47 protein-coding genes and 2 pseudogenes (2 of these 49 only partly in view) are annotated in these 56829 nt (G+C 63.7%); 21 read left to right on the forward strand and 28 right to left on the reverse strand.

Features of this window, described 5'->3' with window-relative positions:
• Both QQ992_RS27965 and QQ992_RS11330 read right to left on the reverse strand, forming a co-directional pair.
• A protein-coding gene (locus QQ992_RS27965; RefSeq protein WP_350157478.1) for an RHS repeat-associated core domain-containing protein crosses the window boundary here: on the reverse strand, nt 1–665 show its 5' portion. 130 nt of this gene lie to the left of the window's left edge; only the first 665 of its 795 coding nucleotides appear in the window; it begins with the start codon at nt 663–665; its stop codon lies beyond the left edge, outside the window.
• An 80-nt stretch (nt 666–745) separates the two neighbouring features.
• Nucleotides 746–1393 carry a DUF1345 domain-containing protein gene (locus tag QQ992_RS11330; RefSeq protein ID WP_286113415.1) on the reverse strand — a complete coding sequence of 216 codons (648 nt, stop codon included), beginning with the start codon at nt 1391–1393 and terminating at the stop codon, nt 746–748.
• A gap of 129 nt (nt 1394–1522) precedes the next feature.
• Between QQ992_RS11330 and pgm the strand changes: the two genes are divergently transcribed.
• The 4 genes from pgm to QQ992_RS11350 all read left to right on the forward strand — a co-directional run bounded on the left by pgm (nt 1523) and on the right by QQ992_RS11350 (nt 7164).
• Nucleotides 1523–3160: a phosphoglucomutase (alpha-D-glucose-1,6-bisphosphate-dependent) gene (gene pgm, locus QQ992_RS11335; protein ID WP_016713855.1), complete on the forward strand. Its 1638-nt coding sequence runs from the start codon at nt 1523–1525 to the stop codon at nt 3158–3160.
• A 78-nt stretch (nt 3161–3238) separates the two neighbouring features.
• Complete coding sequence (locus QQ992_RS11340) at nt 3239–3751, forward strand: sigma-70 family RNA polymerase sigma factor (RefSeq protein ID WP_119369698.1); 513 nt, start codon at nt 3239–3241, stop codon at nt 3749–3751.
• Nucleotides 3748–4692, forward strand: coding sequence for a FecR domain-containing protein (locus tag QQ992_RS11345; RefSeq protein ID WP_286113416.1), 945 nt, complete (start codon nt 3748–3750; stop codon nt 4690–4692). Before QQ992_RS11340 ends, QQ992_RS11345 begins: the two co-directional genes overlap by 4 nt.
• Nucleotides 4693–4758: 66 nt before the next feature.
• Nucleotides 4759–7164 carry a TonB-dependent receptor gene (locus QQ992_RS11350; RefSeq protein WP_286113417.1) on the forward strand — a complete coding sequence of 802 codons (2406 nt, stop codon included), beginning with the start codon at nt 4759–4761 and terminating at the stop codon, nt 7162–7164.
• A 154-nt stretch (nt 7165–7318) separates the two neighbouring features.
• On the opposite strand, the gene QQ992_RS11355 is transcribed toward QQ992_RS11350, so the two are convergent.
• Nucleotides 7319–8257, reverse strand: a complete 939-nt coding sequence (locus QQ992_RS11355) for a LysR family transcriptional regulator (RefSeq protein WP_286113418.1) — start codon at nt 8255–8257, stop codon at nt 7319–7321.
• Between the two features lie 147 nt (nt 8258–8404).
• On the opposite strand from QQ992_RS11355, the gene QQ992_RS11360 reads away from it, so the two are divergent.
• The 4 genes from QQ992_RS11360 to QQ992_RS11375 are packed head-to-tail and all read left to right on the forward strand — an operon-like array spanning nt 8405 to nt 12184.
• The gene (locus QQ992_RS11360) at nt 8405–9232 is read left to right on the forward strand and encodes an amidohydrolase family protein (protein ID WP_286113419.1); all 828 of its coding nucleotides are present in this window, start codon (nt 8405–8407) and stop codon (nt 9230–9232) included.
• 41 nt (nt 9233–9273) lie between these two features.
• Nucleotides 9274–10623, forward strand: a complete 1350-nt coding sequence (locus QQ992_RS11365) for an MFS transporter (protein WP_105947492.1) — start codon at nt 9274–9276, stop codon at nt 10621–10623.
• On the forward strand, nt 10620–11360 hold the full coding sequence (locus QQ992_RS11370) for an SDR family oxidoreductase (RefSeq protein WP_286113420.1): 741 nt from the start codon (nt 10620–10622) through the stop codon (nt 11358–11360). The genes QQ992_RS11365 and QQ992_RS11370 overlap by 4 nt, the downstream gene beginning before the upstream one ends.
• The gene (locus QQ992_RS11375; protein ID WP_286113421.1) at nt 11357–12184 is read left to right on the forward strand and encodes a sugar phosphate isomerase/epimerase family protein; all 828 of its coding nucleotides are present in this window, start codon (nt 11357–11359) and stop codon (nt 12182–12184) included. The genes QQ992_RS11370 and QQ992_RS11375 overlap by 4 nt, the downstream gene beginning before the upstream one ends.
• Here the strand turns inward: QQ992_RS11375 and QQ992_RS11380 are convergent.
• Nucleotides 12175–12591, reverse strand: a complete 417-nt coding sequence (locus QQ992_RS11380; RefSeq protein ID WP_016713864.1) for a RidA family protein — start codon at nt 12589–12591, stop codon at nt 12175–12177. The two genes, QQ992_RS11375 and QQ992_RS11380, sit on opposite strands and share 10 nt — an antisense overlap.
• On the reverse strand, nt 12591–13910 hold the full coding sequence (locus QQ992_RS11385) for a flavin-containing monooxygenase (RefSeq protein WP_286113422.1): 1320 nt from the start codon (nt 13908–13910) through the stop codon (nt 12591–12593). Before QQ992_RS11385 ends, QQ992_RS11380 begins: the two co-directional genes overlap by 1 nt.
• 303 nt (nt 13911–14213) lie before the next feature.
• On the opposite strand from QQ992_RS11385, the gene QQ992_RS11390 reads away from it, so the two are divergent.
• Nucleotides 14214–14891 carry a DUF1028 domain-containing protein gene (locus tag QQ992_RS11390; protein WP_286113423.1) on the forward strand — a complete coding sequence of 226 codons (678 nt, stop codon included), beginning with the start codon at nt 14214–14216 and terminating at the stop codon, nt 14889–14891.
• On the forward strand, nt 14884–16044 hold the full coding sequence (gene argE / locus QQ992_RS11395) for an acetylornithine deacetylase (protein ID WP_286113424.1): 1161 nt from the start codon (nt 14884–14886) through the stop codon (nt 16042–16044). The genes QQ992_RS11390 and argE overlap by 8 nt, the downstream gene beginning before the upstream one ends.
• A gap of 52 nt (nt 16045–16096) precedes the next feature.
• Here the strand turns inward: argE and QQ992_RS11400 are convergent, their stop codons facing one another.
• From QQ992_RS11400 to QQ992_RS11415, 4 genes are all read right to left on the reverse strand, one after another.
• Nucleotides 16097–17599, reverse strand: coding sequence for an amino acid permease (locus QQ992_RS11400; RefSeq protein WP_286113425.1), 1503 nt, complete (start codon nt 17597–17599; stop codon nt 16097–16099).
• 98 nt (nt 17600–17697) lie between these two features.
• Nucleotides 17698–18966, reverse strand: coding sequence for a carbohydrate porin (locus tag QQ992_RS11405; RefSeq protein WP_286113426.1), 1269 nt, complete (start codon nt 18964–18966; stop codon nt 17698–17700).
• 127 nt (nt 18967–19093) lie between these two features.
• Entirely contained in the window at nt 19094–21511 is a 2418-nt protein-coding gene (locus QQ992_RS11410; protein WP_286113427.1) for a glucose/quinate/shikimate family membrane-bound PQQ-dependent dehydrogenase, read from the reverse strand.
• 219 nt (nt 21512–21730) lie between these two features.
• Entirely contained in the window at nt 21731–22081 is a 351-nt protein-coding gene (locus QQ992_RS11415; RefSeq protein WP_119369711.1) for a cupin domain-containing protein, read from the reverse strand.
• Between the two features lie 117 nt (nt 22082–22198).
• Between QQ992_RS11415 and QQ992_RS11420 the strand changes: the two genes are divergently transcribed.
• Nucleotides 22199–23098: a LysR family transcriptional regulator gene (locus QQ992_RS11420; RefSeq protein WP_286113428.1), complete on the forward strand. Its 900-nt coding sequence runs from the start codon at nt 22199–22201 to the stop codon at nt 23096–23098.
• A 111-nt stretch (nt 23099–23209) separates the two neighbouring features.
• A complete protein-coding gene (locus QQ992_RS11425) occupies nt 23210–24409 on the forward strand; it encodes an MFS transporter (protein WP_286113429.1) in 1200 nt (399 codons plus the stop codon).
• 9 nt (nt 24410–24418) lie between these two features.
• On the opposite strand, the gene QQ992_RS11430 is transcribed toward QQ992_RS11425, so the two are convergent.
• Complete coding sequence (locus QQ992_RS11430; RefSeq protein ID WP_060709616.1) at nt 24419–25030, reverse strand: LysE family translocator; 612 nt, start codon at nt 25028–25030, stop codon at nt 24419–24421.
• A 105-nt stretch (nt 25031–25135) separates the two neighbouring features.
• Here QQ992_RS11430 and QQ992_RS11435 point away from each other — a divergent pair, with 105 nt between their 5' ends.
• Nucleotides 25136–26110, forward strand: coding sequence for a GlxA family transcriptional regulator (locus tag QQ992_RS11435; RefSeq protein WP_286113430.1), 975 nt, complete (start codon nt 25136–25138; stop codon nt 26108–26110).
• Nucleotides 26111–26258: 148 nt separating this feature from the next.
• On the opposite strand, the gene QQ992_RS11440 is transcribed toward QQ992_RS11435, so the two are convergent.
• Entirely contained in the window at nt 26259–27110 is an 852-nt protein-coding gene (locus tag QQ992_RS11440; RefSeq protein ID WP_286113431.1) for a CAP domain-containing protein, read from the reverse strand.
• A gap of 258 nt (nt 27111–27368) precedes the next feature.
• Between QQ992_RS11440 and QQ992_RS11445 the strand changes: the two are divergent.
• Nucleotides 27369–29537 (forward strand): annotated as a pseudogene (locus QQ992_RS11445) (TonB-dependent receptor).
• A 15-nt stretch (nt 29538–29552) separates the two neighbouring features.
• On the opposite strand, the gene QQ992_RS11450 reads toward QQ992_RS11445, so the two are convergent.
• The 7 genes and pseudogenes from QQ992_RS11450 to QQ992_RS28085 all read right to left on the reverse strand — a co-directional run.
• The gene (locus QQ992_RS11450; RefSeq protein WP_286113432.1) at nt 29553–30164 is read right to left on the reverse strand and encodes a cell wall hydrolase; all 612 of its coding nucleotides are present in this window, start codon (nt 30162–30164) and stop codon (nt 29553–29555) included.
• Nucleotides 30165–30197: 33 nt separating this feature from the next.
• Entirely contained in the window at nt 30198–31115 is a 918-nt protein-coding gene (locus tag QQ992_RS11455; RefSeq protein WP_019096669.1) for an AEC family transporter, read from the reverse strand.
• Nucleotides 31116–31239: 124 nt separating this feature from the next.
• On the reverse strand, nt 31240–32103 hold the full coding sequence (locus tag QQ992_RS11460) for a LysR family transcriptional regulator (RefSeq protein ID WP_286113433.1): 864 nt from the start codon (nt 32101–32103) through the stop codon (nt 31240–31242).
• 69 nt (nt 32104–32172) lie between these two features.
• Nucleotides 32173–33021: an ABC transporter permease gene (locus QQ992_RS11465; protein WP_286113434.1), complete on the reverse strand. Its 849-nt coding sequence runs from the start codon at nt 33019–33021 to the stop codon at nt 32173–32175.
• Complete coding sequence (locus QQ992_RS11470; protein WP_286113435.1) at nt 33018–34034, reverse strand: ABC transporter substrate-binding protein; 1017 nt, start codon at nt 34032–34034, stop codon at nt 33018–33020. Before QQ992_RS11470 ends, QQ992_RS11465 begins: the two co-directional genes overlap by 4 nt.
• A gap of 95 nt (nt 34035–34129) precedes the next feature.
• Nucleotides 34130–34885, reverse strand: a complete 756-nt coding sequence (locus QQ992_RS28080; RefSeq protein WP_433963117.1) for a methyl-accepting chemotaxis protein — start codon at nt 34883–34885, stop codon at nt 34130–34132.
• A 150-nt stretch (nt 34886–35035) separates the two neighbouring features.
• Nucleotides 35036–36274, reverse strand: a pseudogene (locus QQ992_RS28085) (methyl-accepting chemotaxis protein); the annotation flags it as partial.
• Between the two features lie 225 nt (nt 36275–36499).
• Between QQ992_RS28085 and QQ992_RS11480 the strand changes: the two are divergent.
• Entirely contained in the window at nt 36500–37819 is a 1320-nt protein-coding gene (locus QQ992_RS11480) for a Na+/H+ antiporter family protein (protein WP_105947513.1), read from the forward strand.
• Between the two features lie 13 nt (nt 37820–37832).
• On the opposite strand, the gene QQ992_RS11485 is transcribed toward QQ992_RS11480, so the two are convergent.
• From QQ992_RS11485 to QQ992_RS11495, 3 genes are all read right to left on the reverse strand, one after another.
• Complete coding sequence (locus QQ992_RS11485) at nt 37833–38840, reverse strand: FecR family protein (protein WP_286113437.1); 1008 nt, start codon at nt 38838–38840, stop codon at nt 37833–37835.
• 271 nt (nt 38841–39111) lie between these two features.
• The gene (locus QQ992_RS11490; RefSeq protein ID WP_286113438.1) at nt 39112–40881 is read right to left on the reverse strand and encodes an acyl-CoA dehydrogenase C-terminal domain-containing protein; all 1770 of its coding nucleotides are present in this window, start codon (nt 40879–40881) and stop codon (nt 39112–39114) included.
• A gap of 72 nt (nt 40882–40953) precedes the next feature.
• Nucleotides 40954–42576, reverse strand: a complete 1623-nt coding sequence (locus QQ992_RS11495; protein ID WP_105947516.1) for an acyl-CoA synthetase — start codon at nt 42574–42576, stop codon at nt 40954–40956.
• A gap of 195 nt (nt 42577–42771) precedes the next feature.
• On the opposite strand from QQ992_RS11495, the gene QQ992_RS11500 reads away from it, so the two are divergent.
• The 6 genes from QQ992_RS11500 to QQ992_RS11525 all read left to right on the forward strand — a co-directional run bounded on the left by QQ992_RS11500 (nt 42772) and on the right by QQ992_RS11525 (nt 49059).
• Entirely contained in the window at nt 42772–44178 is a 1407-nt protein-coding gene (locus QQ992_RS11500) for a sensor histidine kinase (RefSeq protein WP_286113439.1), read from the forward strand.
• 13 nt (nt 44179–44191) lie between these two features.
• Nucleotides 44192–44821, forward strand: a complete 630-nt coding sequence (locus QQ992_RS11505) for a response regulator transcription factor (protein WP_081011230.1) — start codon at nt 44192–44194, stop codon at nt 44819–44821.
• Between the two features lie 132 nt (nt 44822–44953).
• Nucleotides 44954–45427 (forward strand): MarR family winged helix-turn-helix transcriptional regulator, encoded by a 474-nt coding sequence (locus QQ992_RS11510; RefSeq protein WP_016713887.1) that lies wholly within the window; start codon nt 44954–44956, stop codon nt 45425–45427.
• A 30-nt stretch (nt 45428–45457) separates the two neighbouring features.
• Nucleotides 45458–46651, forward strand: a complete 1194-nt coding sequence (locus QQ992_RS11515) for an HlyD/EmrA/EmrK family protein (RefSeq protein ID WP_286113440.1) — start codon at nt 45458–45460, stop codon at nt 46649–46651.
• On the forward strand, nt 46648–48183 hold the full coding sequence (locus QQ992_RS11520; protein ID WP_105947520.1) for a DHA2 family efflux MFS transporter permease subunit: 1536 nt from the start codon (nt 46648–46650) through the stop codon (nt 48181–48183). The genes QQ992_RS11515 and QQ992_RS11520 overlap by 4 nt, the downstream gene beginning before the upstream one ends.
• Nucleotides 48184–48312: 129 nt before the next feature.
• The gene (locus QQ992_RS11525) at nt 48313–49059 is read left to right on the forward strand and encodes an SDR family oxidoreductase (protein ID WP_105947521.1); all 747 of its coding nucleotides are present in this window, start codon (nt 48313–48315) and stop codon (nt 49057–49059) included.
• A gap of 9 nt (nt 49060–49068) precedes the next feature.
• Here the strand turns inward: QQ992_RS11525 and QQ992_RS11530 are convergent, their stop codons facing one another.
• The 7 genes from QQ992_RS11530 to QQ992_RS11560 form a co-directional block, all read right to left on the reverse strand.
• Entirely contained in the window at nt 49069–51135 is a 2067-nt protein-coding gene (locus QQ992_RS11530) for a hybrid sensor histidine kinase/response regulator (RefSeq protein ID WP_286113441.1), read from the reverse strand.
• A 122-nt stretch (nt 51136–51257) separates the two neighbouring features.
• Nucleotides 51258–52667 carry a GntR family transcriptional regulator MpaR gene (mapR, locus tag QQ992_RS11535; protein ID WP_016713897.1) on the reverse strand — a complete coding sequence of 470 codons (1410 nt, stop codon included), beginning with the start codon at nt 52665–52667 and terminating at the stop codon, nt 51258–51260.
• Between the two features lie 50 nt (nt 52668–52717).
• Nucleotides 52718–54121 carry a cytochrome c oxidase accessory protein CcoG gene (gene ccoG, locus QQ992_RS11540; protein WP_286113442.1) on the reverse strand — a complete coding sequence of 468 codons (1404 nt, stop codon included), beginning with the start codon at nt 54119–54121 and terminating at the stop codon, nt 52718–52720.
• A gap of 121 nt (nt 54122–54242) precedes the next feature.
• A complete protein-coding gene (locus QQ992_RS11545; protein ID WP_286113443.1) occupies nt 54243–54482 on the reverse strand; it encodes a DUF3203 family protein in 240 nt (79 codons plus the stop codon).
• Nucleotides 54483–55118: 636 nt separating this feature from the next.
• Nucleotides 55119–56018: a hydroxymethylglutaryl-CoA lyase gene (locus QQ992_RS11550; protein ID WP_016713900.1), complete on the reverse strand. Its 900-nt coding sequence runs from the start codon at nt 56016–56018 to the stop codon at nt 55119–55121.
• A 19-nt stretch (nt 56019–56037) separates the two neighbouring features.
• Nucleotides 56038–56436 carry a MerR family transcriptional regulator gene (locus tag QQ992_RS11555; RefSeq protein WP_019099730.1) on the reverse strand — a complete coding sequence of 133 codons (399 nt, stop codon included), beginning with the start codon at nt 56434–56436 and terminating at the stop codon, nt 56038–56040.
• 72 nt (nt 56437–56508) lie between these two features.
• A protein-coding gene (locus QQ992_RS11560) for a helix-turn-helix domain-containing protein (RefSeq protein ID WP_286113444.1) crosses the window boundary here: on the reverse strand, nt 56509–56829 show its 3' portion. It continues 558 nt past the right edge of the window; only the last 321 of its 879 coding nucleotides appear in the window; its start codon lies beyond the right edge, outside the window; the stop codon is at nt 56509–56511.

The raw sequence follows: 56829 nt of genomic DNA on the forward strand, positions 1-56829 counted from the left end.
GCGATTCCGATCATCCCGATGACTGCATTACCATTGTGGATAAGCCCAGTAGGTGAAGCAGCGTGTCGACCCGCTTCCACTTCGGCTCGATCCAATATTGCTGCGAGTTGTCGGAGATTCATCCGTGGAGAGTATCGTGCTCTTCGCGCTTGCTGACCTCTTTGCTGCCTTACATGCGGTTGTTGTTGTTGTTGTTGTTGTTGTTGTTGTTGTTGTTGTTGTCTTGCATGCGCTCTCGAGACTACTCGGTGAGAGCGTTTGGCGGTGCCGAAACTCTGCGAAGCACGGAAAGTATTTTGTGAGGTGTTAAGTGTTCGCGTTTGTGATGTTTTCGGGCGTAGGCTCCGGGAAAAGCCAGTTGGGTCAGCGAAATTTATCGGGTCATTCTCACAGTAGGCATAACAGTTTAGGCCGCCTTCGTTGAAGGGCGAAAAGCTGTCTGGCTGGAAAAAGCGCATTAGCCAAGGGCTATAGAACCTACGACCATTTCCTAGCGAATAGCTCTTTGAGGCACGGTCAAAAAGACTGCCGGAAAAACCTAGGGTGCTTTCGGACCCGCTGAGGCCATTAAGACCATAGGGTGAATATATATGTATTGATGACGCGGTAGCGCTGTCATCGCTCTCGGCGTGAACACACAACGTTGTTGAGCTGGGCGTATTCATCGGAGAACCCTTTAATACTTGAGACAGCCAGCATGTTCGAGTGGGTTGAGAGGTTGCAACTGGCAAAATTGATAGCTGGCTCAGCCCAGCAACCCCGCAGCGATATTGATTGTGAACCCCAGAATTGCCGTATTGAACAAGAAACCTACGATGGAATGCGCCAGCACGATCCGCCGCAGCCGCTTGCCGGCAACCCCCACATCTGACGTTTGCACGGCCACGCTGATGGTGAACGAGAAGTAGTGAAAGTCCCAATAGTCCGGGTTGCGCTCGCCATCGGCGAAGCGCAGCGGTGGCTCGTGATTCTGCCCGGTATAGAACAGCCGGGCGTAATGCAGGCTGAAGATGCAACCAATCAGTAGCCAGGAACCAGCCACGGTCAGGCCGGTGTAGAGGTAGTGCAAGGCCAGGTCTGCGCCTTGCAGCCCACGGCTGGACACCAGTTGCAGGGTGACTGCGGCAAGGCTGGCGATGGCGGCGATGCACACGGTGAGCAGGACCAGGCCTGCGTTTTCGTCTTCGACGCGGGCAACCTTGCGGACCTTTTCCGGGCTGGCGCCCCAGCTCAGGTACAGCACCAGCGCCAGGTACAGCCACACGCCCAGGTTCCAGCCAGCGAGGATGTGTTGCACGGCATCACCGGCAGGGATCAGCCAGGCGCCAATCAGGCCTGCCGCTGCAGCGAAGCTCAGGCGGGGATGGGTACGGGTCAGGCGGTGGAAAGCCATGGGGCCTCATTCACTGTGGGTATGGTCTCTACTCTAGCTTGTTCTTTGCTGGCACCCATCGCACACCCTTGCAACTCTCAGTACACTGCACGTTCCAACACCAACATCTGTTGAACTCGAGGTTTTTGCATGACGCTCAGTCCTTTGGCAGGCAAGCCGGCTCCGGCCAGCGTGCTGGTCGATATTCCCCGACTGCTCACCGCCTATTACACCGGCCGCCCAGACGCTGCCGTGGCGGCTCAGCGGGTGGCCTTCGGCACCTCGGGGCACCGGGGCACTTCGCTTGAATTGAGTTTCAACGAATACCACGTGCTGGCCATCACCCAGGCTATTTGCCTGTACCGCCAGGAAAAGGGCATTGATGGCCCGCTGTTCATCGGCGCCGACACCCACGCCCTGTCGGCCCCGGCCACGGCCAGCGCGCTGGAAGTGCTGGCGGCCAACGGCGTGCAAGTCAGGTTGTCGAAGGACGACGAATACACCCCCACGCCGGCTGTGTCCCACGCCATCCTCTGCCATAACCGTGGCCGCCAGCAGGGCCTGGCCGACGGCATCGTCATCACCCCGTCGCACAACCCGCCGCAAAGCGGGGGCTTCAAGTACAACCCGCCCAATGGCGGCCCGGCCGACAGCGATGTGACCAAGTGGGTCGAGGCCAAGGCCAACGAACTGCTGGCGGCGAACCTGGCAGGCGTCAAGCGCATGGACCATGCCCAGGCGCTGCAGGCCCCGACCACCCAGCGTCACGATTACGTGAGCAGCTATGTGGCGGACCTGGAAAACGTCATCGACTTCGATGTCATCCGTGGCGCCAAACTGCGCCTGGGCGTCGACCCGCTGGGCGGGGCAGGGGTGCGCTACTGGTCGGCCATTGCCGAACACTACAAGCTGGACCTGGAAGTGGTGAACACCGAGGTAGACCCGACCTTCCGCTTCATGACCGTCGACTGGGACGGCCAGATCCGCATGGACCCGTCCTCGCCATACGCCATGCAGGGCCTGATTGGCCTGCGCGAGCGCTTCGACGTGGCCTTCGCCTGTGACCCGGACCACGACCGCCACGGCATCGTTACCCCGGACGGCCTGCTGCAACCGAACAATTACCTGGCCGTGGCCATCGACTACCTGTACCGCCACCGCCCGCAATGGCGCAGCGATGCTGCCGTTGGTAAAACCGTGGTGTCCAGCGGCCTGATCGACCGCGTTACCCAGCGTCTGGGCCGTGAACTGTACGAAGTGCCGGTAGGCTTCAAGTTCTTTGCCCAAGGGTTGTTTGACGGCTCGCTGGGCTTTGGTGGCGAAGAGAGTGCCGGTGCGTCGTTCCTGCGCCGCGATGGCTCCGTGTGGGCCACCGACAAGGACGGGTTGATCCCGGCCTTGCTGGCTGCCGAGATGACCGCCCGCACCGGACGCAACCCGAGCCAGGCCTACGCGGACCTGACCGAAGCCTTGGGCAAGCCCTACGCTACCCGGGTCGAAGCCAAGGCCGATGCGCGGCAGAAGGCGTTGCTGAGCAAGCTGGCGCCAGAGCAGGTCAAGTCGACCGAACTGGCCGGTGAGCCTATCGTGCAGATCCTCAGCCACGCGCCGGGCAATGGCCAGGCGATTGGCGGGCTGAAGGTGATGACCGCCAATGGCTGGTTTGCCGCACGGCCGTCGGGCACCGAGGACATCTACAAGATCTACGCCGAAAGCTTCATCGACGAGGCGCACCTGCAGCGCCTGGTGCAGGAAGCGCAAGTGCTGGTGGATGCAGCGATTGCCTGACCGGTAACAAACCGCTTGGCCCTGCGGCGCAACGTAAATTAGAATTAATCCTATTTACGCCGCCGCAGGGCCATCCTCATGATCGACGCCGCGCCGCCAACGGAACCTAGCCTGCCTGCCCTGTACCGGGAGCACCGCAGCTGGCTCGAAACCTGGCTACGCCGGCGCCTGGGCAATGCCTGGGATGCCGCCGATCTCAGCCAGGATACTTTTCTGCGGGTACTGACCAGTGCCCAACCCTTGGCAGACATACGTGAGCCAAGGGCCTATCTGCTGACAGTCGGCAAGCGCCTGCTGAGCAACTTCCACCAGCGACGTAGCCTGGAACAGGCTTATCTCGATGCCTTGGCAAACTTGCCCGAGCAGCATGTGCCCTCGCCAGAAAAACGCTGGATATTGCTGGAAACCCTGCAAGCACTCGACGAATTGCTCGATGGCCTGAAGGCACCGGTGCGCAAGGCCTTCCTCTGGAGCCAGCTCGAAGGCGTGGGTTACGCCGAAATCGGCAAGCGCCTGGGCGTTTGCGAGCGCTCGGTGAAACGCTACATGGCGCAGGCTTACGAACATTGCCTGCTGGCCGAATTGCAATGACCCCCCATTCCCCCGAAATCCGCGAAGCTGTGCGTGCTGCCGCCCGCTGGCTGGCGCTGCTCGATTCTGGCGACGCCAGCGAGACCGATTTGCTGCGCCTGGCGCAATGGCGGGCCAGCAGCAGCCTGCATGAAGACGCCTGGCAAAAGGCATCCTTGTTGCGCCAGCGCTTTACCGCGTTACCCGGCGCACTGGCCATGGCAACCCTGGACCGCCCGGACGCCGGCCGCCGCGCACTGCTCAAGCAAGCCTTGGGTATCGCCGCGCTGTTGCCGACAGCCTGGCTGGTCAGCCGTGAGCTGCCTCTGGACGCCTGGACTGCCGACATGCACACCTCGGTTGGCGAACGTCGGCAGGTGCTATTGAGCGATGGCACCTCCGTGCAACTTAATACCGACAGTGCAGTGAATATCGACCTGGGGGCACGCCGCCTGACATTGCTGCGCGGCGAAGTGGCGATCAAGGTGCCCGCCAACCTGAACCTGACGTTGCAGGTGCCATATGGCCAGGTCGCATTCGGTGGCGGTGAGGTATGCCTGCGGCTGTTCGATCAGGCTTGCCGGGTATCGATCGTCGAAGGTGTAGCCAGCCTGCAGCCGCTGCATGGCCCGGCACAGGTGCTGCAAGCCGGGCAGCAGGCCAACCTGCATGTGGCAGGCGTCGGCCCGGTGACAGGCCTGGACGAATGGCGACTGGGCTGGCGCGAAGGCGTGCTGCGGCTGGATGACCGCCCCTTGGGTGAACTGCTGCATGAGCTGCGCCGATACCGCCCTGGCGTGCTGCGCTGGGCCCCTGAACTGGAGCGCCTGCGCGTGACCGGCACCTTCCGCCTTGACGACACCGACCGGGTGCTGGCTTTGCTTGCCGCCAGCCTGCCGTTACAGGTGCGAACACGCACGCGTTACTGGGTGAGCCTGGGCGCACGAGAAAATCGTGCGTGAGGCTGTCCCCTTTTTTTCGCTCGCCGGTCATTACCGGTAGAAGAAAACAAAGGGGAGCCTTGTTCAATGTCTGCAGTAATGTCTTGCCGCCTGCGCCCGCTGGTGCGCGCAGTGCGTCCGTTGTTCGCCATGAGCCTGTTGCTGTCTGCGCCTGCCTGGGCCGATGAGCCGGGGCGGCGTGCCTATGAGGTGCCGGCCACGAGCCTGGGCGCCGCGCTGACCCGCTTTGCCGACCAGGCCGGTGTCAGCCTTTCACTGGACCCTGCGTTGGTCCAGGGCCGGCAGAGCAGTGGGTTGTCCGGTAGCTACAGTGTCGAAGAAGGCTTCATGCAACTGCTGCGCGGCAGCGGCCTGCAGTTGCTGCCGGTGGGTGAGGGTGCCTTCACCCTGGTGCCGGCACCCGAGTCCGGTGGCGCTCTGGAGATCGCCCCGACCAGCATCGTTGGCGGACTGGCAGCAAGCAACGAAGCGCAGCCGTACGCCGGTGGCCAGGTGGCACGTCAGGGCACGCAGGGCCTGCTGGGTTCGCGCGATTTCATGGAAACCCCGTTCAGCATCACCAGTTACACCAGCGAACTGGTCAAGAACCAGCAAGCGCGGACCTTGGGCGAATTGATCGCCACCGACCCGTCGGTGCGCGCTACCAACCCGGCGGGCGGGCGTTTCGAGCAGTTCACCATTCGCGGCTTCAGCCTGTTCAACAGTGATGTGGCCTACAACGGCCTGTACGGCATCTTGCCGACTTACTCGATCGACATGGAGATGGCCGACCGGGTCGATATCATCAAAGGCCCCAGCCAGTTGATCAACGGCATTTCGCCGCGTGGCAGCGTGGGCGGCGGTATCAACGTGCAGCCCAAGCGGGCCACAGACAAGCCGATCACCGAGTTTACCGGCAGCTATGCGTCGGCGGGCCAGGCAGGTGGCGCGGTGGATGTTGGCCGGCGCTTTGGCGAAGGCCAGCAGTTCGGCGTGCGTTTGAATGCTGTGAAGCAGGCCGGCGATACCGAATGGGACCACCAACGTGTCGATCGCGAAATGGCGGTACTGGGCCTGGACTTTCGCGGCGAGCGCCTGCGCCTGTCGGCAGACCTCGGCCACACCGAGCGTGACACCGATGCACCGCAGGAGCGCGTGTTGATCGGCGCCAACGCCAAAGTGCCGGATGCCAATGATGTTCGCCACAACTATGCCCAGGCCTGGAGCAAGGCGCGCACCAACGACACCTTTGGTGCGTTGCATGCCGAATACGACCTCAGTGAGTCGCTGCTGGCCTATGGCGCGGTCGGCGCGCGTGAAAGCAACCATGATTTCCTGCGGCACAACGTGTCCATCACCAACGATGCTGGCGACTTCACCGTGCAGCCGCGTGACTTCACCCGGGACGAGTCGGTGCGTACCGCCATGGCCGGCCTTCGCAACTGGTTTCACACCGGGCCGGTCAGCCACGAGTTGAACCTGGCCGCTACCTACTTCTACATGGACTTCACCAACGGCGGCGCCCGCTATGCTTCGGCGCCCAGCAACCTCTACAACCCGGTAGCGACCCCGACCCCGGGCACACCCACCCGCATCGATCCCGAGGTCTACACAGAAAACCGCTTCTCCGGTGTGGCCCTGGCCGACACCCTCGGTTTTTTCGACGACCGCCTGCTGTTGACCCTGGGCGCGCGCTGGCAGCGGGTGCAGGTGGATGACTGGAGCGACGGCGTAAAAGGCGAGACCGCCTACGACGAAGAAAAGGTCTCGCCCTCGGGCGGCGTGCTGCTCAAGGTCACTGACCAGCTGTCGTTGTACGCCAACTACATGGAAGGCCTGAGTCAGGGCAAGATCGCGCCCTCGACGTCGATCAACGAAGACCAGATCTTCCCGCCGTTCACCAGCCGGCAGGTTGAGGTAGGGGCCAAGTATGACCTGGGCAAGGTTGCCTTTACGGCAAGCGCCTTCCGCATTCGTCAACCGGCCTACGAGACCAACGCCACCTCGCGGGTGTTCGGGCCCAATGGCAAGCGTGACAACCGTGGTATCGAGTTGAGCGTGTTCGGAGAGCCGGTGGAAGGTGTGCGGGTGCTGGGTGGAGTGATGTACATCGACAGCGAACTGACCGACACCGTGGGTGGCGCCTACGATGGCAACCGCGCGCCGGCCACGCCCGAGTACAACGTCAACCTCGGCGCCGAATGGGACGTGCCGGGTGTGAACGGGCTGACCCTGACGGCGCGGGGCATTCATTCCAGCTCGCAGTACCTGGACCAGAACAACAGCAAGCAGATCGATGGCTGGGAGCGTTACGACCTGGGCGCGCGCTATGCCTTCAAGGTAGATGCTACCGAGGTTACCTTGCGGGCCAGTGTCGAGAATGTGCTGGATGATCGTTACTGGAGCTCGGCGGGGGCTTCGGATGACAGTGAGCCGGGGTTGACCCTGTCCACGCCGCGCACCTACCTGTTGTCGGCAACCATAGGCTTCTAACCCATGCGCAATCCCCTGTAGGAGCGGCCTTGTGTCGCGATGGGCCGCAAAGCGGCCCCGGCGATTTTCGCGGCGAAGCTGAAAATGTGGGGCCGCTTCGCGCCCCGATCGCGACACAAGGCCGCTCCTACAGGGACCGCGCCGGCCTGTTGAATCATGCTGGCGCAATCGCCCGCCCCAGCTTCTGCGCCTGCCCCTGCAACACCCGCATCAAATGCATCGCCGCATGCGACGGCGGCTCGAACCGCGAATAGACAAAGCTGATATCAAAGTGAATTTCATCGGCCAGCGGCACCACCGCCAACCCACTGTCCTGCGCCACGAATTCGTCGATCACGCTGATGCCCATGCCTTGCTTCACCAGGGCCACTGCTTCGTTGGCGTTGGTGAACGACAACAGTGATTTCAATTGCAGCCCGCGCCGCTCGATGTGCCCGGCCAGCAGTTTGCCAAACGGCATGTCGGGCCTGAACAGCAACAGCGCATGGCCTTCTAGCTGCTGCAAGGTCAGCGAGCCATGCCCGGCCAAGGCGTGGTCGGGTGGCATCACCACCACCATGCGCCCGCGCATGAAGGCCTGCGAATGCAGGTGATCGTGCACCACGGGCAGGGCGGCAATCGACAGGTCGACCTTTTTCGACAGGATCTGGTTGGGCATTTCGCCCATCAGCGAGGTTTGCCACTCGATGTCCAGCGAAGGCGCCTCGCGCTTGAGCTGCGCCAGGGCAATCGGGATGACCACCGTCGACAGCGAGGCGCTGCAAGAGATACGCAGCTTGCGGTGGCCGCCGGCACCCAATGACAGCGCACATTCATTCACCTCCAGCGCCGCCTGGTACACCCGCTCGACTTCACGGAACAGCACCTGCGCCTCGGCGGTGGGCACCAGGCGGTTGTTGATGCGCTCGAACAGGCGATAAGCCAGACGCCCCTCGATGTACTGGATCAGCTTGCTCACGGCCGGCTGCGACACATACAGCAGCTTGGCCGCCGCGCTGATCGAGCCGGTCAGCATCACCGCACGGAACACTTCCATGTGCCGCAGTTTGAACACCATGGGGCTTGCGTCTGCACCTTCATTACCAAGCAGCATGTCTATTACCTTCGGTTATGGTCTTCGCCATCTGGGTATGAGCGTCAAACCCGCCCACGCAGTATCTTGAACACAGCCAAATCGCCCTTGCGGCGCACAATAACAAGATCTGCAGGCAGGCGCAGCGGCGCTTGCCGGGAGTGCTGCGTGAACATTTTTGACGAACCGAAGATCGATTGCCATAACCATTTGTTTGACCCCGCCCGTTTCCCTTACCACCCCGAGGCACCTTATGCGCCCTCTGGCCAGGAGGTGGCGACCCAGGAGCAGTTCACCCGGGTGATGGACGCCTACGGTGTACAGCATGCCTTGCTCGTGGGCCCCAACAGCGGCTACCACACCGACAACCGCTGCCTGCTGCACGCCTTGGCCACCGGGCAAGGGCGGTTCAAGGGCGTGGCGGTGGTCGAGGCAAGTATCCCTCTCGATGCGCTGGCTGCGCTGCAGGCGCAAGGGGTGGTCGGTATCGCCTTCAACCCCGCGTTGTACGGGGTGGCCAGCCTCAAGGACGTTGACGGGCTGTTCGGCAAGGTCGCCGAGCTTGGCCTGTTTGCCCAGGTGCAGGTGTGCGAAGACCAGTTGCTGGACCTGCACGGCCTGCTGCAAGGCTCCCGAGCGCGTCTGTTGATTGATCACTGTGGCCGCCCGGGTGTAGCCGCCGGGGTGCGGCAAGCTGGCTTCCAGGCCTTGCTGCGGCTGGCCGACAGTGGCCGGACCTGCGTGAAACTGTCGGGTATGCAGAAGTTCGCCGCCGCCGATGCCTTGCTGGAGCAGAGCAGTGCCTACGTCCACGCCCTGCTCGAAGTCTTTGGCCCCGAGGCCTGCGTATGGGGTTCGGACTGGCCGTTCATTCGCCAGCGCTCGCGGGTGGACTACGGCCCGTTGCTGAAACTGGCCGAATGCCTGATGCCGGATGCCCGCACGCGCCGTGCAGTGATGTGGGACACACCTCGCCGTCTGTTCGGGTTTGCCTAGAACCCGGGTTTTGCCATTCCAATAACAAGAGAGCAACCGTCATGAACACTGAACAGAACGCCAGCCTCGGGGTGTTCGACACCCCGGCGCGCGCGCAGCAACGCACCCGCACCCGCTTCATGATCCTGGCGCTGATCTCCGGCGGCACCATGATCAACTACCTCGACCGCAGCGTGATGGGCATTGCAGCGCCCAGCATCAGTGCCGACCTGGGCTTGAACGCAGCGATGATGGGGGTGATCTTTTCCGCCTTTTCGTGGACTTACGCCGCCGCGCAGATCCCGGGTGGCATCCTCATCGACCGGCTGGGCACCAAACTCACGTACTGGCTGGCGCTGACCCTGTGGTCGCTGTTCACCGGCCTGCAAGGGCTGGCCCAGGGCTTTCTGTCACTGCTGGGCATGCGTTTTCTGGTGGGGGTGACCGAAGCACCGTGCTTCCCTACCAACAGCCGGGTAGTGGCCACCTGGTTCCCGCAAAGTGAGCGGGCCAGGGCGACGGGTATCTACACCTTTGCCGAGTACACCGGCCTGGCGTTCCTGACGCCGTTGCTGTTCTGGGTGCTGCATGCCTATGGCTGGCGCTTTCTGCTGATGGCCGTGGGCCTGATGGGCATCCTCTATGGCCTGGTGTGGTGGCGCAAATACCATGAGCCGCACCAGTCCACCACGGCCAACCAGGCCGAACTGGACTACATTGCCGCCGGCGGTGGAGTGGTCGATGGCGGCCAGAAAGCCACGGTGTTCCGCTGGTCGCAGATTCCGGCGCTGCTCAAGCACCGCAACATGCTGGGCATCTGCCTGGGGCAGTTCGCCTGCAACTCCACCAACGTGTTTTTCCTCACCTGGTTCCCCACTTACCTGGTGACCGAGCGGCACATGCCCTGGCTCAAGGTCGGCTGGGTAGCGGTGCTGCCGTTCATTGCCGCCTCGCTGGGCACGCTGGTCGGCGGCTGGCTGTCCGACGCCTTGCTGCGCCGTGGCTACTCGCTGAACGTGGCGCGCAAGCTGCCGGTGATCGCCGGGCTGCTCACCGCGTCGGTGATCGTGTTGGCCAACTACGTCGAGTCGGATGCGCTGGTGATCACCATTCTGTGCATCGCCTACTTCGCCCAAGGGATGTCTGCACTGGCCTGGATGATCGTTTCCGATATCGCCCCGAAAGGCCTGCTGGGCCTCAGTGGCGGCTTGTTCAACCTGTTCGCCAACGCGGCAGGCATCGTTACGCCCCTGACCATCGGCATCATCGTTTCGCTCACCGGCTCGTTCGTCTGGGCCCTGGCGTTCGTGTCGTCGATCACCGTGCTGGGGGCGCTGTGCTACCTGTTCATGGTCAGCGACCTGCGTCGCTTGCCGGATATTCCAACTGTCGAAAATGGAGCAAAACAATGAGCCAGTACCTGCAAGGCCAGACTGCAATCGTCACCGGCGGCATGCGTGGCATCGGCCTGGCGATCGCCCAGCGCCTGCATGCAGCAGGCGCCCAGGTGGTGATCTGGGACCTCGCTGTCGATGGCTGGAACAGCCTTGAAAATGGCTTTGAGCCGGTGCTGCGCCAGGCGGTGGATGTGTCATCGCTGGCCTCGGTAGAGGCAGCGTTCGCCGAGACGCTGGCGCGCTTGGGGCAGGTGCAGATCCTGGTCAACAATGCCGGCATCAACGGCCCGGTGGTGGCGTCGTGGGAGTACCCGCCAGAGGCCTGGGACAAAGTCATCGCCATCGACCTGAACGGCGTGTTCTATTGCTGCCGCACCGCCATCCCGCACATGCGTGAAAACCGCTATGGACGCATCGTCAACATCGCCTCGATGGCCGGCAAGGATGGCGTGCAGTACATCTCGGCTTATTCGGCAGCCAAGGCCGGGGTCATCGCCTTCACCAAGGCGGCGGCCAAGGAGCTGGCGCAGGACGGCGTGCTGCTCAACTGTGTGGCACCGGCCATGGTCGAGACGCCGCTGATGGCTGAAATGACGGCGGAGCATATTGCCGCAAGCAAGGCCAAGATCCCCATGGGGCGGTTCCTCAAGGCCGAGGAGATTGCCAACATGGTCAGCTGGATTGCCGGCCCCGAGTGTAGCTTTACCACCGGCTTCGTGTTCGACCTCAGTGGTGGGAGGGCGACCTATTGAATGGCCTGGGCGTGGCGCACCTGACGGCGCTGGAGCTGACGCCAGTGAGTCTGGTGCGCGAGGCGCGGCGCGCTGGCTTCAGTGCCGTGGGCCTGCGCCTGCACCCGGTGATGCCAGGGGCGCAGGCTTACCCGGTTGCGGCCGGTAGTCAGGTAATGCGTGAACTGCGGGCGGTGATGGCGGGCGAAGGTGTACGAGTCAACGACATCGAGTTCGTATCGTTGACGGCGCAAACCCGGGTGGCCGATTACCACGCGCTGTTGGCCGTCGGTGCCGAGCTGGGAGCGGCAAGCCTGACGGTGTCCGGGGACGACGAGGATGTTACCCGCCTGACCGGCAACTTTGCAGCACTGTGTGAAATGGCGCGTGGCCATGGCCTGCGTGTGGACCTGGAGTTCATGCGCTGGCGGCCAGTGGCGACGTTGCAACAGGCTTGTGCGGTGGTGGAGGGGGCAGGGCAGGACAACGGTGGCGTGCTGATTGATGCCTTGCACCTGTTTCGCTCCGGTGGCCAGGTGGCCGACATCGCGCGGATCAACCCAAATCTACTGCGGGCCATGCAGTTGTGCGATGCACCGCTGCTGGCGCCTGCGGACGATCTGATCATTCAGGAAGCGCGTGAGGGCCGCCTGTTGCCGGGGGAGGGGCAACTGCCGCTGGCGCAGTTGCTCGCGGCATTGCCGGGCAACCTGTGCATCAGCGTGGAGGTGCCGTCCGCCGGCTTGCCCGCAACACAGCGGTTGCAAGCAGCGGCACAGGCAACCCACGCCTGGCTGCACGACAGGCGTGGGTCACCTGCCGCGCAGGTTGCCGGTCACGCCTGATCCGGCACCACGGCGATCACATCGATTTCCATCAGCCACTCGGCCTGGGCCAACCCCGCCACCACCAGCCCGGTGGAAATCGGGAACACACCCTTGAGCCACTTGCCCACTTCCTTGTACACCGGCTCGCGGAAGCGCGGGTCGGTGATGTAAGTGGTGGTCTTGACGATGTGCGACAGGTCCGAGCCGGCTTCTTCAAGCAGTTGCTTGACGTTCTTCATTGCCTGCTCGGTCTGCGCCCGAGGGTCGCCCAGGCCCACCAGCTTGCCTTCGAAGTCGGTACCGACCTGGCCGCGCACATAAATGGTGTTACCGGCCCGCACGGCCTGGCACAGGTCGTTGTCCAGGGTCTGGTTGGGGTAGGTTTCCTTGGTGTTGAACATGCGGATGCGGGTATGAGTAGGCATCAGTGGGCTCCGAGGGTGCTGACGTTGCTGATGGTGTTGTCTTGCTGCTCATCCGCGTCGCGCTGTTCGCGGTCGCGGTAGGCCAGGTAGGTGCGTTGCGTGGCGATGTGGCCGGCGACGTGCTTGGCGTCGTGCCACACGCCCCAGATGAACGACGAGCCACGGCGCGACAGCCACGGCAGGCCCAGGAAGTACACGCCGGGCTCACGGGCTACGCCGCGCTGGTGCTGGGGTTTGCCGTTGGCGTCGAAGGTGTCCACCTGCAGCCAGCTGAAATCCACACCGTAACCGGTGGCCCAGATGATGCTGCTGACACCGGCCTTGGCCAGGTCCAGCTGCTGCAGCGGGTTGACCATGCACTCCGGGTCGGCCAGGCGCTGGCGGGCTTCGGGCTCTTCTGGCAGGTCGAGGCCGTTGCGTTCGATGTAGGCATCGGCGGCATCCAGCAGGGCCAGGTAGTTTTCGTCGCCACGGTTGATGTTCTCGACCAGGTTGTCCTGGAAGCGTGCCACGCCGTTCTCGAACGACTGGGTCAGGCCGACCAGGGTCATGCCTTGATGGGCGAGGGCACGGAAGTCTACGGTGTGGCCGCCACGGGCGCCGCTGACGGCGATGGTCACGTGCTCGCGGCCAGGCTTGGCGATTTCTGCGTCCCACTCACCCAGCACGCCCAGCCACCAGCAGAAGTCGCGGTTGCGGTAGGCACGAGGCGGGCGGTCATGGGCGCCGACCGACAGGTACACCTGGCGGCCCGCACGCATCAGCTCTTCGGCGATCTGCACGCCAGAGGAGCCGGCACCTACCACCAGCACTGCGCCTTCTGGCAGTTGCTGAGGGTTGTAGTAGGCGGCGGAATGGATCTGGTGCAGGTTGCTGTCCTTTGGCGCAATGGCGGGGATTACCGGCTTCTGGAACGGGCCGGTTGCAGCAACCACACGGTTGGCGCGAATCACGCCTTCATTGGTTTCGATGGTAAAGCCCGGGCGGTCGCTGTTGCGCACCACGCGCTTCACTTCAATGCCGGTGCGCACGGGCAGGTTGTACTTGCGTACGTACTGCTCGAAGTAGTCAGCCACCTGGTCCTTGCCGGCGAAGGCGTCGGCGTCGAGGTTGAATTCCAGGCCCGGGAAGCGGTCGTGCCAGACCGGGCCGTTGGCGACCAGCGAGTCCCAGCGGCCAGTGCGCCACGCTTCGGCGATGCGGTTGCGCTCCAGCACCAGGTGCGGCACGCCAAGCTTGTTCAGGTGTTCGCTCATGGCCACGCCGGCCTGGCCGGCGCCGACGACGAGGGTGTCGATTTCGAGGTTGTTCAGTGTCATGTCCGAGCCCTTGTTCAGGCGGTTTTTGTCAGGTCGGTTTGGAGGACCGCCGTTGCCTAGGGCCAGACTAGGGATGCGGCACAAATGGCGAAAATAGTATTTAGCTGGTGCTTGCCGATAAAACGGCGAAGGCCTTGATATGCCTGGCCTGCAGCGTGCGTTTAGGCGTTTTTCCTGTCATTTTTGGCGTTGTTTTTCGGGCTTAGTTTTTTCCTGCTCAAGGCACAGGAAAATGTTGGTTTCGTGGGCTAGAAGGTTGCGCCCAGAATGCCCTGCATCGCACAGGACAACAGGAGCTTCACCATGACCTTCTCCATCATTGGCCGCTGCCAGGAAACCGGCCAGGTCGGCATCGCCATCAGTTCGTCGAGCATTGCCGTGGGTGCCCGTTGCCCTTGGGTGCGTGCCGGTGTTGGCGCCGTTTCCACCCAGAACATCACCTTGCCGGCGCTGGGCCCGCAGATTCTCGATGCCCTTGAACAGGGCCAGTTGCCACCCGCCGCCGCGCTGGACCGGGTGCTCAGTGCCAATGGCTGGAGCGAGTACCGCCAGGTCACCGTGATCGACAGCCAAGGGCAGGTGGCGCTGTTTACCGGGCGCGAGGCATTGGGCACGCACAACGCCGTGGCCGGTGAGCAATGCGCCGCAGCGGGCAACCTGTTGTCCTCGACCCGGGTGATCGAAGCGATGGTCGTGGCGTTCGAGCAGGCCGGCGGCCACCTGGCCGACCGCTTGCTGGCCGCCATGCACGCGGCGATGGCTGCGGGTGGTGAAGCCGGGCCGGTGCACTCGGCGGCGTTGAAAATTGCCGGCGAGTTGACCTGGGCATTGGTGGACCTGCGCGTGGACTGGGCTGATACCGACCCGATCGGCGTGCTCGACGGCCTTTGGCAGGCCTATCGCCCACAGATGCAGGATTACGTCACCCGAGCCCTCAACCCGACCGCGGCACCCAGCTATGGGGTGCCGGGCGATGAGTGAGTTCGCCAGCCGCGCGCTGCTGGCCCGGCTGATCGGCTTTGCTACGGTCAGCCGGGACTCCAACCTTGAGTTGATCGGCTTCATCCGCGATTACCTGGCCGAGCTGGGGGTGGAGTGCGAGCTGTTTCACAACCCGGAGGGCACCAAGGCCAACCTGTTCGCCACCATCGGCCCCCAGAACGTTGGCGGCGTGGTGTTGTCGGGGCACACCGATGTGGTGCCGGTGGATGGGCAGGCCTGGACCGTCGAGCCGTTTGCCCTGAGCGAACATGACGGGCGCCTGTATGGCCGTGGCACGGCCGACATGAAAGGCTTCATCGCCTCGGTGCTGGCCGCCGTGCCCGCGTTCCTCGCTCAACCTCTGCGTATGCCGGTGCACCTGGCATTCTCCTATGACGAGGAAGTGGGCTGCCTGGGTGTACGCTCGATGCTGGCCGCGTTGGAACAGCGCCCGCACAAGCCGCGCCTGTGCCTCATTGGTGAACCCACCGAGCTTAAGCCGGTGCTGGGGCACAAGGGCAAGCTGGCGATGCGCTGCCAGGTGCATGGCGCGGCCTGCCACTCGGCGTATGCGCCCTATGGCGTGAATGCCATCGAGTACGCGGCGAAGCTGATTGGCAAACTGGGTGACATCGGTGACGCACTGGCCTTGCCACAGCATCACGACGAGCGCTTCGACCCGCCTTTCTCCACGGTGCAGACCGGGGTGATCAAAGGGGGCAGGGCACTGAACATCGTGCCGGCGGAGTGCGAGTTCGATTTCGAAGTGCGGGCCTTGCCGGGGTTTGAGGCGCAGGCAGTGGCCGACCAGTTGCAGTCCTATGCAGAAGCCGAGTTGCTGCCACGTATGCGCAAGATCAATGCGGCCAGTGATATTCGCCTGGCGCCGCTGAGCGCCTACCCGGGGCTGGCGACACCTGCCGACAGCGAGGCGGCGCAGCTGGTGGCGTTGCTCAGTGGTACCGATGAATTCGGTACGGTGGCGTTTGGTACCGAAGGCGGGTTGTTCGACCAGGCAGGTATCCCGACCGTGGTGTGCGGGCCTGGCAGCATGGACCAGGGGCACAAGCCGGACGAGTTTGTCAGTGTCGAGCAGTTGCAGGGGTGTGATGCGATGTTGCTCAAGCTGGTGGATTACCTCAAGCAGGATTAATTGTGCTGGCTTCTTCGCGGGTAAACCCGCGAAGAGGCCATCAGCTATTAACTCAAATCTCGATACTTCCACTGACCAACCCATAAACGGCAATCACCGCCCCTAGCACCACCACCGCAAACACCCCCCGTTCGAACCCGCTGAACACCTGCCGCTGCTGCTCCAGCCGGGCCTTGATATACAGCACCGTCCCCGGCCCATAGATCACCGCCGACAACAGCAGGTACTTCATCCCGCCAGCCCACACCATCAACACCGCGTACGCCGTGGCCAGCAAGGCGACAAGCAGGTCCTTGCCACGCTCAGCCGCATCGGTTTCGTACGTCTCCCGGCTTGCCGCCAGCTTTAGTGCATACGCCGCCACCAGCAGGTAGGGGATCAAGGTCAGCGAACTGGTCAGCTCCAGCGCCAAGGTAAAGGCGTACTCGGTAAACCATGTCAGCAACAGGAACAGTTGCACGAACAGTGTGGTGAGCCACAGCGCCGCCGAGGGTACCTGTTGCGGGTTCTGTCGGGTGAGAAAGGCCGGCATGGCCTGGTCGTGGGCGGCCGAGTACAGCACTTCGGCGGCCAGCAAGGTCCACGACAGGTACGCGCCCAGCACCGAGATGATCAAACCGATGCTGATGAAGATCGCCCCCCAGCGCCCGACTATCGCCTCCAGCACCCCGGCCATCGACGGCTGCCGCAGGCCGGCCAGTTCCGGGCGCAACATGACGCCGTAGCTGAGCAGGGTAATGAGCACCAGCAGGCACAGCACGCCGACAAAACCAAGCACCGTGGCGATGCCCACGTCACGGCGGTTGCGCGCATAGCGTGAATAGACGCTGGCGCCTTCGATGCCGAGGAACACGAAAACGGTCACCAGCATGGTGCTGCGTACCTGTTCGAACAGCGATTCGCCTGGCGGCAGCAGCTCGGCAGCGGCATGCCCGACCCGGCCATAGTCGTCGAGGTGGGCCAGGTCGGCTGCCGGGCCGGCCACGGGGGGACCCCAGAAGTTCTGGCTGAACAGGCCACCGTCGAACGCGGCGATGATGACCACGATGAACACCAGGATCGGAATCATCTTCGCCACGGTGGCAATGGTGTTGATGACTGCCGCCTGTTGTACACCGCGCAGGACCAGGAAGTGGAAGGCCCACAACAACACGGATGAAGCGGCGATGGCCGCCACCGTGTTGCCGTCGCCAAAGACCGGAAAGAAGGCGCCGAGCGTGGATTTGATGAGGATGAAGTAGGACACGTTACCGATGCAGGTGCCGGCCCAGAAGCCAAAGGCCGAGGCAAAACCCAGGTAGCTGCCGAAGCCGGCGCTGGCGTAGGCGTAGATGCCCGAGTCCAGGTCCGGGCGGCGGCGGGCAAGGGTCTGGAACACGAAGGCCAGCATCAGCATGCCCAGGCCGGCGATGCACCACGCAATGATGGCACCAAGGCCGCCGGTGGCACGGCCGAAGGTGGCTGGCAGCGAGAAGATACCGGCGCCGACCATGGAGCCCACTACCAGGGCAGTGAGCGCCCAGACATTCAGTTTGCCTTCCGTTGCTGTGCTCATTGGCCTGGCTCTCCCTTGCGCTGAAGGGGTGAGTAAAGACCGAGGGGCCTGTGTGTGCCAGTTTGATGGCGAATGGGCCGCCACGCGGCCCCGGCGGATTAGAAGGTAGCCTTGACCTGCAGGCCAACCACCAACGCGTTGTCGATGTCCTTCCCGGAGAACGCCCCAGGCTCGATGATGTATTGCACATCCGGGCGCAGGTTCAGCCAAGGCGTGGCCTGGTAGCCGTAGCTCAGTTCGATCAGTTGCTCGGCGCTGTCGATGTCGGGGAACTGCTGGCCAGCATTGAAGGCGGCATCCTCCAGCACGTCGCGGCTACGCGGGTTGGGCACGGCACGGCCATAACCCAGCGCCACGGTATCTTTCGGGCGGCCTTCGAACGGCTTGTAAAGCACCACGCCGGCGCCGTACCACTTGGTGAACGGCGAGGCCGCCTTGCTCGACGCCGAGTACTGGCCGAAGGCATGCAGGCTGCGGCCTGGCGAGCCTTGGTCGTTCCACACTGCCTGGTCAACCAGCAGGTAATGGCCGCCACGGCCGGACACTTCATCATCACTGCCGATGCGTTTCACGTCGGAGCTGTCGTAGTAGTAGCCCAGCTTGTACTCGCCCGGCAGTTCACCCTGCAGCTTGTACACCAGCTCCACCGGCACCACGGTGCCCGTGGTGTGCTTGGGACCAAGGTGCCAGGCGCGGCTGGAGTTGCCATTGCTCTCGGGGTCGACGTTGAACGCCGCCACGCGCAGTTGCCAGGCAGGCGAAAGGTCATACTTCACCCGCACGCCCAGGTGGGCATTGGGGTAGTTGGTCCAGCCACTGCCACCGGACATGTTCAGCGGGTGGCCGCAGAAGCCGGCGTTCATGAAGTTGCACAGGATACCGCTGTCCAGGCCGCCCAGGTCGTTGCCCATGGCCATGTAGCCCAGCTTGACGTTGAGTGCCGGGGTGAACAGGGTGCGCTCGTAGCTCAGCTCGGTCAGGCGGGTATACAGGCCGCCGAAGTTTTCCTGGATTGGCAAGCGGTTGCCGACCAGGTCTTCCGAGGCGCTGTTGCCGCGACGGTCGTTGATGGTCAGCTGGACCTTGCCACCGTTGTCCAGGCCATACAATTTGGACAGGTCGAACTGCACGCCCAGCTTCAGGTTCTGCGAGTAACGCGCCGAGCGGTGCAGGCCACCGTGGGCGTTGTAGGCGGTTTCGCCGCTGTAGTCGCCGGTGAACTTGACGCCGTCGTCTTCCAGCTGATGGCGCAGGCCACCCCAGTCACCGGTCAGGGTGCTGCGGGTCATGAGGTCGGCGTCGGCCAGGGCGGTGGTGCTGGCCAGGGCCAGCAGCAGGGTGGGGGTGATGCGGATTGCGGATGGCATTGCTAAATCTCGAATTATTTTTGAGGGCCATTCGCGGGCAAGCCCGCTCCCACAAGGACTGCACAGTTCGTAAGGGCAGTGAGTATCCTGTGGGAGCGGGCTTGCCCGCGAAGCAGGCGACGCGGTCTTACGGCAAGGCGTAAGAAATCACGTAGTCGCCACGGTCAGTCGACTGGCGAGCACCGCCAGCGGTGATCACCACGTACTGCTTGCCGGTCTTCGGCGAGACGTAGGTCATCGGGCCGCCCTGGCTGCCCACTGGCAGGCGGGCCTTCCAGATTTCGTTACCGTTGCTGCTGTCGTAGGCGCGCAGGTAGAAGTCCTGGGTGCCGGCGATGAACACCAGGCCGCCTTGGGTCGACAGGGTGCCGCCCAGGGTTGGCAGGCCGATCTTGATCGGCAGGTGCATGCGGATACCGAGCGGGCCGGTGTCTTCAACAGTGCCCACCGGAACCTGCCAGGCCACCTGACGGGTCTTCATGTCGATAGCGGTCAGGGTGCCGAACGGCGGGGCCTGGCACGGAATGCCGGCGACCGACAGGAAGCGGTTCTTGTTCACCGCATACGGGGTGCCCTTGAGCGGTACAGCGCCCATGCCGGTGTTCAGTGCTTCGCCACCGGAAGCCGCGCCGCCCTTGTTCTGCGACGGGATCATCTGGATCCACAGGCCCAGGCGCATGTCGTTGACGAAGATGAAGCCATGCACCGGGTCGGTGGAGATGCTGCCCCAGTTCATGCCACCCAGCGAACCCGGGAAGCTCAGCGACAGGTCGGTGCCCGGCGCGGTGTACAGGCCGTCGTAGCGCATTTTCTTGAAGTCGATGCGGCACAGCAGCTGGTCATACGGGGTGGCGCCCCACATGTCCGACTCGGTCAGGGTTTGTGCGCCGATCTGCGGCATGCCCACCGACTTCGGCTGGGTTGGGGAGTACGGCTCGTTCGGGATGTTGCTTGGCTTGACCGGTACTTCGTCGACCTGGGTCAGCGGCTTGCCGGTGGCGCGGTCGAGCACGTAGATCTGCCCGGCCTTGGTGCCGATCACCACCGCAGGTACCGACTGGCCGTCGTCCTTGGTGAAGTCGATCAGGCTCGGCTGCATGGGCAGGTCGAAGTCCCACAGGTCGTTGTGAACGGTCTGGAATACCCACTTCTGGTTGCCGGTGGTGGCGTCCAAAGCCAGCACCGAAGCGCCGTAGGTGTGGTCCAGTTTGCTGCGCTCCACGCCGTAGATGTCGGTGGACGACGAGCCCATCGGCAGGAACACGGTGTTCATCGCCGGGTCGTAGGACATCGGTGCCCAGCTGTTCGGGGTGCTGCGCACGTAGGTGCTGTCGCCCTGCGGTGCCTGGCGGTCTTCCGGGTTGCCCGGGTCGAAGGCCCAGCGCATTTCACCGGTGATTACGTCAAAGCCACGGATCACGCCGCCTGGCATGTCGGTCTGGACGTTGTCGGCAACGCGACCGCCAACCACCACGGTAGTGCCGGCCATCAGCGGTGCCGAGGACAGCTGGTAGTAAGAGTCCGGTACGTTGCCCAGGCCCGCTTTCAGGTCCACCTGGCCGTTGTTGCCGAAGCCTTGGCAGAACTCACCGTTGTCGGCATCGACAGCAATCAGTCGGCCGTCGATGGTGTTGGTCAGCAGACGACGCTGGCAGTTGGCACCGGCCGGCACGCTTGCCACTGAAATCGGCGAGCTGTTCGGCTGGGTCGGCTGGGCGATGGCGGCGGTGGCATCGAAGTACGCCATGCCACGGCAACGCTGCCAGACCTTGGACTGGGCGTTGATTGCGTTCTTCCACAGCTCTTTGCCGGTGTCGGCATCCAGGGCGATCAGGTTGTTGTGCGGGGTGCAGATGAACACCTTGTTGCCGATCTGCAGCGGGGTCAGCTGGTCTTCGGCACCGTTGCCGTCACTGATGGCCACGTCACCGGTGTGGTAGGTCCAGGCCACTTTCAGCTTGTTGACGTTGTCGCGGTTGATCTGGTCCAGCGCGGCGAAGCGGCTGCCGCCTTCGGTGTTGCCGTAGTGGGCCCAGTCTTTCTGCTGCTTGCCATCTTCGACCGGGGTCATGCCCGGGCCGTTGCCAGTGGGGGCAACGCTTGGGTGGGCAACGAACATGTTGCCGGCGGCGATCACCAGCACCACGGCCATTACCCCGGCAACGCCGTAGGCACCGCGGCCGGTGCTGGCGCCGTTGGCACGTGCCAGCAGCGGGTAGACCAATGCCACGACCATGCCGATTGCGCCGAACATGAACAGGCGCGAGAACAGCGGCCAGAACACCAGGCCGGCGTCGATCAGCGCCCAGAGGGCGGTACCCACCAGGAATGCCGCGTACAGCCAGGCGCCTGCCTGCTTGCGCCGAGCAATCAGTACACCGGCGATGGCCATGGCCAGGCCGCCGATCAGGAAGTACCAGGAACCGCCCAAACCGGCCAGCTTGACGCCGCCAGCAGCAAGGAGGAGACCGAGCAGGGCGATGATTACGCCCAGGCCAACCAGGAGGATGTTTGTGGCGCCAGAGGCGCGCGGTGTTTCGTTCATGCCAGGGATCTCAGCAGGTGGAATGCGCGCAGTCTAAGCCCTTAGCTTGCTAATTAACAAGTTGGTACATAATTTTGTGAGGCTGATTGTCGCAGGGCTGAACTTGCGAAGATGTGGCTAAAAGTCTAGAACATGTGCTTAAAAATGCATTAAACGATATGTTCAAGTTGGTTAATAATTTTGCATTCATACTTTGGTCGAGTTGGCGTTTGGCCGTAGTCACACTGGCCAAGGCGCGCTGTTGCTGTAAAAAACGGCGAGCCAGACAGTGGCCATTCCGGGGGCAGTCCACTCCACGCGGTGGCGGTAGTGCGGCGGGATGTCCAGGCAATCGCCCGGCTTCAGCAGGCGGGTGTGTTGCTCATGTTCGAAACGCAGGCCGGCAGCACCACTGAGCAGCACGATCCACTCGCCTTCGGCCTGGTCGTACCAGAACCCGGGCGGGCTGGCCTGGCCGCTGGAGACGATACGCTCCACACGCAGGCCTGGGCGGCTGAGCAGTTCATCGATACATTCGGCGCTGGTGGGGTCGCACGGTGGCAGGGCAGTCAGCAGGTTGCTGGGTGTCATGGGAAGCCTCGCTTGAATGGGAGTGGTTCCACTATGGACGCAATCGCCGCGTAGCGCGCTTCTTGACCCGCCCTGCGGTTTGTAAGAACTTTCTGAGTTTTGGAAGACGTGCAGCAGATGGACAAACTCCTGGCGATGAAGATGTTCGTAGCTACCGTCGATGCCCAGGGCTTTTCTGCGGCTGCACGCAGGCTTGGGCTGGCGACGTCGTCGGTAACCCGCCTCGTCGATGCCCTGGAAACGGCCGTGGGCGCCTCGTTGCTCAATCGCTCGACGCGCCAGGTCAGCCTGACCGAGGCCGGAGCCCGGTACTATGAGCGGGCCCGCAGCATTTTCGAGGCGCTGGACGAGGCCGATGCCAGTGTTGCCGACCGTGGCGAGGAGCCCGTAGGTGTCTTGCGGCTATGCCTGCCGGTGGAGTTCGGCAGGCGGGTCATCGCCCCGCACCTGGGGCTGTTTCTGGCGCGGCACCCGGCGTTGGAGCTGGACATCGACCTCAGCGACCGGCTGGATGACCTGCTGGACGGCCGTTATGACCTGTCGATTCGCCTGGGCGACCCCTCGCCCAATGACGAACTGGTGTGCCGCCAACTTGGCCGCTTCGAGCGTTGGCTGGTGGCCAGCCCGGCATACCTGGCCGGGCGTGACCCGCTGCAACACCCCCGGCAACTGTTGGAGCACGCCTGCCTGCGCTTCCGCTACGGGCAAAAGGCACGGCCCTGGCGCCTGGCGCGCGGGCAGGACAACCTGGAGCTGAACGTAACCGGGCCGTTGCGCAGCGCCAATGCCGACATGTTGCGTGAAACCGCGCTGGCGGGCAGCGGCATCGCACTGCTGGCCGATTGGCTGGTACGCGAGGATGTGCTGACCGGTCGCCTGCAGCGGGTGTTGCCCGACTGGCAGGTCAGCCCAGGCACGGCCAACAACAGCATCAATGCCCTGTACCTGCCCAACCACCGTGGCTCGCGGCGGGTGAATGCGTTCATCGACTTTTGCGCAGCGCTGCTGGAGCGGTAGGCGCGGCATTGCGCAGTGTGCAAAGCCGCGTTGCGCCAGCAGCGGATTCTCTGCACTGAGGCGTCTGGGTAAGGTAGCCGGCATATTCCACCCCTTGCCGAGGAACCTCGCATGAATCCCTCCCTTGCCGCCGCGCAGCCCGCAGCCACCGGCCTGAGCCGGGCCCTGGTCGTGCTGCTGGCGTTCTGCTGTGGCGCGATCGTTGCCAACATCTACTACGCCCAGCCCATTGTCGGCCTGATCGCGCCGGACCTTGGGCTGTCCACCGAACATGCCAGCCTGATCGTGTCTCTCACCCAGTTGGGTTACGCCCTGGGGCTGCTGTTGCTGGTGCCGCTGGCCGACCTGTTGGAAAACCGCCGGTTGATGGTCGGCACCGCTGTGCTGGCTTGCGTCAGCCTGCTGTTGGCGGGCACCAGCAGCAGCGGCCAGGGCCAGCTGTTCCTGGGCTATGCGCTGTTGATCGGGTTCAGCTCAGTGGCGGTGCAGATGCTCATTCCACTGGCAGCGCACCTGGCGCCAGAGGCGCAGCGTGGCCGGGTAGTGGGCAACATCATGGGCGGCCTGTTGCTGGGTATCCTGCTGGCGCGGCCGTTGTCCAGCCTGGTGGCCGACCACTTCGGCTGGCGCGCCGTGTTCATTGGCGCCGCCGGGGTGATGCTGGCGATCATCCTGCTGCTGGCGCTGACCCTGCCGCAGCGTCGGCCCGAGCACAAGGCCAGCTATGCCGGGTTGATGTTGTCGCTGCTTACCCTGTTGCGCCGTTATCCGCTGCTGCGCCAACGCTCGTTGTACCAGGCACTGATGTTTGCAGCGTTCAGCTTGTACTGGACAGCCGTGCCGATGGCGTTGGCGGGTGAGCATGGCCTGTCGCAGAGCCAGATTGCCGTGTTTGCCCTGGTGGGGGCGGTGGGGGCCGTTGCCGCGCCCTTGGCTGGCCGCCTGGCCGATGCCGGGCACGCTCGGGCCGGCTCGCTGCTGGCCCTGCTGCTGGCACCGGCGGCCTTGTTGCTGGGGCTGACTGCGCCGGGTTACAGCGTGATCGGCCTGGGGCTTACCGGTGTGCTGCTGGATTTTGCGGTGCAGATGAACATGGTCATTGGCCAGCGCGAAGTGTATGCCCTGGACCCGGCCAGCCGCGGGCGGTTGAACGCGGTGTACATGACCAGCATCTTCCTGGGCGGGGCACTGGGGTCGGCGGTAGCCAGTGCGCTGTTCAGCCAGTTCGGCTGGCAGGGGGTGGCACTGGTGGGCGCAGGCTTGCCCGGCCTGGCATTGCTGGTGTTCCTGTTCAAGGCCCGGGGCAACTGACAAGGGGGGTCATCGGCCAAGCGGCAGCGCCACACCGATCAGGGCAAACAGGCTGCCGCAGCAACGGTTGAAACCTTTACCCCCCTTGGCCAGCCAAGGCCGAATACGAAATGCCAACCGCGCCAGCAGGTACTCGACCAGGAATTCGACGCTGGCGAAGGTCGCCGCCATCACCACGAACTGCAGCATCAAGCCGCGTTGCGGGTCGATGAACTGCGGCAGAAAGGCCCCATAGAACAGCAGCACCTTGGGGTTGGCCATGGCCGACAACAAGCCTTGGCGGAACAGGCCGGCATTGCCAAGCCGAGCGCTGCGCTCGTTCAGTTCCAGGTGCAGCCCCGGGCTGCGCCACAGCTGGATACCCAACCAGACCAGATAAGCACCCCCCACCCATTTCAGCACGCTCAGCACCGAGGCCGAGGTTTGCAGCAAGGCACTGAGGCCGAACATCGCCAGGGCGATGAGGGCGCTGAAGCCGAACACCCCGCCAACGATCGTGAACAACGTTCGCCGGGCGCCGTACAGGGCACCATGGGTCAGGGCCAGCAAGCTGTTGGGGCCTGGGGTCAGTGACAGGCCAATGCTGGCCAGCAGGTAGATGAGCCAGGTGTCGAGTGCCATTTGCGCAAGTGCCTTGTTGGTGTGGAGGGTGCCAGTTTATGGCGCGAACTACGCCCACGAAGGGTAGTATCTGGACATTGAACAGTCGTTTCTGGACGCAACACCATGCTGCCTGATATCCGTTTGCTGATCCTGCCGTTACCGGATTTTGCCCTGTTGCCGTTCGGCGCCTTTCTCGACAAGTTGCGCTTCAGCGCCGATGACGAAGACTACAGTCAGCAGCGCTACTGCAGCTGGACCGTGGCAGGGCTCGGCCTCGACCCGGTGCCATCGAGCAGTGGCGCGGTGGTTCAGGTCGAGGCCGATGCCGGCCAGGTCGATCTGACCTGTTTCGACTATCTGGTTGTGTTCGGCGGGCGCAATGCCATGGCCACTGCTGCGTTGGCGCCGCGCTACCAGGCCTTGCTCAGGCGGGCCGGCAAAGCCGGGGTCAAGCTGGTAGGGGTCGACAACGGCGCGTTCCTGCTGGCTGCCTGCGGGCTGCTGCAAGGGCACAAGGTGGTGGTGCACTGGCGCCACGAAGCCGAGTTTCGTGCAGCATTCCCACAGTTGCAGGTGCTGCGCGAGCAGCTGTATTGCATCGACGGCAGCCGTATCACCTGCGCAGGTGGTACGGCGGCTATCGACCTGGCGGTGGCGTTGTTGTCACAGGCCTGCGGGCGAACCCGTGCACTCAAGGGGCTGGCCGACATGCTGGTGGACGAAACCCGCGACAGCCGCCATGCGCTACGCTCGCTGGAACTGGGCGCTGGGCAGGGCCGGCAGGTGCAGCGGGCACAAGCGCTGATGCGCCATCACTTGGGGACACCGTTGGCAGTGGAGCAACTGGCTGCTGAACTTGGCATCAGCCGGCGTCAGCTGGACCGGCAGTTTCAGGCCAGCCACGGCATGAGCGCCAAGGCCTGGTGGCTGGAGATGCGCTTGCAGCAGGCGCGCTGGCGCTTGCTCAATTCCAGCCACAGCCTGGCGCAGATTGCCGATGAAGTAGGGCTGGGCGATGCCAGTTACCTGGGCAAATGTGTGCGGCGGCGGTTTGGGTGTACGGCCTTGGCGTTGCGGGCAGGTAATAATCCTGCCTGAAGCAATGCGCGGTTTTGTAGGAGCGGCCTTGCGTCGCGAAAGGGGTGCGAAGCGCCCCCAGGATTTCGGCAACAAGGCAAAATCGCCGGGGCCGCTTTGCGGCCCATCGCGACACAAGGCCGCTCCTACAGGGACCGCGTCAGACGGATTACTGCGGTGTCCCGAACAACCCCGTCCAGTAGATCCCTGCATCACTCTTAGGGTCCACCGCATAAGCCGCCCCCAGTTCACGGAAGTCCGGGTTCATCAGCGTGGCGCAATGCCCTGGGCTCTGCAGCCAGCCTTCGACAACCTTGTGCGCGGTATCACGCCCGGCCGCAATGTTCTCTCCAATCTGCTGATACAGGTAACCCGCCAGTTCCGCCCGGTCACCCGGGGTACGCCCTTCCTTGTCGATGTGGTCGAAGAAGTTCTGGTTGGCCATGGCCCGCGTGTGGTTGGCGGCGACGCCGGCCAGTGCGGTGCTCCAGCTCAGGGCGGGGGCGGCGGCGAAGGGTTGGCCACCGCATTGGCGCGGCACCTTGCGCGCGGCGTTGATTTCCTGCAGCACCTTCTGCCCTTCGGCCTGCCAGTCACCCAGGCGGCCACTGAGCAGTGGGCGGGCCAGTACGATGCGCCAGTCGCGGCCCTCCTGGCTGACACCGATATCGACGAACTGCGGGTCGAGCACCACCTGGCAAAAGCTTTCTTCGATGGCGTGCATGGCAGCGCGCGCATCGCGTGGCCCCGACAAGCTGATGGCCTGAACGTTGACCATGGGGTAGGCGGCGCGGGTCATGGCCTGCTGCAGGTCACGGGTGCCTTCTGGCGACAGCGCCAGGCGGGTGTCGCTGTTGAGCGGCGGCAGCTCCAGCGACGCCTCGCCACCGCAGGGCTGGGCCTGGCTGCGGTAGACATTGATCGAATCGATCAGTTGCGCCTCTTCGCCGGTGACAGCCAGTGCCCCGGTCGAGACGACCAGGCCCAGCGACAAGGCGGCAACGGATGACAGGACGCGCATGTGGATCTCCCTATGACTGGCAGCGTCGAGGTATGCGCTGCTCATCCTACACAAGCCCGGGGCTTTTGGCCCCTGGCGGGTGCAAAGCAATGAAAACGCCGGCAATCGTTGCGGGCGGCAAAAGAGGGAGTAGACCACTGGTCGGCACAAAAGTGCGATCACTTGGTAATCATTCGTAACATCGGCTAGAAACAATACTCAAACGCTAACTGTTCCCAGCCTGCCAGGAAGGCCATCACCCATGACCCGGAGGCCTGCATGGCACGTGTCTTTGCGTATCAATCGACCTTGCTCGCGTTCTGCTGTTCCGTTGCCGTCGCTGCCCAGGCGGCCGACGGCGCTATCGAGCTGGATGCCACTGCCATCAACGCCGCGGCGGCCAAACCGAAGGGCGAGCCGCCGGAACCTTTCGCTGGCGGCCAGGTAGCCCGGGGTGGACAGATGGGTATCCTGGGTAACCAGGACATGATGGATGTGCCGTTCACCATGACCAGCTACACCTCGCAACTGATCGAGGACCAGCAGGCCGAAGACGTCGGCGACGTGTTGCTCAACGATCCGTCGGTGCGCCAGTCGTTCGGGTTTGGCAACCAGTCGCAGGTGTTCGTCATTCGTGGCCTGCCGCTCAATGGCGATGACGTGGCGTTCAATGGCTTGTACGGCGTACTGCCCCGGCAGATGATTTCCACCGATGCCATCGAGCGTGTGGAGGTGTTGAAGGGGCCGAACGCCTTCCTCAATGGCGCCAGCCCCACCGGTACCGGGCTAGGTGGCAATGTCAACCTGCAACCCAAGCGTGCCGGCGACACGCCCACCCGCCGTTATACCCAGGACATCAGCAGCGACGGCAGGCTTGGCGAACACCTGGACCTTGGCCAGCGCTTTGGCGAAGACAACCGCTTCGGCGTGCGCCTGAACCTGTCACAACGCGAAGGCGAAACCGCCGTGGACGACCAGCACCAGCGCAGCAAGCTGTTCATTGTCGGGCTGGATTACCGGGGCGACAATTTCCGCCTGTCCACCGACATCGGCTACCAGAAACAACGGGTCAACCACCTGCGCAACAGCGTGCGCCTGGGGGCCGGCCTCACCGACATCCCAAGGGCACCGGATGCCGATCACAACTATGGCCAGGACTGGTCCTGGACCGAGACCGAAGACACGTTCGGCATGGTGCGGGGCGACTACGACTTCAACGACAACTGGAGCGCCTACCTGGCTGGCGGCGTCAAGCACACCCACGAGAACGGCTTCTATGGCACGCCGATTCTCACCGACGCGGCCAGCGGCGCTGCCACCATCGCCGGCTCCGAGATCCCTCACAATGAAGACAACACCACCCTCATGGGCGGCATCAATGGCCGCTTCCAGACTGGCCCGGTCAGCCACCAGCTGAACCTCGGCGCCGCCAGTATCTGGACCCAGCAGGAAAACGCCTTCGTCTTCTACAACGCGCAAGATACGAACATCTACCACACCGACCCGTTGCCCAGACCGACCACGCCGACGTTTACCGGGGGCAAGCTGGACGACCCCGGGGTCACCGGTAAAACCCGCAACCGCAGTATCGCGCTGTCCGATACCGTGGGGTTGTTCGACGACACTTTACTGGTCACCGTCGGTGTGCGCCGCCAACAGCTGCGGGTGGAGGGGTACGCCTACGATGGCGAAGGGCCAGACCTGGGGCGCAACGCGTTCTACGACGAATCGGTTACCACCCCGGTGTATGGCATCGTCTACAAGGTCAACCCGTCTATTTCGCTGTACGCCAACCGCATCGAGGGCCTGGCCCAGGGCGCGACGGCCTCGGGGCAGGGTATCGTCAACGTGGGTGAAGTGTTCCCACCGGCCTAGACCAAGCAGGTCGAGGCGGGTGTGAAGCTTGATTACCAGAGCTTCGGCGCCAACCTTGCGGTATTTCGCATCGAGCGGCCCACCGATGGTTTTGTGCAAGGCAATGTGTTTGTCCAGGATGGCGAGCAGGTCAACAAGGGTATCGAGCTGAGCGTGTTCGGCGAGCCGGTGCAGGGCTTGCGCCTGATGGCCGGTGGTACGCGCATGGATACCGAGTTGAAGAAGACCCTGAACGGCGCCGACGACGGCAACCATGCCGTCGGGGTGCCAACCTTCCAGCTCAATGCCAGCGTCGACTGGGATGTGCCGGGCTTGCAAGGCGTGGCGCTCAATGCCCGCATGCTGCGCACCGGTGGGCAGTACGCCAACCCGTCGAATACGCTCAGCCTGCCGACCTGGAACCGCTTCGATGTGGGCGCGCGTTACAGCTTCAAGGTGCAGGAAAAGGCGGTCACCCTGCGCGTGAACGTGGAGAACCTCACCGACAAGAACTACTGGGCGTCGGCCAACGGTGGCTACCTGACCCAGGGTGACCCACGGCTGGTCAAGTTTTCAGGCAGCATCGATTTCTGATTCAAGGGCAATGCGTCAACGGGCTAATGCTTGGTTCGGCTTGTAGAACAGGAAATGCGTGGTCTGCGCCGTCTTGCGGTAGGTCTTGGCCCAGTCGGGGTGCACGGTGCGGTCGTGGAAGTACAGGGCGCCGCCGGTGGGGTCTTTCAACTGTTGGTTAAGCGCCTTGCGCGCGATTTCCTTGGCCACATCGTAGCGTTGCGCTTCCTCGACCTGGTCCGGGCGCCCGTCGCACCACCAGGAAAACTGGCAGGCCTTGGTTTCCACGCCCTGTTTGACCACGCCGCAGATGGTATCGGGGAACCCATCGTGGCCCAGGCGGTTGAGCACCACACTGGCCACAGCCGACATGTCTTCGGCGTCGGCGCCCTTGGCTTCCCAGTAGATGGTGCGGGCCAGGCAGGTGATGCTGTCGTCCAGCGGTGCCTGGCCGGCGGGATCGACCGCCTGGGCTTCACCTGGGGTCAGTTTTTCTGATTTCTTGGGAGGAGGGGCGTCTTCCACCACCTTTTCTTCAAGCACTTCGGCCTTGTCTTCAGCCACTGCGGCCTTGGCCGTGTCGGCTGCGTGCAAGGGGCCTGCGAGCAGGGCCGAGGTCAAGCCGATCAGGATCCAGGCAAGGCGCATGGGCAAGCTTCCGAAAGAGGGGCTGATACCAGTCTAGCCAAGCGTAAGCATTAGTACCAAAGGCAGGGTGGCTGCGGCGGCCACGGTCTGCAGAGCAATGATGGTGGCCATCAGCGGGGCGTTGCCCCCCATTTGCCGGGCCATCACGTAGGACGAAGAGGCGGTAGGCAGGGCCTGGAACAGCACCGCCACGACCGCTGCCTGGCCACTCAGGCCAACCAGGCGACACAAGCCCCAGGTGGTCAGTGGCATGACCAAAAACTTGAACGCCGAGGCCGCCATCAACGGGCGCACCTGCTGGCCCAGGCTGGCGCCACCCAGTGCCGCGCCAACGCACAGCAGGCCCATCGGCAGGGCGGCCTGGCCCAGCGCCTTGACCGTGGGTTCGATGCCGGGCGGCAGGCCCAGCCCCGTCACCCGCAGCAGTAAGCCGCCCGCGCAGCCGACGATCAACGGGTTGGCGAAAATCGCCCTCAGCACCGTGGCCGGTGAACTGTGGCGGGCGCTGAAGCGGGCGAACACCAGCACGCACAGCAGGTTGACCAAGGGCACGATGGCGGCATTGGCCACCGCGGCCAGGGCGATGCCTGCGCTGCCGTAGATGCCGGCGGCCAGCGTGGCGCCAATGTAGTTGTTGAAGCGGATACCGCCCTGGAAGACCGACGTGAAGTCGGCGCCGTCATGGCTCACTGCGCCTTGGTACAGCACCAGCAGCAGTGCCCCGGCCAGGGTCGACAGCATCAGCACACCGACCATCCCCAGCACTGGCACGCCGTCGAGGTTCGCCGTGGCCAGGCCGTGCAGGAATAGCGAGGGAAGCAATACGTAGTAGCTCAGGCGTTCGGCCCCCGGCCAGAAGCTTTCGGCCAGAAAGCCGCGAAGGCGCAGGAAGGTGCCCAGGGCAATCAGCAGGATGATCGGTAGCAGGGTGGTCAGCAGTAACGGGAGCATGGTCGACGTTCCGTGGTCGGGTACGCGCACAGACTACGGGTGAGAAAGGGTTTGTAAAAACGTTGTTTTCTGCACTGACCATTGAGAAAAAATGCATTGTTGAAGCGCCGGCGCCCGTTGGCGCTCACGCTTCCAAGGCCGTCTTCAACACCGCACTCAAATGCCGCCGCTGGCTTTTCTCATGCTCCAGCAACACCACCCGCCGGGTCAGTTGCGGTTCGCCAAACGGCAGGCAGGTGGCCGGTGGCAGGCGTTGCAGGTCGTCGTCCGCCATGGGGATGATCGCCACGCCCAGACCCATCACGGCCATGCGCGCCAGGGCCTCCTGGCTGTCCAGTTCCATCTGCTCGCTCACCTGTAGATGCTGCCGGCGTAGTTCCTGCTCGATCTGCCGTCCGGCCCAGGCGCGTTTATCGAAGCGCAGGAACGGTTGGCTGGCCAGCAACTCGGCTACGCTGTGCCCGGCCAGTTCCGGGCTGGCGATGGCCCAGAAGCGGTCCTCGAACAACGGTGTGAAGTCCAGGCTTTGCGGGTAGGGGCTGACCGGTTCGGTGGTGATCGCTGCATCGAGTTCGCCGTCCTCCACGCGCCGCGCCAGTTCTGCCGACATCCCCGACGCCACGCTGATATGCAATTGCGGATGGTGGGTCTTGATCCAGACCAGCGCCCTGGGCAGGCGCCGCGCCAGTACCGTGTGGATGGCCCCCAGGCGCAGGCGGCCACGCAGGCTCGGGCCGCTGGCCAGGGCGTCGGCCAGTTCGTCATAGGCGCCCAGGATGGTTTCGGCACGTGCCACGGCCAACTGGCCGGCCTCGGTCAGTACCACCTGCCGACGGCTGCGGTCGAACAAGGTCACCTGCAATTCGTCTTCAAGGGTTTTGATGTGCAGGCTCACTGCCGAAGGAGTGAGGCTGAGCAGGTCGGCGGCGCGGGCGAAGGTGCCATGGCGGGCGATGGTTACCAGGGTGCGCAGGGCTTTGAGGGACATGCGTTGGGTCCGAAGCTGGGCAGTCAGGGGGGCATTGTCAGGCCCGACACTTTCGCAGCACAAGGCTGCTCAGCGCTCATTGCGCCCATACGCCTGGCTGATCCGGTCAATCACCATGGCCAACGCGACAATTGCCAGCCCAGCCTCCACACCTTGCCCCACATTCAGCGTCTGGATCCCCACCAGTACATCCTCACCCAACCCGCGGGCGCCGATCATCGAAGCCATCACCACCATTGACAGGGCCATCATTACCGACTGGTTCAGCCCGGCCATGATGCTCGGCAGCGCCAGCGGAAGGGCAACGCGCCGCAGGCGTTGCCAGCGGCTGGCCCCCAGACCGTGCGCGGCCTGTAGCAGCGAGGGGTCGATCTGGCTCAGGCCCAGTTCGGTCAAACGCACCAGCGGCGGCAGGGCGTAGATCAGTGTGGCAAACACGGCGGGCACCTTGCCCAGGCCGAACAGCATCAGCACCGGGATCAGGTAAACGAAAGCAGGCAGCGTCTGCATCACATCCAGCACCGGCAACAGCAGCCGCTTCGCCAGTGGCCGGGCAGCCAGCAGAATACCCAGCGGCACGCCCACCAGCACGCACAGGCCGGTACTCACCAGCACCAAGGCCAAGGTTTGCAGCAATTTGTCCCACAGCCCGAGCATGCCGATCAGGGCCAGCAGCGACACCAGCATCGCACTGCGCAGCAGGCTTCGGCTGGCGTGCCAGGCCAGCACGCCGACCAGCAGCAACAGCAGCCACCACGGCAACAGGCGCAGCAGGTTTTCCAGGCCTACCAGCAGTTGCAGCAACTGGTCGGAAACACTACGCAAATGATCGCCGTAGTTCAGCACCAGCCAATCGACCAGCCGGTTGACGCTGTCGGCAAAGGAAAACTGCAAGGCTTGCGGGAAGCCGTTGCTCACAGGCTGCCCTCGACCTTGGCGGCGACTTCACTGGGCAGCCAGGCCTTCCAGACGTCACGGTTGTCACGCAGGAAGGCGAGGGCGGCATCGCGCGGCGGCGTGCGTTTTTCGCTCATGTCGGCCAGCGCCTTGTTGAGCCGGTCGATCGGCAAGTCGACCTGTTCGAACACCGTCACCAGGTCCGGGTAGCCTTCACGGAAGGCTTTGGACACGCCAATCGACAACTTCGCCGGCAGCGAACGGCTGCCCTGGGGGTTGGGGTTGCTGGCATCGGTGAGGGTGGCCCAGGCCTGGGCATCGAACGGTGGTTCTTCAAGCCGTATGAGCTTGTAGCGCCCCATCAATGGGGTCGGGTTCCAGTAGTAGAACAACACCGGCTGGCCACGGCGGATGGCTGAGCCGATTTCGGCATCCATCGCAGCGCCGGAGCCACTGCGGAAGTTGGTGTACAGCGTGTCCAGGCCGTATGCCTTGAGCTTCTGGCTGTTGACCGTTTCCGACGTCCAGCCACTGGGGCTGTTCAGGAAGCGACCTTTGTCGGGCGACTCGGGGTCACGAAATACCTGCGGGTAACGCTTGAGGTCGTCGACATGGCGCAATTCGGGCGCCATGGGTTTGAGTTTGCGAGCGGCGTCGCCTTCGATTACATACGCAGGCACCCACCAGCCTTCCTCGGCATTCTTCACCGTATCACCCAGTGCGAATACCTGGCCTGCCTGCTCGGCTTTGACCCACGCCGGGCTGCGTCCGGCCCACTCTTCGGCGATCACTTGCAGGTCGTTGCGGGCCAGGGCCACCTCCATGCTGACCGTGCTGCCGGGCAGGGTGTCTGTAGGGTAGCCGTAGCCGCGCTCCACGATCAGCCGCAGGATTTCGGTGGTGAGGGCGCCGCTTTCCCAGCCGATGGCACCAAAATGGATGGGGGGGCGTTGTTCTGCCGAAGCGGCACTGTCAGTACTTGCCAGGCCTACGGCCAGCAGAAGGCCGGCCAGCAGTGTTGAAATCTTCTTCATCCAGACCTCGTCGTTTGCCGCGCCTTGGGTGCAGGCAAGTGTAGACGACGAGGTTTGAGCGGTATTCAGGGCCGCACGGGGCGGCCCTGCTTGCCTCAGACGCGGAACTGGTCCATCAGCGCCTGCTGCTGGTTGGCCAGGCTGTTCAGCGACTGGCTGACCCGCGCCGACTCGTTGGCCTGGCCCGACAGCGACTCCGTGACGTCGCGGATGGTCGCCACGTTGCTGTTGATTTCTTCAGCCACCGCGCTTTGCTCCTCGGCGGCCGAGGCGATTTGCAGGTTCATGTCGGTAATCACGGTCACCGCCTGGCCGATACGCTGCAATGCCGTCACGGCCTGGCCAACCTGCTCGACGCCGCCCTGGGCTTGGCGATGGCTGTTGTCCATGGCACCGACCACTTCGCGGGTGCCTGCCTGCAAGGCTTCGATCACCTGGCGGGTCTCTTCCACCGACTCCTGGGTGCGCCGGGCCAGGTTGCGCACTTCATCGGCCACCACGGCAAAGCCACGGCCGGCTTCACCGGCGCGGGCAGCCTCGATGGCCGCGTTGAGGGCCAGCAGGTTGGTCTGCTCGGCAATCGAGCGGATCACCTCCAGCACCGAGCCGATCTTCTCGCTGTTTTGCGCCAGGCCCTGGACCTCGGCCATGGCGTCGCTCATGTTGGCGGCCAGGGCATCGATGCTGGTAGTGGTGTGGTCGATCACCGCCAGGCCTTCACGGGTGGCCTGGTCGGCGTCACGGGCAGCCTGCGCGGCCTGGGCCGCGCTGCGGGCCACGTCCTGGGCGGTGGCGCTCATTTCGTGCGAGGCGGTGGCCACCTGGTCGACCTGGCGGTACTGCTGTTCCATGCCGGCGCTGGTTTCACTGGCAATGGCCGAGGACTGGTCGGCGGTACCTCGGGCGGCCTGCACCGAGCGTTTGACCTCGGCGATGGTCGGCTGCAGCTTGTCGAGGAAGCGGTTGAACCAGCCGGCCAGTTCGCCCAGTTCGTCCTGTTTCTGGTAGGTCAGGCGGCGGGTCAGGTCGCCTTCACCGCTGGCAATGTCCTTGAGCATGGCGGCCACGCCAAGGATGGGCCGGGTAACGCCACGGGCCATCAGCCACACCATCAGCAGGCCGGCAATGGCTGCGGCCAGGCCCAGGCCCAGCTCAAGCAGGGTGCCGCTGGTGTTCAGTGTGTCCAGCTCCTGCTTCAGCTTTTCGGCTGGCCCTGTCAGGGCGTTTTCCGGCACATCCAGCAGCACGCCCCAAGGCTGGGCGTCGGGGATCGGCCGGAACGCGGCCAGCACTTTCAGGCGCTGTTGGTCGTGCAGGATGGTCATCTTGCCATCGGCCAGCTTGCGCACCAGTTCGGCGCCCTTGGTCGGGTCCACCTGATCGAAGCGCTGGGCCAGCTTGCTGGCATCGGCGCTGTAGCCGGCCAGCAGGCCGACCGGGCTGAGGATGCCGACCGTGGTGCGGCCTTCGTACAGGCTGCGGCTGGCCTCCTGGCTCAGGGCCTGCAGGCTGTTGAGGTTGATGTCGATGGACAGGGTGGCAATGATCTTGCCGTTGACCGTCAGCGGGAAGACGATGCTGGTCATCAGCACCTGCTGGCCATCGATGTCGTAAAAGTACGGCTCCACCACGCACACCTTGCCGGTCGTGCGCGGGCACACCCACCAGGTGTTGGCCGGCTGGCCGCTGGGGCCGATCTCGGTGTTGGCCATGTCATGCTCGGGCAGCGCCATGGCGGTCAGCTGGCCGGCGCGCGGTTGCGACCAATACAGGGCAAAACGCCCGGTTTCGTTGCTGCCCAGCTCCGCCTTGCCGGCAAACAGGCTGTCCTTGTTGTCCAGTGCGTTGGGTTCGAACACCAGCGAGAGGCCAAGCAGGTCGGGGTTGGCCTGCAGTGCGGCGCGCACTTGGCGGGTCATGTCCTCGCGCAGGTCAAAGGCATCGAGAAAGCGTTTTTCTGCCTGCTCACGCAAGAACAGCACTTGACGGGCGAAGCCGGCACCGTACTGGTAGGCGTCCATGAACTGGCGGCGGATGTTCAACGCCTGCACCTCACCTTGCGATTCGATGCGCGACTGCGCCGCTTCGGTCAGCATTTGCATGCTGCTGGCCTTGACCAGGTCCGAGCTGTGGTCCATGCGGTACAGCGACAGGCCGACGAGCAAAGTGACGATGCCGGCCAGGCAGAGACCGGCGAGCAGGGTGATTTTCCACTGGATGGAAAGTTGTCGCAAAGGCATGGGGGCGGATCCCTTGTAATAAGAGTGTGGCTAGCGACTGTGTCGGCGGGCGCGGTTTTTTCTTTATTCAAACGTTCAATTTAATTGTTGCGGCCGCTTGCGATCCCCTGTGGGAGCGTGATCCTTTAGGCATTGGTAATGCGCCGCAACATGGCACTTTTGACATCTGCCGCCCACTGCTTCAGAGTTCGCGCTTTTTTTCTGTCGTTATGAGGTAAGCCAACCATGAATGCAGTGATCGCCGCGGTCGGCATCATGCTGATACTCAGCCTGTCCCGCGTGCATGTGGTCATCGCCCTGATCATTGGCGCCCTGGTCGGTGGGCTGGTGGGCGGCCTGGGCGTCGAAGGCACGCTCAAGGCCTTCAACGGCGGCCTGGGCGGTGGTGCCACGGTGGCCTTGTCCTATGCGCTGCTGGGCGCTTTTGCCGTGGCCATCGCCAAGTCCGGCCTGGCCCATGCCTTGGCTGACCGTGCACTGGCCATGATCGATCGCCAGGGCCACGCCAATGGCGGCAAGGTCAAATGGCTGATGATTGGCCTGATGCTGGTGGTGGCGGTGTCGTCGCAGAATATCCTGCCCATCCACATTGCCTTCATCCCGCTGCTGGTGCCACCGCTTTTGTATGTGCTGACCCGTTTGCGCATCGACCGCCGGCTGATCGCCTGCGTCATCACCTTCGGCCTGATTACCCCGTACATGTTCCTGCCGGTGGGGTTTGGCAACATCTTCCTCAACGAAATCCTGCTGGCCAACGTTGCCCGTGCCGGTGTCGATGTGAGTGGCGTCAATGTGACCCACGCCATGGCCATCCCGGCGGCAGGCATGCTCGCAGGCCTGTTGCTGGCCGTCTTCATCAGCTACCGCAAGAAGCGTGACTACGACCTGGCCCGCATCGAGCAGGTGGAGCAGGTGAGCGTGCAGTACAACCCGCTGACACTGCTGGTGGCCGGGCTGGCAATTGCCGCAGCGTTCATCGTCCAGCTGTTGCTGGATTCGATGATCATCGGGGCCATGGTCGGCTTCCTGATTTTCTCGCTGTCGGGCATCGTCAAATGGAAGGACACCGATGACTTGTTCACCGAGGGCATGAAGATGATGGCCATGATCGGCTTCATCATGATTGCCGCCTCGGGCTTTGCCGATGTGATGAAGGCGACCGGTGAGGTGAAAAGCCTGGTGGAAACCTCGGCCCAGTGGATCGACCACAGCAAGGGCATCGGCGCCTTGCTGATGCTGCTGGTGGGCCTGCTGGTGACCATGGGTATCGGCTCGTCGTTCTCCACTGTGCCGATCCTGGCCGCGATCTTCGTGCCGCTGTGCGTGCAACTGGGCTTCGACCCGGTGGCCACGGTGTGCATCGTTGGCACTGCCGGTGCCTTGGGAGATGCGGGTTCGCCAGCTTCGGACTCGACCCTGGGCCCAACCTCGGGCCTGAACGTCGACGGCCAGCATCACCACATCTGGGACACCGTGGTGCCGACCTTCATCCACTACAACCTGCCGCTGCTGGCGTTCGGCTGGTTGGCTGCGATGACCTTGTAAGGCGGGGAGGGCGTCAGCCCTTGTCGGGCGGCGGCGAGATGCGGTTGAGCACGGTGCTGCCGTCCTTGCTGCGGGTCAGGTAGACCGGCAGCACCTTGGGCAGGTTGTTGACCAGGCGCCCCACTTCACGGGTGTTGTATATGCCGCTGATGCGGATGCGACCGGTGCTGGCATCGGCCAGCAGCAGCGGCGCGTCGAGGTAGCGGTTGATCACCGGCAGCGCCTGTTCCAGGCTCAGGTTGTCGAGCACCAGCTTGCCGCTGCGCCAGGCCAGGCTGTTGCCGTAGTCGTCGCTTTGCTCCAGTTGGGGCTCGAAATCGCCCTGGTGGTAGCTGGCCTGCATGCCAGGCCCAAGGCGATAGCCGCCGGTGCTGCCGTCGCTGGATACCAGCACCGAGCCTTCCACCAGGGTGACCTTGACCTGGTCCTGGTACTTCCACACGTTGAACTGGGTGCCGGTGACCCGTGTCTGGCCGCGACCGGCGCGCACGATGAACGGGTGGTTGCTGTCGTGCTGAACCTTGAAGAACGCCTCGCCGCGCTTGAGCGTGACCTGGCGCTGGTCCTTGTAGTTGAGGTAGGTGAGCTCGGTATTGAGGTTGAGCTGCACCGTACTCCCGTCGCTCAGCTCCACGGTCTGCATGCGGTCACTGGCTTCGAAGTGCTGGTAGTGGTTGGGCAGCCAGCCTTGTTCCCAGCCCACCCAACCGGCCAGCGGCAGTACCGCCAGGGCGATGGCTGCGGCAGACGCCAGCGGGCGCCAGCTGCTTGGACGCGCAGGGTGTCGGGCAGGCGGGTTGAACTCGACGACAGTGGCGTTGCGCGGCAACAGGTCGGCGGTTTGCCAGATTTCCAGCATCGCCTCGTATTCTTCGGCATGCCGCGGATCTGCCGCCAGCCAGCGGGCGAAAGCCTCGCGCTCGCCCGCCGTGCAGTCTTCGGCGTGCAGGCGCATGCACCAATGCGCGGCGGCGTCGGTGATGGCATCGTCTGGGCTGGGATTGAGGCGGTCGTGGTTCATTGCGGCTCCGGGTTTTGCGCATTCTACCCTTGCTAGAGGGCTCCCGAGAACCGACGTAATGGCGAATGACTATCAGTTGTGCCGTTTTTTCGTCGGATTTGCAACGGTTTTTCAGCGTTTGAGAACCCTTCGCGCAAGTAAATGCAGGCTGAGATCCTTGGGGCTGCTGCGCAGCCCATCGCGACACAAGGCCGCTCCTACAAGGAGTCGCGCTCCCCTGTAGGAGCGGCCTTGTGTCGCGAAAGGGGCGCAGAGCGCCCCCAACGTCCTATCAGAACTGCGCCGCCTCCAACCCGTAAAGGCTGTCACTACCGGCCCGAATACTGGCCTCAAGCCCCAACCCACGCGGCAAAACCCGTTGGAAGAAGAACGCCGCACACGCCAGCTTGGCACCGTGGAAGTCAGCGTCCTCGTCCTGCTTGGCCAACGCCACCGCCGCCATCCGCGCCCACATGTAGGCATATGCCGTCAGCCCGAACAGCTGCAGGTACTCTACCGCCACCGAGCTGACCAGGTTGGCATCCTCGCCCACGCGCGCCCGCAGCCACGCACTGGTCGCCTCCAACCGCGCCAGGCTTGCCTGCAGGGCTTCGCGGTGCAACGGGGCGTCCACGCTGAAACTTCGCACTTCGGCGGCAAAGCTGGCCAGCGCCTGGCCGCCGTCGGCCAGTACCTTGCGGCCGAGCAGGTCCAGGGCCTGAATACCGTTGGTACCTTCATAAATCTGCGCAATGCGCACGTCTCGCACCCGCTGCTCTTGCCCCCACTCGCGGATATAGCCATGGCCGCCATACACCTGCTGGCCAAGCACGCAGCTTTCCAGGCCGTTGTCGGTGAAGAACGCCTTGGCCACTGGCGTCAACAGTGCCACCAGGCGCTGGGCATGTTCGCGTTCGCCGGCGTCTTCGGCGTAACGGGCCAGGTCCAGCTGCTGGCCAACGTAGGCGGCAAACGCCCGACCACCTTCGGTGAGGGTGCGCATGGTCAGCAGCATGCGCCGTACATCGCCGTGGTGGATGATGGGGTCGGCCGCCTTGTCCTGCGCCTGCGGGCCGCTGGCGGCGCGGCTTTGCAGGCGCTCGTTGGCGTAACGGGCGGCGCTTTGGTAAGAGGCTTCGGCACAACCGATGCCCTGGATGCCGATGGACAGGCGCTCGTAGTTCATCATGGTGAACATGGCTGCCAGGCCCTTGTTCGGCTCGCCCACCAGGTAACCGATGGCGCCATCGAAGTTCATCACACAGGTGGCCGATGCCTTGATGCCCATCTTGTGCTCGATCGAGCCGCAATGGGCGGCGTTGCGTGCGCCCAGGCTGCCGTCGGCCCCGACCAGGTACTTGGGCACCAGAAACAGCGAGATGCCTTTGGCGCCAGCGGGTGCATCCGGCAGTTTGGCCAGCACCAGGTGGACGATGTTCTCGGTCAGGTCCTGCTCGCCACCGGTAATGAAAATCTTGCTGCCACTGATGTGATAGCTGCCATCGGCCTGGGGTTCGGCGCGCGTGCGGATCAGCCCCAGGTCGGTGCCGGCGTGGGGTTCGGTGAGGCACATGGTGCCCGCCCAGCGGCCTTCGTACAGGGGCGGCAAGTAAGTGGCCTTGAGTGTTTCGCTGGCGTGGGCATCGATGGCCAGGCAGCTGCCAGCACTCAAGGCCGAATACAGGCTGAAGCTGCAATCGGCGGCGTAAAGCATTTCTTCGAACAGCACGCCCAGCATTTTCGGCATGCCCATGCCGCCATACGCCGGGTTGCCGCCCAGGCCGACCCAGCCGCCTTCGCGGTAGGTGTGCCAGGCTTCGCGGAAACCGTCTGGCGTGGTGACCTGGCCTGCTTCGAAGTGCACGCCTTGTTCGTCGCCGTTGCGGCTGAGCGGGGCGATCAGCTGGCCGGTGACTTTGGCGGCTTCTTCGAGGATGGCGTCGGCGGTGTCGGCGTCGATGCGCTCGGCCAGGGCGGGCAGGCGGGCCCACAGGGCCGGGGCGTTGAATACGTCGTGCAGGACGAAGCGCATGTCGCGCAGAGGGGCTGAATAGGTCGTCATCGTTGGCTCTTGAAGGGGAGAAATCAGGTTTGGCTTCTTCGCGGGCATGCCCGCGAAGAGGCCACTACGGCTTCAGAGGGCTTTTGCCCGGTCGCGCAGCACGTACTTCTGGATCTTGCCGGTGGAGGTTTTGGGCAGCTCGCCAAACACCACGGTCTTCGGCACCTTGAACCCGGCCAGGTGCTCGCGGCACCAGCTGGTGATGTCGGCTTCGCGGGTGTCTTCCCGGCCAGGCTTCAGGGCAACGAAGGCGCATGGGGTTTCTCCCCATTTTTCATCCGGGCGCGCCACCACGGCGGCCTCGAGCACCGCCGGGTGTTTGTACAGGGCGTCCTCGACCTCGATGGTGGAAATGTTCTCGCCACCGGAAATGATGATGTCCTTGAGCCGATCCTTGATCTCCACATAGCCATCGGCATGCCACACGGCCAGGTCGCCGGTGTGGAACCAGCCGCCACGGAAGGCTTCGGCGGTGGCTTCGGGGTTTTTCAGGTAACCCTTCATCACCGTATTGCCGCGCATGAAAATCTCGCCCAGCGTGTTGCCATCGCGCGGCACCGGCTCGAGGGTTTGCGGGTCGGCGACCATCAGGCCGTCGAGCGTCGGGTAACGCACACCTTGGCGTGACTTGATGCGCGCGCGTTCTTCCAGCGTCAGTTCGTCCCACTCGTCATGCCAGGCGCACACGGTCACCGGGCCGTAGACTTCGGTCAGGCCGTAGGTGTGGGTGACCTGGATGCCCATTTCTTCCACGGCACCGATCACCTTGGCCGGTGGTGCGGCGCCGGCCACCATGGCCTGCACCGGGTGCTCGATGGCGGCCTTGGCGGCTTCCGGCATGTTGACCAAGGCGTTGAGCACGATCGGTGCGCCGCACAGGTGGCTGACCCGGTGTTCGCGGATAAGGTTAAGGATCTTCTGCGGGTCGACCCGGCGCAGGAAAACATGCGTGCCGGCCAGGGCGGTGATGGTCCAGGGGTAGCACCAGCCGTTGCAGTGGAACATCGGCAAGGTCCACAGGTACACCGGGCGATGCCCCATGGCCCAGGTCATCTGGTTACCCAAGGCGTTCAGGTAGGCGCCACGGTGGTGGTAGACCACGCCCTTCGGGTTGCCGGTGGTGCCGGAGGTGTAGTTGAGCGAAATGGCCTGCCACTCGTCATCCGGCCACTCCCAGGCATATTCCGGGTCGCCCTCGGCGAGCAGGGCCTCGTAGTCCAGCTCGCTGACCGCACGGCCTTCGCCGTACTCGGGGTCATCCACGTCCACTACCAATGGCGGATGTTCGAGCAGCGCCAGGGCAGCTTCAATCACCGCATGGAACTCGCGGTCGGTAATCAGCACCTTGGCCTCGCCGTGCTGCAGCATGAAGGCGATGGCCTCGGCGTCCAGGCGTACGTTCAGGGTATTGAGCACGGCACCGGTCATGGGCACGCCAAAGTGGGCTTCGAGCATGGCCGGGGTGTTGGGCAGCATCACTGCCACGGTGTCGCCACGGCCGATGCCGCGGCCTACCAGGGCACTGGCCAGGCGGCGGCAGCGTTGGTAGGTGTCTTGCCAGTTACGGCGGATGGCGCCGTGGATCACGGCGGGGTAGTTGCCGTAAACGGCAGCAGTGCGTTCGATGAAACTCAGCGGGGTGAGGGCGACATGGTTGACGGCAGCGGGCATCAGGCCCTGGGCATAGATCGACATGCGGTAATCCTGTAAGGGAGGCAGGCGCAGCCTGTGCGCTTGGCCCCCGGTGGCTGATTGTTAGCTCTGTTCAGGGTGCGGGAAGGCGTACGGTAGGCCGCCTTCCTCTGTCGCAGTTTTACGCGAACCGCTATGGTAGTAGGAATATCGACTATAGCAATATAGTAAAACTACTATAACAACGAGCCGCCTACCGTGGACAAGACCGCTTATCCCTTGCTCGCCAAGGACCCTCAACCCAGCCTGCTGCTGGCCGATGACGCCAGGCCGCTGGCGCTCAACCCCGCGCTGCAAGCCTGGGTAGATGAAGGCCCGGAGCTGGCCAGCTGGCTGCCGGCCAACTGCGCCGCGCTGGTACGTGCCTGCCTGCGCCAGCACCGGGCGATCGCCGATGTCGAGGTGCAGGTAGGTGAGCGCATCGTGCTGTGGACGTTCATTCCTGACGACCAGGGCCAGCAGGTGCTAGGGCGCTGCCGTGACGCCAGCGAAGAGCGCCAGGGCGCGCGCGAGGCCAGCCGTGCGCGGCGCTTGTATCGGTTGATCATCGAGAACACCACCGACCTGATCTCCCGGCACAGCCCCGATGGCCGCTTTCTCGATGCCTCTCCGGCCGCATTCCGCCTGCTCGGGTTGTGGCCCGAGCAACTGCGCGGCATGCCCGTGCACAGCTTGCTGCACCCGCGCGAGCGGCGCCAGGTGCTGCGCCAGGCGGCAGCGGCGCTGGACCAGGATGGCTACCACACCATGACCTGCCGGGTACGCCAGGCTGCGGGCGGTTACCGCTGGTTCGAAATCGCCAGCCGGGCCATCCGCGAAACCTACACCGGCACGGTGGTGGAGGTGGTCAGCGTGTCCCGCGACATCACCTTGCGCATCGAAGCCCAGGAAAGCCTGGCGCACAGTGCCCGGCTGGCCACCCTCGGCGAACTGGCCTCGGGCATCGCCCACGAGATCAACCAGCCGTTGGCTGCGGTGGTCAATTACGCCAACGCCAGCTTGCGCTACCTGTCGAGCATCGAGCGCGACCCACAGGCCCGTGAGCGTGTAGGGCAGGGGCTGCAACGCATCAGCGAACAGGCCACCCACGCCGCTGAAGTGATCCGCCGCCTGCGCGCCTTCCTGCGCAAGGGGCCACGGAACCTGCAGGCGCTGGACGTGACCGAGGTCGCCGAGGAGGCCATGCGCTTGTGCGCGTGGGAAGCCGCGCGCGACCAAGTGACGGTGGAGCTGCGCATGAGTACGCAACTGCCCTTGGTGTACGCCGACCGGGTGTTGCTGGAACAGGTCCTGCTCAACCTGTTGCGCAATGCCATCGATGCCAACCGCGAGCAGCAGGGCGAGCGGCCGTCACGTATCCTGCTCGGCGCTGTGCGTGATGACGACGGTGTGCTGGTCGAGGTGGCTGACCAGGGCCCGGGTGTGGGCCCCGAGCGCCTGGACGAAATCTTCACGCCGTTCACCACCAGCAAGGCCGACGGCCTGGGCCTGGGTTTGAGCATGAGCCGCAGCCTGATCGAAGGCTTTGGCGGCAGCCTGTGGGCGCGGGCGGGGGACAACGGCGGTCTGGTATTGTGCTGCCGCCTGGCGGTCAGCAGGGGATAAGGGGGAGTTGAGGGTGCAAGCGAAGGTGTATGTGGTCGATGACGACCAAGGGATGCGCGACTCGACGGTCTGGCTGCTGGAATCGGTGGGTTTGCAGGCTTTGCCGTTTGCCAGTGGGCAGGCATTTCTCGATGCCTGCGTCGACGATGGGCCTGCCTGTGTGCTGCTGGATGTGCGCATGCCGGGGCTGGGCGGGCTTGCGGTACAGCAGGCGATGCGTGAGCGCGGCCTGGCGCTGCCGGTGATCTTCGTCAGTGGCCATGCCGATGTGCCGATCGTGGTGCGCGCGTTCAAGGCGGGTGCCTGCGACTTCATCGAAAAGCCTTACAACGACCAGTTGCTGCTCGACAGCGTGCAGGCCGCGCTGGAGCATGCCACGCGTGCGCGGCAGGGCGATCAGGCATTGGCCCAGGTGCAGGCGCGTATCGACGGCCTGACGCCGCGCGAGCGTGACGTGTTCGTGCCGCTGGCCCAGGGGTTGAACAACCGAGAGATTGCCGAGCAGTTGGGCATCAGCGTAAAGACCGTGGACCTCTACCGGGGGCGGGTGATGAAGCGTTTGCAGGCGGGCAGCCTGGCAGAACTGGTGGGCATGGCGATTGCCTGCGGGGCTGTGGAGGCATTGGGTCTGCGAGCACGCTAGCCGCCTTGGCGCATCCCCTACAGGGGGGCATTTCATCCAGAAATATGAAATTTTACATAGCTACCTAATCAAAGCTTTGACATTCACTGCCTAGGCAGTAATATTTTCACACAATTACCCGAGCAATCCCCGATGGCCCATTTCTCCCCCGAAAACTTCCAGACCTGCGCCATCGGCATGTTGCTCGGCCGCGCAGCGATCCTGAAGGACCGCATTCTCGACTGGCACCTTGAATCAGAGGGTGTCACCGCCGCGCAGTTCAAGGTGCTGATCATCGTCACCCAGTACCAGGTGGACACCCCGGCCGAGCTGTGCCGCTACCTGGGCCTGGACAGCGGTTCGATGACCCGCATGCTCGACCGCCTCGAACAGAAGGACCTGATCGTGCGCAACCGCTGCGCCGACGACCGCCGCCAGGTGCGCCTGGCGCTCACCGCCGACGGCCAGCGCCTGGCCGACCGCCTGCCGGAAATTGGCGCCGCCGCGATGAACGAGTTGTGCGGCGTGCTGGCACCTGACGAGCTCAAGGCCCTGGAAGGCCTGCTGGCCAAGGTGCTGCTCAGTGCTGGCGACCCGTTGACGATCCGCCGTTTTGGCGACCGTTGAACCCTGTCACGAATTATCCAAGGTATTGTCATGGCCACTCCCGCAGACACCCCGACTCCCTCCGCCGCGCCCGAGCCGTCGCGCAAGCGCAAGGCCTGGCTGCTTGGCCTGGTGTTGTTGCTGATCCTTGCCGGTATCGGCACCTGGGCCTGGTACAGCCTGGTCGGGCGCTGGCACGAAAGCACCGACGATGCCTACGTCAACGGCAACGTGGTGGAGATCACCCCACTGGTCACCGGCACCGTCACCATCATTGGTGCCGATGACGGTGACCTGGTCCACGCCGGCCAGGTGTTGCTGCAATTCGACCCGGCCGACAGCGAGGTGGCCTTGCAGTCCGCCGAAGCCAAGCTGGCGCGCAGTGTGCGGCAGGTGCGCGGGCTGTACAGCAACGTCGACTCGCTCAAGGCTCAGCTGGAAACCCGCCAGGCCGAATTGCGCAAGGCACAGCAGGACTTCAACCGGCGCAAGGTGCTGGCCGACAGCGGTGCCATTGCCGTAGAAGAGCTGTCCCATGCCCGCGACGACCTGAGTGTGGCCCAGGCGGCCGTCAACAGTGCCCGCCAGCAACTCAGCACCAGCAGTGCGCTGGTCGATGACACCGTGGTGTCTTCGCATCCCGAAGTGATGGCGGCTGCTGCCGACCTGCGTCAAGCCTACCTCGACCATGCCCGTACCACCCTGGTGGCACCGGTAACAGGCTACGTTGCCAAGCGCACCGTGCAACTGGGCCAGCGCCTGCAACCGGGCACTGCGACCATGGCGGTGATCCCGCTGGACCAGGTGTGGATCGATGCCAACTTCAAGGAAACCCAGCTGCGTGACATGCGCATCGGCCAGCCGGTGCAGATCAGCGCCGACCTGTACGGCAGCGAGGTCAAGTACAGCGGCACGGTGGACAGCCTGGGGGCCGGTACCGGTAGTGCATTCGCGCTGTTGCCTGCACAAAACGCCACTGGCAACTGGATCAAGATCGTGCAGCGGGTGCCGGTGCGTATTCACCTCAGCCCTGACCAGCTCAAGGACCACCCGTTGCGCATCGGCCTGTCCACGGTGGTGGAAGTCGACCTGCACGACCAGAGTGGCCCGGCCCTGGCCCAGCAGCCGCCGCAGCAGGCCAGCTACACCACCCAGGTGTACGACCGCCAACTGGTCGAGGCAGACGACCTGATTGCCCGGCTGATTCACGAAAACAGCGCAACCGGCAAGACGGCCCAGCGATGAGCAACAACGCCGCTGCCCAGTTCACGCCGCCGAGCCTGCTGCTGACCACCATCGGCCTGTCGTTGGCGACGTTCATGCAGGTGCTCGACACCACCATCGCCAACGTGGCGTTGCCGACCATTTCCGGCAACCTGGGGGTGAGTTACGAGCAGGGCACCTGGGTCATCACGTCGTTCGCGGTGAGCAATGCCATCGCCTTGCCGCTGACCGGCTGGCTGAGCCGGCGGTTTGGTGAAGTGAAACTGTTCATCTGGGCCACGCTGCTGTTCGTGCTGGCCTCGTTCCTGTGCGGTATCGCCCAGTCGATGCCGGAGCTGGTCGGCTTTCGCGTGTTGCAGGGGGTGGTTGCCGGGCCGTTGTACCCGATGACCCAGACCTTGCTGATTGCCGTGTACCCCCCGGCCAAGCGGGGGATGGCGTTGGCGCTGCTGGCGATGGTCACGGTGGTGGCGCCGATTGCCGGGCCGATTCTGGGGGGCTGGATTACCGACAGCTACAGTTGGCCGTGGATCTTCTTCATCAACGTGCCCATCGGCCTGTTCGCCGCTGCCGTCGTGCGCCAGCAGATGCGTACGCGGCCAGTGGTCACCAGCCGCCAGCCGATGGATTACATCGGTTTGCTCACGTTGATCATCGGTGTCGGCGCGTTGCAGGTGGTGCTGGACAAAGGCAATGACCTGGATTGGTTCGAGTCTTCGTTCATCATTGTCGGCAGCCTGATTTCGGTGGTGTTTCTGGCCGTGTTCGTGATCTGGGAGCTGACCGACCGCCACCCTGTGGTGAACTTGCGCCTGTTCGTGCACCGTAACTTCCGGGTTGGCACCATTGTGCTGGTCGGAGGGTATGCGGGGTTCTTCGGCATCAACCTGATCCTGCCGCAATGGTTGCAGACGCAGATGGGCTACACCGCCACCTGGGCAGGCCTGGCGGTGGCGCCAATCGGCTTGCTGCCGGTGATCATGTCGCCGTTCGTGGGCAAGTATGCGCACCGGTTCGACCTGCGGGTGCTGGCGGGGCTGGCGTTTCTGGCGATCGGTACCAGCTGCTACATGCGTGCGGGCTTCACCAGTGAGGTGGACTTCCAGCATGTGGCCTTGGTGCAGTTGTTCATGGGTATTGGTGTAGCGCTGTTCTTCATGCCGACCTTGAGCATCCTGCTGTCTGATCTGCCGCCGCACCAGATCGCCGACGGGTCGGGGCTGGCGACCTTCCTGCGTACCCTGGGGGGGAGTTTTGCGGCTTCGTTGACGACCTGGATCTGGATTCGTCGGGCGGATCAGCACCATGCTTACCTGAGCGAGAATATCAGTCAGTTCGACCCGGCTACCCGGCATACGCTGGAGCAACTGGGTGGGGCTAACCCGCAGAGCTATGCGCAGCTGGAGCAGATACTCAATGGGCAGGCGTACATGATGTCGACGGTGGACTACTTCACCCTTATGACTTGGGTGTTTGCAGGGTTGATCCTGTTGGTGTGGTTTGCCAAGCCGCCGTTTACTGCGAAGGCGGGGCCGGCGTCGGCGGGGCATTGAACTGGGCTAATAAGGCAAGAGCAAGAGCAAGATTGAGAGCGGGGCGGTGTTTGGGCTGACTTTGGTCATTCCCATGCACAGCGGTTTCGCCTATTGTCGACTCTCCTTTCCCAAACGATTGGCACATTCATGGAGAACGTCATCGTCATCACGGGTGGTAGCCGTGGCATCGGCGCCGCCACGGCGCTGCTGGCTGCTCGCCAGGGCTACCGTATCTGCATCAACTACCACGCCGACGAGCAAGCCGCCGAAGACATCCTCGGCCAGGTCCGCGCCTTGGGCGCCGAGGCCATTGCCGTGCGCGCCGACGTCAGCGTCGAGGATGAAATCATCCAGCTGTTTCAGCGCGTTGATGATGAACTCGGCCCGGTCACCGCATTGGTCAACAACGCCGGCACCATCGGCCAGCAAAGCCGGGTGGAGGATATGTCCGAGTTTCGCCTGCTCAAGGTCATGAAAACCAATGTCGTCGGCCCCATGCTCTGCGCCAAGCACGCCCTGCTGCGCATGGCACGCCGGCATGGCGGGCAAGGCGGCGCCATCGTCAACGTGTCATCGGTGGCCGCACGCCTGGGCTCGCCCAACGAATATGTCGACTATGCCGCCTCCAAAGGCGCACTCGATACCTTCACCATTGGCTTGGCCAAAGAGGTGGCAGGCGAGGGGGTGCGGGTCAATGGCGTACGCCCGGGCTACATTCACACCGGCTTCCATGCGCTGTCCGGTGATCCGGACCGCGTCAGCAAGCTGGAACCCGGCTTGCCCATGGGCCGGGGCGGGCGCCCTGAAGAAGTGGCCGAGGCCATTCTCTGGTTGCTGTCAGACAAGGCGTCCTACTCCACGGGCAGCTTCATCGACCTGGGCGGCGGGCGCTGAGCGCGCCCGTCAGCCCTCAAGCAGGGTACTCACCCGCTCGGCCAGTGCCTCCAGTTCAAACGGCTTGGTTAGTACCAGCGTGCCTTGTAGCAGCTGGCCGTCAATGAGTGCCGCGCTTTCATCGTAGCCGGTGATGAACAGCACCTTGAGGTCCGGGTAGCGTTCGCGGCAGCGCTCAGCTACCTGGCGGCCATTCAGGCCGCCGGGCAAGCCGATATCGCTCAGTAGCAGGTCTGGCCGTTCGCCGTTTTGCAGGTAGGCCAAAGCACTGGGGCCGTCCTCGAATGCATCAACCCGGTAACCCAGCTCTTCCAGCACTTCGCAAACCACCAGGCGCAAGGCCGTCTGGTCTTCGATCAACAGGATACGCCGCGCCACTGCACTGCCTTTTTCCAGTACCTTGCGCTGTGGTGTGGGGGCAGGCGGCTTGGGTTGCTCGTAGTGGCGGGGCAAAAGCAGCTCGATGCGCGTGCCTTCACCCAGCGTCGAAAGTACGCGCAGTTGCCCACCCGATTGGCGCACGAAACCGTAGGTCATCGACAAACCCAGGCCAGTGCCCTGGCCCATGGGCTTGGTGGTGAAGAAGGGGTCTACGGCGCGCTTGGCCACCTCCGCTGACATGCCATTGCCGTTGTCGATGATGCTCAGCCGCACGTATTCGCCGGCTGGCAGTTCCAGGGCCTGGGCCTGTACCTCATCAAGCACCAGGTTGTCGCCGACGATATCGATGACGCCGCCCCCTGGCATGGCGTCGCGCGCGTTGATGCACACGTTGAGCAGGGCGCTTTCCAGTTGTGGCGGGTCGATGAACGTAGGCCACAGCTCGCTGGCAAAGCGGCTGCTCAGGGTGATGGCCGGGCCAATGGTGCGGCGCAACAGCTCTTCCATGCCAGCCACCAACGTTGCCATTTGCGCGGAGCAGGGCTGCAGGGTCTGCTGGCGTGAGAAGGCCAGCAGGCGGTGCACCAGCGAAGAGGCCCGTTGAGCCGAGCCGCTGGAGAGCTCCAGCAAGGGCTCGAGGGCGTCGAAGCGTGACTGGTCCAGGCGTTGGCGCATCAGCTCTTGCGCGCCCAGAATACCGCCGAGCAGGTTGTTGAAGTCGTGGGCGATGCCACCACTGAGCTGGCCCACGGCTTCCATCTTCTGCGCCTGGCGCAGGGCCTCCTCGGCTTTGGCCAGGCGCTCCTGCTCCTGTACGCGCTCGCTGATGTCATAAGCGAACAGAAAAGCGCCTTGTATTTCGCCATCATGGTCGCGCAAGGCATTGAAGCGCAGTTCGTAATGGTACTGCTCGGGCGCCTTGCCGAATGTACCGATCTCGACGAATTGCTCGCCCGCCAAGGCTCGCTGCCACATGGCCAAGCTCAATGTCCGAACATTTGGCTCATCGTCGATCAGGTCTGGCAAGTAGTCGCCAATTTCAGGCGTACGCCCGAACAGCCGTTGAAAGTCATGCTTCGCCTGGCGATTGATGGCCAGCCAACGCATGCCTTTGTCGACCACATGCACATTGACCACGCTGTGGTCGACCAGCTCCGCGAACAGCCGTCGTTCTGCCAGTGCAGCGCTTACCCGTTGCTCCAGTTCTTCGTTCAGGCGTTGCAGGGCCTGCTCTGCCCGACGGCGTTCGGTAACGTCCTTGAACAACACCGCGACCTGGCGTTTCTCGGCAGGTTCCACGCGGAAGGTGGTAACAGACAGCACGTGGCCGGTGGCGACCAGTTCCTGCTCGAAATGCAGGGGCTCGCCAGTACGCAGCACCTCGCCATAGCGGGCTACCCAGTCATCGGCTTCATCGGGCACCATCTCGCGCAGCTTCTGCCCGACCACGTTGGGGATGCCGGCGTGCTTGGCGTAGGCCGCGTTGGCCAGTACATGCACGTAGTCACTGAGCGGGCCGTGCGGGCCGTCGAAAAACTCGATGATGCAGAAGCCTTCGTCCATGGTGTCGAACAACGAACGGTAGAAGTTCTGATCATGGTCCTGGAGGCTGGCAAGCTGTGACGCCAGTTGCGCGTTTTGCCGCTGGAGGGCTTCGACTTGTTGGTGCAGTGAGCGCAGGTCGCGGGAGGGCATGCCGACGTCCGACAAAAGGGGAGGCTCTGACTTTAGCGTGTTCACCAGCACGCGAATAGCGGGTCCGCACAGTTGGCGGGCGATGCCCGGTAGCTGTGGTTCGGCCGCCGGGCGTTCGATGGTCAGAAGGAGCGGATGATCCGCCCGAGGGTTTCCATGGCCCGTTCGGCGCCGTCATGCCAGGGGCTTCCGTAGTTCAGGCGGATGCAATTGCCGAAGCGCCGGGTGGGCGAGAAGATCGGCCCGGGGGCGATGCTGATGCCTTGCGCCAGGGCCATATGGAACAGCTTGAGGGCGTCCATTTGTTCGGGCAGTTCCAGCCACAGGAAGTAGCCACCGGAAGGCTGGCTGACCCGCGTCTGCGCCGGGAAGTGGCGAGCGATGGCCGCCAGCATGTTGGCCTGCTGGCCTTCCAGTGCGTAACGCAGCTTGCGCAGGTGGCGGTCGTAACCGCCGTGCTGCAGGTAGTCGGCAATTGCCGCCTGGGCCGGCATCGAGGCACACAGCGAGGTCATCAGTTTCAGCCGCTCGATCTTCTGCGCAAAGCGTCCGGCAGCGACCCAGCCGATACGGTAGCCCGGTGCCAGGCTTTTGGCGAACGAGCCGCAGTGCATGACCAGGCCCTGGGTGTCGAAGGCCTTGGCCGGTTTGGGCGCCTGTTGCGAGTAATACAGCTCGGCGTACACGTCGTCTTCGATCAACGGCACTTCATGGCGCGCCAGCAACTCCACCAGGGCCTGCTTCTTGGCTTCCGGCATGCTGGCGCCCACCGGGTTCTGGAAGTTGGTCATGCACCACACGGCCTTGACCGGGTGCTTCTCCAGGGTTTGTGCCAGCACGCCCAGGTCCATGCCTTCGCGCGGGTGCACCGGGATTTCCACCGCCTTGAGCTTGAGCCGCTCCAGTACCTGCAGGCAGGCATAAAAAGCCGGGGCCTCGATGGCTACCAGGTCGCCGGGCTGGGTCACTGCCTGCAGGCACAGGTTCAGGGCCTCCAGTGCGCCATTGGTGATCAGCAGTTCTTCCATGGGCAGCATCAGCCCGCCAACCATGTAACGCAGGGCAATCTGCCGGCGCAGTTGCGGGTTGCCGGGCGACAGGTCGGTGACCACCATGCGCGGGTCCATGCTGCGGCTGGCGCTGGCCAGCGAACGCGACAGGCGTTGCAGCGGGAACAGTTCGGGGCTGGGGAAGGCCGAGCCGAACGGTATGGTGTTGGGGTCCTTGATCGAGTCGAGGATCGAAAACACCAAGGCGCTGACGTCGACATCGGTAGACTCGCTGACCGGCTGCAGCGCCTGAGGTTCGCTGAACTGGCGCGGGGCGTGGGCGTTGACAAAATACCCCGAGCGCGGCCGGGCGCGGATCAGCCCGCGCCGCTCCAGCAGGTAATAGGCCTGGAAAACGGTAGAAGGGCTGACCCCGTGGGTCTGGCTGGCGTAGCGCACCGAGGGCACGCGCTGGCCGGGGCCCAGTACCCCGGAGCGGATCAGTTCGGCAATGTCGTCGGCAAAGCGTTCGTAGCGTTTCATTCTGGCCTTCTGTCGAAGCCTGGCAGGCAAGGTGGCGTCAGTGTAAGGGATCAACGGTTCATGGGGGCGACGAAGCGGCTGTGGGCCACGCTGCGGATGGCGGGGTCGTCACGCTCGCTGATTTCGAAGCTGAGTGTTTGCGAGCTGCTGGTCGGGCGCTCGGCGAGCATCGCTACCGACACCGGCAGTTCACTCATTTCGCCCGCCGGGATGACCAACGCCGTGTTGCCCTGCAAGGTGAAACCGTCGGCGTCCAGCAGGCGCAACGCATAGTGCTGGGTGCGCTCGGTCTTGTTGATGACCTTGAGCAGGTAGATGTTCTCGATCTGGCCTTGGGCATTTTCACGGAACAGGCCACGGTCCTTGATCACGTCCAGCGACACCATCGGGCGCAGTTGCAAGGCCACCACCAGCGCCGCGATCATCACCACCAGCGCAGCGGCATAGCCGAGCAGGCGTGGGCGCAGCCAGTGAGTCGTACCGCCCTGCAGGCTGTGTTCGGACTTGTAGCCAATCAGCCCGCGAGCGTAACCCATCTTGTCCATCACCCCGTCGCAGGCGTCGATGCACGCTGCGCAACCGATGCAGGCCATTTGCAGGCCATCGCGGATATCGATGCCGGTGGGGCACACCTGCACACACAGCGTGCAGTCGATGCAGTCGCCCAGGCCCTGGGCCTGGACGTCGCTGCCCTTCTTGCGCGGGCCACGGGCCTCACCGCGCCGTGGGTCATAGGCGACGGCCAGGGTGTCTTTGTCGAACATCACACTCTGGAAGCGGGCATACGGGCACATGTGCAGGCACACCGCTTCACGCAGCAGGCCGGCATTGATGTAAGTGGCGGCGGTAAAGAACAGCACCCAGAACAGCGCCACGCCGCCCAGCTGCAAGGTAAACAGTTCTGCGGCCAGTGGACGAATCGGTGTGAAATAGCCGACGAAGGTCAGCCCGGTGAGGATGCCAATGACCAGCCATAGGCTGTGTTTCAGGGTGCGGCGCCCCAGTTTGTTTAGGCTCCAGGGCGCGGCGGCCAGCTTGATGCGCTGGTTGCGGTCACCTTCGGTGACCTTTTCGCACCACATGAACAGCCACGTCCAGGTGCTCTGCGGGCAGCTGTAGCCACACCACACGCGGCCGGCGTACACGGTGATGGCAAACAGGCCGAAGGCGCAGATGATCAGCAGCGCTGACAACAGGATGAAGTCCTGTGGCCAGAAGGTCGCGCCAAAGATGTGGAACTTGCTGTTGGCCAGGTCCCACAACACGGCCTGGCGGCCGTTCCAGTTCAGCCACGCGGTGCCGAAGAACAGCACGAACAGGGCACCGGCAAAGCCGATGCGCAGGTTGCGGTACAGCCCGCTGAAGCTGCGGGTGTGAATGCCGCTGTCGGTGTGTCGCGGTCGGGGGCTGGCTGGGGTGGGGGCGATCTCTGTGAAAGGGATTCTATTGTTCATGGCTCGGTGCTCATCAGGCCTCGATCAGGCATGAGCACTATGGCCCTGAGGCTGTTATCAGCACAGGCTCAGATTTTGCGATAAAAACCATATCAGATTACCCGGCTTCGACCGCCAGGCCTTAAATTACCGAGCCTGGCACGCTGGCCTTCAGATGCCTGCGGCTATCCACCGCACCCGCTACGGTCAGCGCATCGGCCTCGGCTTCGGTGATGGGGACGCGCTGGCCGGCCAGCAGCGCCACTGACATGCGCAGGTGTTCGTCGGTGACGATTTCGATAGCAGGGCCATCGCCCTTGATGCGCAGGTTCTCGCCGATCAGGGTGCAGCGGCGGGTGGTTTCGTCGATTTCAACGGGCATGGCGTTGTCCTCCTTGTAGGGTTACAGGGTGGACCACAATGCAAGGCGGGTTGCTGCATCAGGGGGGTGAAAGGAGAAGAAAGGAGGAGGGCGGGAAGCACTGAGGGGAGCCGAAGCTCCCCTCAAAGCGTTGTTGCTTGCTCTTTTTTTATTATTGGGACTGGCCTTTTGTTGTTTTTGTCAGCCTGTCCTGGTGTTGCGGGCGACCCCCATGCGGGGTCAAGAGCAAACGTATTTTTTTGAGCGCTGACCTGCTTTCATCATGGCTGATCCGAACCTGGCTGCCGCTACCTTGAGGTAGTTTTATTGTTCTGTGCCAGACCGCGGGGCGTACCCCTGAAAAGCGTGTCTACTCCAAAAAAATCTGCTTGCTACGCCTCTGCCGTGTTGTTCTTGTTATGTCAGAGCCGTTACCTGTTGTTTTTATTGGGTGTCACATTTTTATTGTTCTTGTACCAGAGATAAAGCAGGGTGCGTGCCAACTTTTGAAAGCCCTTTAAAATCAGTAACTTAGCGATTTCCTTCAAAAATGCTTGGCCTGAAATTCTGCCGATTTGTTTCCCTGTTACCCGATTTTTTGCTGTGAAATGTGGGGGCGGTAACACTTCGCCCACACCTGTGTGACACTCGTATGACTTACTGCGCGCTGCGCGCCCGCGCTACCCGCGACCCATTGCCGCGGCCCAGCACGCTACTGATACGCTGGCCGGCGGCGATCAGCCGGTCGAGGTCGATGCCGGTTTCAATGCCCAGCCCTTGCAGCAGGTACACCACATCTTCGCTGGCGATGTTGCCGGTAGCCCCCTTGGCGTAAGGGCAGCCACCCAGCCCGGCCACCGAGCTGTCGAATACGCTGATGCCTTCGAGCAGGCTGGCATAGACGTTGGCCAGGGCCTGGCCATAGGTGTCGTGGAAGTGCCCGGCCAGCTGCTCGCGCGGCACCTGGGCAGAGACTACCTCGAACAGGCGCCGGGTATCGCCGGCAGTGCCGGTGCCGATGGTGTCACCCAGCGATACTTCATAGCAGCCCATGTCGTGCAGTGCGCGGGCCACCGGGGCCACCTGTTCGGCGCTGACCTTGCCTTCATAGGGGCAGCCGAGTACGCACGAGACATAGCCGCGCACGCGTACACCGTGGTTGCGCGCAGCTTCCATGATCGGCTCGAAGCGCTTGAGGCTGTCGCTGATCGAGCAGTTGATGTTGCGCTGCGAAAACGCTTCGGAGGCGGCCGCGAACACCGCCACTTCCTTCACCCCGGCAGCCAGCGCATCCTCGAAACCGCGCAGGTTGGGTGCCAGCGCTGCATAAGTAACACCGGGGCGCTGGTCGATACCGGCGAACACCTCGGCAGAGCCGGCCATTTGCGGCACCCACTTGGGCGAGACGAAGCTGCCCACTTCTATATAGGCAAGGCCCGCTTCGGTAAGGTCGTTGACCAGGCGCACCTTGTCGGCAACGCTGATGGGCTGGGCTTCGTTCTGCAGGCCGTCGCGGGGGCCGACTTCGACCAGGCGGACGTGTTTGGGCAAGGACATGGCGGTTTTCCTGTGGCGTTCAGCGGTTGTCTTTGTTGTTCAGGGTGGCGGCCAGGGCTTGTTCGCAACGCTCCTGGGCGGTGTCCAGTTCCAGTTGCATCTGGTGGATGTCGAGCATCTGCTGCTCCAGCTGGGCGCGGCGCTCGGCGATTTTCGCCAGCATGCTGTTGAGCTGCTTGAGGTTGCCGCTGGTGGGGTCGTACAACTCGATCAGCTCGCGGCACTCGGCCAGTGAAAAGCCGATGCGCTTGCCGCGCAGGATGAGCTTGAGGCTGACCTTGTCGCGGGCCGAATAGATTCGCTCCAGGCCACGGCGTTCGGGGCTCAGCAGGCCCTGTTCTTCATAGAAGCGGATGGCCCGGGTGGTGATGTCCAGCTCGCGGGACAGGTCGGAGATGCTGTAGGTCTGGGTGCTCATGCTGGGGCTCGGCGTGGGGTATGCGGGTATCCTGAAGGCAGGTTTACGTTTACGTCAAGCAGCCTGCCGCAATCAGTCCGGCTGCGCTGCGCGTCGGTACCCGTTAGGCGTCTTCCCAGTCAACCGCTTGAACCACCGGGCAAAGTACGTCGGGTCGGTGAATCCCAGGCTATCCGACAACTGCCCGATACTCATCCGCGTATAAATCAGGTTACGCCGCGCCTCCAGCAGCAACCGCTGGTGCACCACCTGCAACGCTGTCTGCCCGCTCAAGGCCCTGCACAGCTGGTTCAGTTGCAGGCTTGGAACGCTCAGCCGTGCGGCAAAAGCTTCTACTGACAGATGCTCACGGTAATGCGCCTCGACCAGCCGCAGGTACTGCCCCAGTAACTG

Origin of the sequence: Pseudomonas kurunegalensis (assembly GCF_030291635.1) — a bacterium.
Taxonomy (GTDB): Bacteria; Pseudomonadota; Gammaproteobacteria; order Pseudomonadales; family Pseudomonadaceae; genus Aquipseudomonas; species Aquipseudomonas monteilii.

What these genes read in the sequence shown, in the direction of transcription:
- QQ992_RS11530 (WP_286113441.1), bottom strand. Translation starts at nt 51,135, where the DNA reads ATGCCCTCCCGCGACCTGCGCTCACTGCACCAACAAGTCGAAGCCCTC.
- QQ992_RS11555 (WP_019099730.1), bottom strand. Translation starts at nt 56,436, where the DNA reads ATGAGCACCCAGACCTACAGCATCTCCGACCTGTCCCGCGAGCTGGAC.
- QQ992_RS11385 (WP_286113422.1), bottom strand. Translation starts at nt 13,910, where the DNA reads ATGACACTGAACAACCTCGAAATCGACACCCTCGTCGTCGGCGCCGGC.
- QQ992_RS11525 (WP_105947521.1), top strand. Translation starts at nt 48,313, where the DNA reads ATGGAGAACGTCATCGTCATCACGGGTGGTAGCCGTGGCATCGGCGCC.
- QQ992_RS11405 (WP_286113426.1), bottom strand. Translation starts at nt 18,966, where the DNA reads ATGCCATCCGCAATCCGCATCACCCCCACCCTGCTGCTGGCCCTGGCC.
- QQ992_RS11355 (WP_286113418.1), bottom strand. Translation starts at nt 8,257, where the DNA reads ATGCTGCTTGGTAATGAAGGTGCAGACGCAAGCCCCATGGTGTTCAAA.
- QQ992_RS11330 (WP_286113415.1), bottom strand. Translation starts at nt 1,393, where the DNA reads ATGGCTTTCCACCGCCTGACCCGTACCCATCCCCGCCTGAGCTTCGCT.
- QQ992_RS11480 (WP_105947513.1), top strand. Translation starts at nt 36,500, where the DNA reads ATGAATGCAGTGATCGCCGCGGTCGGCATCATGCTGATACTCAGCCTG.
- QQ992_RS11510 (WP_016713887.1), top strand. Translation starts at nt 44,954, where the DNA reads ATGGCCCATTTCTCCCCCGAAAACTTCCAGACCTGCGCCATCGGCATG.
- QQ992_RS11545 (WP_286113443.1), bottom strand. Translation starts at nt 54,482, where the DNA reads ATGCCCGTTGAAATCGACGAAACCACCCGCCGCTGCACCCTGATCGGC.
- QQ992_RS11400 (WP_286113425.1), bottom strand. Translation starts at nt 17,599, where the DNA reads ATGAGCACAGCAACGGAAGGCAAACTGAATGTCTGGGCGCTCACTGCC.
- argE (WP_286113424.1), top strand. Translation starts at nt 14,884, where the DNA reads ATGAGTGAGTTCGCCAGCCGCGCGCTGCTGGCCCGGCTGATCGGCTTT.
- QQ992_RS11435 (WP_286113430.1), top strand. Translation starts at nt 25,136, where the DNA reads ATGCTGCCTGATATCCGTTTGCTGATCCTGCCGTTACCGGATTTTGCC.
- QQ992_RS11470 (WP_286113435.1), bottom strand. Translation starts at nt 34,034, where the DNA reads ATGAAGAAGATTTCAACACTGCTGGCCGGCCTTCTGCTGGCCGTAGGC.
- QQ992_RS11515 (WP_286113440.1), top strand. Translation starts at nt 45,458, where the DNA reads ATGGCCACTCCCGCAGACACCCCGACTCCCTCCGCCGCGCCCGAGCCG.
- QQ992_RS11485 (WP_286113437.1), bottom strand. Translation starts at nt 38,840, where the DNA reads ATGAACCACGACCGCCTCAATCCCAGCCCAGACGATGCCATCACCGAC.
- QQ992_RS11550 (WP_016713900.1), bottom strand. Translation starts at nt 56,018, where the DNA reads ATGTCCTTGCCCAAACACGTCCGCCTGGTCGAAGTCGGCCCCCGCGAC.
- QQ992_RS11430 (WP_060709616.1), bottom strand. Translation starts at nt 25,030, where the DNA reads ATGGCACTCGACACCTGGCTCATCTACCTGCTGGCCAGCATTGGCCTG.
- QQ992_RS11345 (WP_286113416.1), top strand. Translation starts at nt 3,748, where the DNA reads ATGACCCCCCATTCCCCCGAAATCCGCGAAGCTGTGCGTGCTGCCGCC.
- ccoG (WP_286113442.1), bottom strand. Translation starts at nt 54,121, where the DNA reads ATGAACAATAGAATCCCTTTCACAGAGATCGCCCCCACCCCAGCCAGC.
- QQ992_RS11460 (WP_286113433.1), bottom strand. Translation starts at nt 32,103, where the DNA reads ATGTCCCTCAAAGCCCTGCGCACCCTGGTAACCATCGCCCGCCATGGC.
- QQ992_RS11495 (WP_105947516.1), bottom strand. Translation starts at nt 42,576, where the DNA reads ATGTCGATCTATGCCCAGGGCCTGATGCCCGCTGCCGTCAACCATGTC.
- QQ992_RS11370 (WP_286113420.1), top strand. Translation starts at nt 10,620, where the DNA reads ATGAGCCAGTACCTGCAAGGCCAGACTGCAATCGTCACCGGCGGCATG.
- QQ992_RS28080 (WP_433963117.1), bottom strand. Translation starts at nt 34,885, where the DNA reads ATGGAACAGCAGTACCGCCAGGTCGACCAGGTGGCCACCGCCTCGCAC.
- QQ992_RS11455 (WP_019096669.1), bottom strand. Translation starts at nt 31,115, where the DNA reads ATGCTCCCGTTACTGCTGACCACCCTGCTACCGATCATCCTGCTGATT.
- QQ992_RS11365 (WP_105947492.1), top strand. Translation starts at nt 9,274, where the DNA reads ATGAACACTGAACAGAACGCCAGCCTCGGGGTGTTCGACACCCCGGCG.
- QQ992_RS11390 (WP_286113423.1), top strand. Translation starts at nt 14,214, where the DNA reads ATGACCTTCTCCATCATTGGCCGCTGCCAGGAAACCGGCCAGGTCGGC.
- QQ992_RS11425 (WP_286113429.1), top strand. Translation starts at nt 23,210, where the DNA reads ATGAATCCCTCCCTTGCCGCCGCGCAGCCCGCAGCCACCGGCCTGAGC.
- QQ992_RS11410 (WP_286113427.1), bottom strand. Translation starts at nt 21,511, where the DNA reads ATGAACGAAACACCGCGCGCCTCTGGCGCCACAAACATCCTCCTGGTT.
- QQ992_RS11380 (WP_016713864.1), bottom strand. Translation starts at nt 12,591, where the DNA reads ATGCCTACTCATACCCGCATCCGCATGTTCAACACCAAGGAAACCTAC.
- QQ992_RS11350 (WP_286113417.1), top strand. Translation starts at nt 4,759, where the DNA reads ATGTCTGCAGTAATGTCTTGCCGCCTGCGCCCGCTGGTGCGCGCAGTG.
- pgm (WP_016713855.1), top strand. Translation starts at nt 1,523, where the DNA reads ATGACGCTCAGTCCTTTGGCAGGCAAGCCGGCTCCGGCCAGCGTGCTG.
- QQ992_RS11450 (WP_286113432.1), bottom strand. Translation starts at nt 30,164, where the DNA reads ATGCGCCTTGCCTGGATCCTGATCGGCTTGACCTCGGCCCTGCTCGCA.
- QQ992_RS11415 (WP_119369711.1), bottom strand. Translation starts at nt 22,081, where the DNA reads ATGACACCCAGCAACCTGCTGACTGCCCTGCCACCGTGCGACCCCACC.
- QQ992_RS11490 (WP_286113438.1), bottom strand. Translation starts at nt 40,881, where the DNA reads ATGACGACCTATTCAGCCCCTCTGCGCGACATGCGCTTCGTCCTGCAC.
- mapR (WP_016713897.1), bottom strand. Translation starts at nt 52,667, where the DNA reads ATGAAACGCTACGAACGCTTTGCCGACGACATTGCCGAACTGATCCGC.
- QQ992_RS11440 (WP_286113431.1), bottom strand. Translation starts at nt 27,110, where the DNA reads ATGCGCGTCCTGTCATCCGTTGCCGCCTTGTCGCTGGGCCTGGTCGTC.
- QQ992_RS11520 (WP_105947520.1), top strand. Translation starts at nt 46,648, where the DNA reads ATGAGCAACAACGCCGCTGCCCAGTTCACGCCGCCGAGCCTGCTGCTG.
- QQ992_RS11340 (WP_119369698.1), top strand. Translation starts at nt 3,239, where the DNA reads ATGATCGACGCCGCGCCGCCAACGGAACCTAGCCTGCCTGCCCTGTAC.
- QQ992_RS11420 (WP_286113428.1), top strand. Translation starts at nt 22,199, where the DNA reads ATGGACAAACTCCTGGCGATGAAGATGTTCGTAGCTACCGTCGATGCC.